This window comes from Aureimonas sp. AU4 (assembly GCF_001463765.1).
GTDB lineage: Bacteria > Pseudomonadota > Alphaproteobacteria > Rhizobiales > Rhizobiaceae > Aureimonas.
Map to the genome: position 1 here is coordinate 1 of NZ_BBWK01000069.1, position 54,699 is coordinate 54,699.

The following is a 54,699-nucleotide window of genomic DNA, read 5'->3' on the forward strand; positions in this document are numbered from 1 at the left end:
GCTTCGCACGCTCTCCCCGCCGATCCAGCCCTTTCGCACCGAGCGGCTGGCGGTGGGCGAGGGGCACGAACTCTACGTGGAATGCTGCGGCAACCCGGCCGGGCAGCCGATCCTGTTTCTTCACGGCGGGCCGGGCAGCGGCTGCAGCCCGAACCACCGGCGTCTGTTCGATCCCGCGCACTACCGCGTCATCCTGTTCGACCAGCGCGGCTGCGGGCGCTCCTCGCCGCTCGGCTCGCTCCACTCCAACACGACCCACGACCTCGTCGGCGACATCGAGCGCCTGCGCCTTCACTTCCGCATCGAGCGCTGGATGCTGTTCGGCGGCTCCTGGGGCTCGACGCTGGCTCTCGCCTACGCCGAGACCCATCCCGAGCGCGTCGAGGCGATGGTGCTGCGCGGCGTCTTCACGGGCCGCCGCGCGGAGCTCGACTGGTACTATCGCGAGGGGGCGAGCCGGATGTTTCCCGACGAGTGGGAGCGCTTCCTGGCCCCGCTCTCGCCCGCGGCTCGCCGGGACCCGGTTCGCGGTTACCATCCGCTCCTGACCGACGCCGACCCGCAGGTCCTCGCGCGGGCCGCGCGGGCCTGGACGGACTGGGAGGCGCGTACGGTCTCGATGCGCCCGCCAGGGGCGCCGTCGGCGCCGGGCGTCGCGGCCAGCGACGCGGCGGTCGCCTTCGCGCGGATCGAGAACCATTTCTTCGTCAACGACCTCTGGCTGCGCGAGGGGCAGCTGATCGAGGAGGCCGGGCGCCTCGCCGGGATTCCCGGGATCATCGTCCAGGGGCGCTACGACGTCGTGACGCCGCCCGTCACGGCCTTCGACCTGCACCGCGCCTGGCCCGGCTCGGAGCTGCAGATCGTCGAGGACGCCGGCCACGCCTTTTCCGAGCCGGGCACGCTCGACCGGCTGATCCGAGCGACCGACCGCCTTCGCCAGAACCGACCCGTGGAGCCCGCTTCATGACGCTCGACAACAAGCCCCTGCGCACCGGCGGCTGCCAGTGCGGCGCCGTCCGCTTCCGCCTGGAAGGGGCGCCCGGCCACGCCTCGGTGTGCCATTGCCGCATGTGCCAGAAGGCGTTCGGCGCCTTGTTCGCGCCGCTCCTCAACGTCGGCGAGGCGAAACTGACCTGGACGCGGGGCGAGCCGGCGCGCTTCCAGTCGTCTAGCCACGTGCGGCGCGGCTTCTGCGCGGCGTGCGGAACGCCGCTCACCTACGAGGCGCCGGACGGGATCGCGCTCGCCATCGGCGCCTTCGACGATCCGAGCGACCTCGCGCCCGTGGTCCAGTTCGGCGTCGAGGGCAGGCTGCCCTACGTCGACCGCCTGCCGACGCTGCCCGTCCACACCACTGACGAGGACGCGGCCGACGGCGGTCATGGATGGATGAGCGAGATTCGCTCCTTCCAGCACCCGGACCACGACACGCCCGAGGGCTGACGGCGAGGGGAATTCGGGTGTCGCCGCCTCGCGCGATGGGATAGGTCGAGTCTACCGACGGACACGCCACGACCGAGACCCCGCATGATCCCCGAACCCGACGTTCGCCAGACCCGGCGCGGCCTCACCTATGCCTTCGGAGCCTTCCTGATCTGGGGGCTCGTGCTGCCGATCTACCTCAAGGGCCTGGCGCATGTATCGCCGCTGGAGGTGCTCGCGCACCGCGTCCTGTGGTCGATCCCGCTGGCGGTCGCGATCCTTGCGGTCGCCGGAACGCTGCGCAGCTTCCCACGTCTCCTGCGACCCCGCATCATCCTGATGGCGACGCTGACGGCGTTGCTGATCTCGGTGAACTGGGGCGTCTACATCTGGGCCATCGCCAACGGCCACGCCATCGAGTCGGCGCTCGGCTACTACGTCAATCCGCTGATCAACGTCCTGCTCGGCATGGCCTTCCTGGGAGAGCGGCCAAACCGGCTGCAGGGCGCGGCCATCCTCCTTGCCGCCTTCGGCGTGGGCATCCTCACCTACGAGAGCGGCGGTCTGCCCTGGGTGTCGCTGGCGCTGGCCCTGAGCTTCGGCTTCTATGGCCTCCTGCGCAAGACCATGCCCTTCGAGGCCACCGAGGGCTTCCTTCTGGAGGTCCTGATCCTCTTCGTGCCGGCGCTCCTGGTCCTGTTCCACGTGTCGGGACAGGGGGAGATGCACTTCGGCGGCAACGGCGTCGATACGGCTCTGCTCGTCGGGACCGGTGTCGTCACCGCCGTCCCGCTGATCCTCTATGCGGCGGGAGCCCGGCTCCTGCCCTACACGACGATCGGCCTTCTCCAGTACCTGTCGCCGACGCTGATCTTCCTGACCGCCGTCTTCGTCTTCGGCGAGCCCTTCGGCTTCTGGCAGGGCGCGAGCTTCGCCTTCATTTGGGCGGGCCTGGCGCTCTACACGGCCTCCATGCTGAGGGGGCGGCGAGGGGTGCCCGAGGCGGCCACCGAGGGAGCGGCCTAGAGCCGCTCGATCACTTCCGGAGCGGCCTCGGCCGGGACGGCCGGCGCGGCCGCCTCGATCAGGGGCAGGAGGTGTTCCACACGGTCGGCCACGATCGGGCGCACCATGTGGCCGGTATGGATGAAGCCGGCCTCGCGCATATGGTCGAGAAGGCTCGCGAACGGGTCCCAGAAGCCGCCGACATTGGCGATGGCGATCGGCTTGCGGTGCCGGCCGAGCTGGCTCCAGGTCATGATCTCGACCAGCTCCTCAAGCGTGCCGATGCCGCCGGGCAGTGCCACGAAGGCGTCGGAGCGCTCGAACATCTTGTGCTTGCGCTCGTGCATGTCCTCGGTGACGACGAGCTCGTCGAGCCGCTTCAGCTCGCTCGCGGTCGCCTCCATGTCGATCAGGAAGCGCGGGATGATGCCGGTCACCTGACCGCCGGCGCGGATCACGGCTTCCGAGACGGCACCCATGATGCCGCGCGTGCCGCCGCCGTAGACGAGGCGGATGCCGGCCTGGCCCATGAGGGTGCCGAGCGTTTCGGCGGCTTCGATGTAGGAAGGATCGCGGCCGGGGGAGGAGCCGCAATAGACGCAGAGGGAACGAATCGATGTCATGGGGCCAAGGTCGGTCGCCCGGCCGCCCCGGTCAAGGATGCCTCGGCATTTTCGCTGCGCTGCATCAGCTTCGCGCGTCGATCGCCTCGGCGATCTCGTCGGCCATCTTGAGAGTGCGCACGACGAGCGGCACGGCGAGCGCGACGAGCGAACGGTCCAGGCCGCGCGCGGCCTGCGCCTCGCGAATCTCGGAGGCGACGGCCGCCAGCACGGGCACGAAGCGGATCGCGAGCCCGACCGCGAGCCCGACGCGCGCCGGATCGACGCCGAGCGGCCGGAGCACAGGCGCGACGAGCCGCTCGATTGCCGCGGCTATGTCGGAGGGGCGCGTCGTCGCGGTCGCGAGGGCGGCGAGGAGAAGAAGGGCCGCAAGCCGCGACCCGAAGACAAGGGCGCTCTCGCCCCCCGCGAACCAGAACTGGAAGCCGGCGACGAGAAGGATGATCGGTGCGCTGGTCCGCAGCGTTCTCCCTGCGAAGCGCCAGCCGAGCATGGCTCCCACAGTCGCCAGCGCCAAGGCCAGCGCGCCGACCGAGAGCCAATCTGCCGGGAAGAGAAACAGAACGGTGCCAATGGCGGCAAGGGCGGCGAGCTTCGCGCCGGCAGGCAGGCGATGCGCGGGCGTCCGGCCCGGCCGGTAGAGATCCGCGATCACGCGTCCGCCAGCCGGCGGTAGAAGTCGAGCGCCTTACCCGGCGGCGCGTCGCAGGCCACGCGCCCTTCCTCGAAGACGAGGACGCGGTCGAACCCGTCCAGAAGCGGGAGGTCGTGCGTGACGAGGACGACCGGCCGCTCCGCCGCCTCGACCGCCGCCATCACGCGGCGCGTGTTGCGACGGTCGAGCAGCGTCGTCGGCTCGTCGAGAACCAGGAGACGCGGTTCCAGAACCATGATGCCGGCGAGCGCGACGAGCTGTCGTTCGCCGCCCGAGAGTTCGTGCGTCAGCCGATCCCCGAAGCCGGCGAGGCCGAAGCGCGCGAGCGCCGCCTCGACGCGCGGACCGATCTCGGCCTTCGGCAGCCCTCGGTTTCGCAGGCCGAAAGCCAGATCCTCCGCGACGCCGGGATAGACGATCTGATGGTCCGGGTTCTGGAACAGGAAGCCGACGGTGCGGCGCACCGCCCTCGTGTCCGCGACCGTGTCGAGCCCGTAGACGCGAACGAAGCCCTCGCTCGGTGCCAGAAGCCCGTTGAGAAGGCGCGCGAAGCTCGACTTGCCCGAGCCGTTCGAGCCGATGACGCCGATGCGCGGCTCCGTCAGCCTGAGGTCGAGGTCGCGAAGGACCCGTCGCCCGCCGCGCTCCAGCGCGACGCCGCGAAGTTCGATCATCCGACCCGGCGCGCCGCGCGGCTGCCGATCAGCGGATAGCTGTTCGACACGGCGACGGTGATCGCGGCGGCCAGCGCGGCCTTGATGAGGTCGCCGGGGATGAAGGCCATCGAGCCGTAGGCGGCGGTCGCGAGCGGCGCTCCGGTGACGAGCGAGATTCCTGGTATGCCGCAGGCGTAGAGGACGAGGATGCCGCCTGTCGCCACCGCCAGAAAGGCGGTGACGAAGTGGAGGCGTGGGAGGAAGCGCTCTGTGAGAAGACCCGTCACGAACGCGGCCGGCAGCCAGCCGAGGAAGAAGCCGACCGTCGGTCCGCCCAGCACCGCGACACCGCCGCGACCACCCGACAAAAGCGGCAGTCCGGCGAGGACGATCACCATGAAGAGAAGGATCGCCAGCGTGCCGCGCCGCGCGCCGAGCAGGCCGCCGGCCAGCATCACGCCCATGGACTGCGCCGTGATCGGGACGTTGATGATCGGCACGTTGAGGGCCGGAAAGGCCCCGAGCACCGCCATGAGCGCGGCGAAGAGGGCGATGAAGACGATGTCGCGGGTGGTCACGCCAAGACTCTCCGATGCAGGGGTGCGCGACGCCGCTCCTATCGCGCGCCGCAGGTTTCGTCGAGCATGGGCTCAGATCGCCGTCCGGATGGCCTCGTCGAGGTAGAGCCGGCGCAGGCGTTGCGCGAGGTCGCCGGGTCGACCGTTTGCCACGCGCACGCCGTCGATCTCGACGACCGGCGTGACGAAGGCGCCCGCCGAGGTGATGAAGGCCTCTCGCGCCCCTTGTGCCTCGGCGACGCTGAAGGGACGCTCCTCGATCTCGAGGCCGGCCTCCGCCGCGCCGCGCAGGACGGCGCTGCGCGTGATGCCCGGCAGGATCGAGCGAGACAGCGACGGCGTGACGATGCGGCCCTCCTGCGAGAGGATGTAGGCGTTGTTGGAAGATCCCTCGGTGACGAAGCCGTTCTCGGTCATCCACACGTCGTCGAAGCCCTCGCGCCGCGCCTGCGACTTCGCCATCGAGGCGTAGAGGAGCTGGACCGTCTTGATGTCGCGCCGCCCCCAGCGGAGGTCGGGCGCGACCGCGACGCGCAGGCCCCGCTCGGCTTCGGGCGAGTCGAGCGAGGCGCGGGGCTGGGTGAAGAGGACGAGGCCGGGCCTCGTGTCCGCCGCGGGCCAGACGAAGTCGCGGTCCACCGCGCCGCGCGTGACCTGCAGATAGATGCTCCCGAGATCGAGCGCGTTGCGGCGCACGAGTTCGCGGTGGAGCGCCAGAAGCTCGTCGTCGGTGGCCGGCGAGGGCAGGTCCAGTTCGGCGAGCGAGCGGCGCAGCCGCGCCTGATGGGCCTCGTAGTCGACCAGCTTCCCGGCGATCACCGCCGTCACCTCGTAGACCCCGTCGGCGAACAGGAAGCCGCGGTCGAAGACCGAAATCCTGGCATCCGCTTCCGGAACGAACTCGCCGTTGACGAAGACGGTGCGGGACATGGCTTCTCCTTGCGGCCGATGCGGGCTTGCAGCGCTTCTACCCGCCCGCCCGCGCTATCGGAAGCCGCGAAAAGCGACGCCTCGACACAGCTTGCCCGTTGCGGGGGCGCGGGGCGGCGGCTAGGCCAGAAGCGGGAGGACCGGCGCGCGTGCCGGCCCGCTACGTTTGCTTGAAGGAGCACCGGCGCTCGCATGGGCCATTATCTCGGACTTGATCTCGGCACCTCATCCCTGAAGGCGCTGGTGATCGATCAGAACCAGACCCCCCTGGCGACCGCCAGCGTGCCGCTCACGGTCGAACGCCCGCATTTCGGCTGGTCGGAGCAGTCCCCCGAAAGCTGGATCGCCGCCTGCGAGGACGTGATCGCCATCCTGCGGCGCGAGGCGCCGGACGCTCTGGCGGGCGTCGAGGGCATCGGTCTGTCCGGCCATATGCACGGGGCGACGCTGCTGGGCGAGGACGACCGGGTCCTGCGGCCCTGCATCCTGTGGAACGACACGCGCTCCCACGCCGAGGCCGCGGAACTCGACGACGACGAGGCGCGCCGCATCACCGGCAACATCGTGTTCCCCGGCTTCACCGCGCCGAAGCTCCTTTGGGTCGCGCGCAACGAGCCGGAGACCTTCGCCAAGGTCCGCCGCGTGCTCCTTCCCAAGGACTACCTGCGTCTCTGGCTGACCGGCGAGGCCGTGTCCGAGATGTCGGACGCGGCCGGCACGAGCTGGCTCGACACCGGCGCGCGGCGCTGGTCGGAGCCGATGCTGGATCGCACCGGCCTGCCGCTTTCCGCCATGCCGAGGCTGGTCGAGGGAACCGAGACGAGCGGAACGCTGCGCGGCGAGCTCGCCTCGCGCTGGGGTCTCAAGGCGGGCATCGCGGTGGCCGGAGGCGGCGGCGATAACGCGGCCTCGGCGTGCGGTGTCGGCGTCACGCGCCCGGGCACGGGCTTCCTTTCGCTCGGCACCTCGGGCGTGCTCTTCACGGCGAGCGCCGGCTACGACCCGGCGCCCGAAACCGCGCTCCACACCTTCTGCCACGCCATTCCCGGCCTCTGGCACCAGATGGGCGTGACGCTCTCGGCGGCGGGCTCGCTGGAGTGGCTCTCGCACCTCCTCCAGGAGAAGCCGGGCGACCTCGTGGCGCAGGCCGGCGACAAGCTGGAGGAGCCGGGCCGCCTCCTGTTCCTTCCCTACCTTTCGGGCGAGCGTACGCCGCACAACGACGCGGCGGTGCGCGGCGCCTTCGTCGGTCTGTCCGCCGACACGAGTCGGGCCGACATGGTGCGGGCCGTCATGGAAGGCGTCGCCTTCTCGATGCGCGACTGCCTCGACGCCGCACCCCATGCGGGCTGGGTACGCCAGCTCGTGGCGGTGGGCGCGGGCTCGCGCTCCAGCCTCTGGCTGCGCATCATGGCGAGCGTCCTGGAGACGCCGGTCGCCCTGCCGGCGGCGGGCGACTTCGGCGCGGCCTTCGGCGCGGCGCGGCTCGGCCTGTGCGCCGCGACGGGCGCTGACCCGGACGCGGTGATGACCGAGCCGCCCATCGCCGCCCGCCACGAGCCTGACGCCAGGCTCACGGAAGCCTATGCGCAGGCCCATCATCGCTACCAGGCGCTTTATCCCGCGCTGAAGGCAGCTGCGATCCGCAGCTAACGCGCCTGTCGAGAACACCGAAAGGCCCGGCCGAGAGATCGGCCGGGCCTTTTGGATTCGAGGGTTTCGGGGGAGGGCGGACCTCCCCCGGACCGGATGCTTACTTCGAGGCGTCGGCGGTCAGGTAGTCGTACTTGCCGCCCTTCCACTCGTAGATGACGTAGCCCGGCAGCGTGACGTCGCCCTTGCCGTCGAACTTGAGGTCGCCGACGACGGTCGGGAGAGCCTCGGAGTCGAGAACCTTGGTGACGGCCCCGAACTCGGTCGACTTCGCCTTCTTCGCGGCCTCGGCCCAGGCCTGGATCGCGGCATAGGTGTAGAGGACGTAGCCCTCGGCGGTCTTGCCGTTCTTCTCGATCTCCGCGACGATCGGGGCCGCCTGCGGGTTCTTGCGCGGGTCGGGCGAGAAGGTCATGAGCGTGCCCTCGCCGGCGTCGCCGGTGATCGCCCAGTACTCGTCGGTCACGATGGCGTCGCCCGACATCACGGTCGCGGCAAGGCCCTGCTCCTTGGCCTGACGCGCGATGAGGCCCGCCTCGGTCTGGTAGCCGCCGATGTAGATCAGCTTGACGTTGGCCTGCTTCATGCGGGTGATCAGCGAGGAGAAGTCCTTCTCGCCGACCGTGTAGGACTCGGTCACGGCCGGCTTCAGGCCGCCCGCTTCCATGAACTTCACGGTCTGGTCGGCGAGGCCCTTGCCGTAGGCCGACTTGTCGTCGAGCACGGCCACGGCTTGGCCCTTGAACTTGTCGGCGATGTAGCCGCCCGCGACCTGACCCTGCTGGTCGTCGCGGCCGCAGACGCGGTAGATGCCGGGGCCCGGGCGCTTGTCGGTGAAGTCCGGGTTGGTCGAGGCCGGCGAGATCTCGATGATGCCTTCCTCGGCATAGACCTGGCTGGCGGGGATCGACGAGCCCGAGCAGAAGTGGCCGGCCACGAAGGGCACGCCCTGCGAGGCGAACTGGTTGGCCACCGCCACGGCCTGCTTCGGATCGCAGGCGTCGTCGCCGACCGAAAGCTTCAGCATCTCGCCGTTGACGCCGCCGGCCTTGTTGATGTCGGCGATCGCCTGCTCGGCGCCGATGCGCAGCTGTTCGCCGAAGGCGGCGTTCTGGCCCGTCATCGGACCGGCGACGCCGATCGTGATGTCGGCAAGCGCGGCCCCGGACAGCATCATGTTGAGGGCCACACCGGCCAGAAGCAGTTTCTTCATCGAACGTTTCCCCTGTTGTCCGGCCGATCGGGCCGTGCATGGCGGCAACCGGTTCGGGCCGGCGCTCGAAGGCGAGTAAAGACGGATTCGCACAATCCCGCCATAGGCTCCGTGGCTGTCACGGCAAGTTTCTGCTCGCCTTTTCGCCGTTCAGGCGGAATGCCCACGGCTTGTGCTGAGGAAGCGGTACTGGCCCCGCATCTGGGCGCCGCGCGTCACCTGACGCCCGGCCGCCGCGAGCGCCAGGAGAACCACGAAATCGACGATCCCGTAGTGGAGCGCGGTCCCGATCGTGGCGGGCGGCAGGAAGAACGTGCCGTGGAACAGCGAGAAGTGGAGGAAGCGGATCGCCGCCGTGAGAAGCAGGATATAGAAGACGAGAAGTCCCCAGCCGTCCCAGCCGCGGGCCGTGGCACGGCCGACCGCAAAGGCCAGGAGGCCGCCGATCACGAGCGTGACGAGAACGAACTCGACCGCAGATACCTCCCACAGGAGGGCCATCTCGCGTTCCATCAGTGATGCCCTCCCTCGAGATAGGCGGAGCGCACTTCCTCGCGCGCCAGAAGCTCGCGGCCCGTGCCGCTCATCGTAATGCGCCCGTTGACCATGACGTAGCCGCGATGAGCGAGACGCAGGGCGTGGAAGGCGTTCTGCTCGACCAGGAAGACGGTCAGGCCCTCGTTGCGGTTGAGCTCGCGGATCACCTCGAAGATCTGCTTGACGATGATCGGGGCAAGACCCAGCGACGGCTCGTCGAGAAGCAGGAGGCGCGGGCGGCCCATCAGCGCGCGGGCGATGGCCAGCATCTGCTGCTCGCCGCCCGAAAGCGTTCCGCCGCGCTGCGTCGTGCGCTCCTTCAGCCGAGGGAACAGCTCGAAGATCCGGCGGATGTCCTCGTCGAAATGGTCCTGACCGACGAGCGTCGTGCCCATCTGCAGGTTTTCCATCACCGTCATGCGTCCGAAGATGCGGCGTCCCTCCGGCGACTGCGCGATGCGGCGCGTCATGATGTCGTGGGTGGGGAGCTGCGCGATGTCCTCGCCGGCGTAGAGGATGCGGCCGGCGCGCGCGCGCGGGTTGCCGCAGATCGTCATCATCAGCGTCGACTTGCCGGCGCCGTTGGCGCCGATCAGCGTCACGATCTCGCCGTCGCCGACATCCATGTCGACGCCCTTCAGCGCCTGGATCTTGCCGTAGAAGGTCTCGACGCCTCGGATCGAGAGAAGCGGCTGGGCGGTCGCCGGGGCGACGGGCGTGGCAAGCGCGCTCATCGGGCGTCTCCTTCCGCGATGTGGGCTTCGGCGATCGCGCCGTCGACGTCGCCGCGCTCCAGCTTCTCTTCCACGGCCTCGACCTCCTCGTCGTCGACGCCGAGATAGGCCGCGATGACGCGGGGATCGTTGCGGACCTCGTGGGCCGTGCCGTCGGAGATCTTCTTGCCGTAGTCGAGCACGACGATGTGGTCCGAGATCTCCATGACGACGCCCATGTCGTGCTCGATCAGGAGGATCGAGGTGTCGAACTCGTCGCGGATCGAGCGCAGGAGGGCGTTGAGCTCGGCCGATTCGCGCGGATTGAGGCCGGCGGCCGGCTCGTCGAGGCACAGGAGCACGGGATCGGTGCACATGGCGCGCGCGATCTCGAGACGACGCTGGTCGCCGTAGGAGAGGTCGGCGGCCGGATCGTCGGCACGATCGAGAAGGGCGGTTCGCCGCAGCCAGTCCACCGCGCGGTCCTGCGCGGCCTCCTTCGCCCGGCGATAGCCCGGCAGGCCCAGAAGACCGGCGATCGTGAAGCCCGAGGCCGCCATCAGCTTGTTGTGCTGGGCGACGAGGAGGTTCTCGAACACGGTCATGCCGCCGAAGAGGCGGATGTTCTGGAAGGTACGCGCGACGCCCGCGACCTCGGTGATCTTGAAGTCCGGCATGCGCTCGAGAAGGAAGATCTCGCCTTCGCCGGTCTTGAGGCTCTTGGCGCCGCCGCGCGTCAGCTCGGCCAGCGCGTCGTCGCCGATGCCCCGGCCGCGCCGCAACGCGATGCGCCCCTCGGTCGGCTTGTAGAAGCCGGTGACGCAGTTGAAGACGGTGGTCTTGCCGGCGCCGTTCGGGCCGATCAGCGCCGTGATGTCGCCGCGCCCGACCGAGAAGCTGAGGTCGTTGATGGCGACGAGGCCGCCGAAGCGCATCGTCAGGTGTTCCACGGTGAGAACGGGGTCGCTGGTCCAGCGGCCGGCGACGGGCGGGGTCGAGGTCTGGATCGTCATGGTTTCAGTGGCCCTCGCCCTGCGCGACCATATCGGCGCCTATGGCCTTACGTTCCTTGTAGACGGCGGACGGCTGGCGCGACGACACGAGGCCGCGCGGCTTCCAGACCATGATCGCGACCATGGCGACGCCGAACAGCACCATGCGGTAGCGCGAGGGGTCGAAGTCGGAGCCCAGGACGTCCTGGATGAAGGTCAGGTTTCGCATCAGCTCGATGCCGCCGATCATCACCAGCGAGGCGAAGACGACGCCGATCTGCGAGCCGAGACCGCCCAGCACGACGATGGCGAGGATGATCGCCGATTCGAGGAAGGTGAAGCTTTCCGGGGAGATGAAGCCCTGGCGCGTGGCGAAGAACGAGCCGGCGAAGCCGCCGAACATGGCGCCCGTGGCAAACGCGGTCAGCTTCACGTTGGTGGTGTTGATGCCGAGCGCGCGGCAGGCGATCTCGTCCTCGCGCAGGGCCTCCCAGGCACGCCCGACCGGCAGGCGGCGCAGGCGCAGCGTCACGAAGTTGGTCAGAAGCGCGAGCGCGAGGATGATGTAGTAGAGGAAGATGAAGCGGTGGATCGGCGAGTAGGGGATGCCGAAGAAGTCCGAGAACGTACCCTCGCCACGTCCGAAGTCGAGCCCGAAGAGGGTTGGGCGCGGAATGCCCAGAAGCCCGTTCGGGCCGCCCGTGAACTCTCCCCAGTTGAGCAGCACGACGCGGATGATCTCGCCAAAGGCGAGCGTCACGATGGCGAGATAGTCGCCCCGCAGGCGCAGCACCGGGAAGCCGAGGATGATGCCCCAGAGCGCGGCGAAGAGCCCCGCCATCGGCAGGCAGACCCAGAAGCCGAGCTCGAAGTTGATCGCGAGCAGCGCGAAGGAATAGGCGCCGACCGCGTAGAACGCGACGTAGCCGAGGTCGAGGAGTCCCGCGAGGCCGACCACGATGTTGAGGCCCCAGCCGAGCATGACATAGGTCAGGATCAGGATCGCGAGGTCGATCAGGTAGCGGTCGGAGGCGGGAAACACCGCCCGGATGATGAAGGGCAGGAAGAGCGCGACGCCGAGGAACAGGATGCCGAGCACCCGGCCGAGGGTGATCTTGCGGCCGGGCGCGGCGACCTTCTTGGTCGCGGCGCCCGAGCGCAGCGACACCTTGCGCTGGAATAGCGCGAGGCTGAGCACGAAGCGGATCGCGAAGGCGAGGCCGACGAAGGTCAGCCACAGGTCCCAGCGCTGGTAGAGGACGAGGCCGCCCGGTGCGATGTCGGAGCGGATCGCGACGAAGAAGACGGTGAGCAGGCCCACGATCGCGGCCGTGATTCCGGCCTCGCGCAGCGCCTTGGGAACGCTCACGACGGTCGGCGGCTCGGGCGTGAAGGGCGGCTCACCGCCCATGGCGGCGCGTCGCTCGTCCTGAAGGGCCTGCGCGCCCTCGGGCGATTGGGTGGAGGTCGGCTGAATGGTCGACATGAAGCGGCTCAGACCTTCTCGACTTCGGGACGGCCGAGGAGACCGGAGGGGAGGAAGATCAGGGTGATGGCCAAAATCGAGAAGGCGGCGACGTCCTTGTACTCGACCGAGAAGTAGCCGGCCCAGAAGGTCTCGATCAGGCCGATGGCAAGGCCGCCGAGCATGGCGCCGGGCAGCGAGCCGATGCCGCCGAGAACCGCGGCCGTGAAGGCTTTCACGCCAGCGAGGAAGCCGATGTAGAAGTCGATGACGCCGTAGTAGAGCAGGTACATCGTGCCCGCGACCGCCGCGAGCGAGGCACCCATGACGAAGGTCAGCGAGATCGTACGGTCGACGTTGACGCCCAGCAGCGAGGCCATCTTGGCGTCCTGCTCGCAGGCGCGCTGCTGGCGGCCGAGCGGAGTGCGCGTGATGAGAAGCGAGAAGGCGACCATCAGGACGAGCGTCGTCGCGATGATCAGGATCTGCATGTAGGAGATCTGCACGCCGTTCGTGATCATCACGGTGCCGGTGACCTGCGGCGGCAGCGGCTTCACGCGCGCCCCTTGCGTCAGCTGGACGAAGTTCTGCAGGAAGATCGACATGCCGATGGCGGTGATCAGCGGCGCAAGGCGGAACGATCCGCGCAGCGGCCGGTAGGCGATGCGTTCGATCGACCAGCCCCAGAGCGCCGTGAAGACCATGGCGACGACCAGCATCAGAAGGAGGACGACCGGCAGGAACGTCACGCCGATCGCGGCTAGAAGCAGGAAAACGGTCAAGGCTATGAACGAGCCGATCATGAACACCTCGCCATGGGCGAAGTTGATCATGCCGATGATGCCGTAGACCATCGTGTAGCCGATGGCGATGAGGCCGTAGATCGACCCCAACGTCACGCCGTTGACGAGTTGCTGCAGAAAATAATCCATGAACCGCCTGTATCTTGCCGAACATCGCGCGGCGCAGACGGCCGGTTGAAGCGCGCCTGCTGTTGAGGCATGCCCGATGGCATAGCAATGGGTTGCGCGTTCGCCAATCCGTCACGAAGGCGAGACCGTGGATAAATCTTAACTTCCGCGCGAACCGCGCTGCGGCGCGTAGCCGCTTTCATTGAGTCTGGAATTCTTCTAAAAGTGGCGACCGCCGTGGCCCGGAGCCCGTTCTTCGCCCGGCTCTCGAGGAGAGCGCCATGCGCCTGACCCGCCAGACCAACTACGCCATCCGCATCCTGATGTACTGCGCCGCCAACCCGAGCCGGCTGAGCCGGGTGGGCGAGATCGCCAGCGCCTACAACGTGTCGGAACTGTTTCTCTTCAAGATCCTGCAGCCGCTCGTCGAGGCCGGGTTCGTGGAGACCGTGCGCGGGCGCAACGGCGGCGTGCGCCTGGGCCGTTCGGCAGATGCCATCACGCTGCGGCAGGTCGCCGAGGTGACCGAGGAGAGCTTCGCGATGGCGGAGTGCTTCGAGACCGGTGCGACGGACTGTCCGCTGATCGACAGCTGCGCGCTGAACGCGGCGTTGCGCGCCGCGCTCGACGCCTTCCTCGGCACGCTCGACCGCTACACGGTCGCGAGCCTCGTCGATGGGTCGAGCTCCATCAAGCTGCGTCTCGGCCTCGACACGGCAACCGTGCCCGAGCGGGAAGTGGCCTGACGCATCAGGCCATCATCCGCTGCATCAGGGCGAGCTGGCGGGGCAGGGTGACGCGCGTCAGGTCGTAATCCTCCACCACCGTCCGCCGTGCGTTCCGCCGGATCTGCCGGAAGCGCTCCGGATGGTTCAGCGCCTCGGTGATGGTGGATACGAGCGCGTCGCCGTCGAAGAAGTCGACCAGCAGCCCGTTGCGTTCGTGCTCCACCACCTCCTGCACCGGCGAGGTCGCCGAGCCGATCAGGAGGCATCCGGTCGACATGGCTTCCAGCATCGACCACGACAGAACGAACGGATAGGTCAGGTAGACGTGCGCGTCCGAGACCTGCAGCAGCTTCTTGAAGACGTCGTAGTCGATGCGACCGACGAAGTGGACGCGTGATTCGTCGGCGACCGGGTTCTGCGCGAGCATCCTCGCCTTCCAGCTTTCGCCCTCGGGAAGGCGCGCGCCGTAGCTGACGCCGTCGCCGCCGACCAGCACGACATGCGCATTCGGGTTCTTTTCCAGAATACGGTTCAGCGAGCGCATGAAGACGTGGAAGCCGCGATAGGGCTCGAGGTTGCGCGCAACATAGGTGACGAGCGGCACGGACCCGTCGAACGTCAGACCATCGCCAAGCGTCACGCTCGGCCGCTCCGCCGGGGCCAGCGCGTCCGTGTCGACGCCGTCGTGGATGACCTTCACCTTCGGGCGGAAGATCGCGGGAATGCGGCTGTGCTGCCAGGCGGTCGGCGACAGTCCGTAGTCGGTCGATTCAAGACACGACAGAATCATCTGGTTGCGGGCGCGCAGCTGGAACTTCAGCTCGGGGTTGACCGGAAACTCCGGGTCGAACCCGACGTCCGCGCCCGACGCCGCGTAGTAGAACTCGATGTAGCTGAGCAGCGGCACGTCCGGGAAAACGTCCTTCACGAACTGCGTCTCGCCCCATCCGCTATGGCCGACGATGAGATCGGGACGGATGTTCTCCTTCTGCATCTGGAGAAGGAGGCGCGCGACGCCCTGGCCGTTGAGGATGCCGTCCTCCAGCGTGCGCAGGTAGAGATGCGTCTGCGGGTTCGGCTCGCGATGCGGCTTGTAGCCGATGACCTTCACGCCCTGGATCCGGTTTCGCGTCTCCTTGGTGATGAAGAACAGGCGGTTCTTTCCCGCGAGCGCGCGGCACAGGTGAAGGAACTGCCCCGGAAAGTTCTGGTGCAGGAAGAGGATCGTCTTGTTCTGGATCATCGCGCGGGCTGACTGAGAGGCTGTTCGCGTCGGGGTAGCGGCGAGGCGTCCGTTCCGCAAGTCGGTCGAGACCGGACATGCGAAGGGCGGGCGAACCGTGTGGTCCGCCCGCCCTTCACGGTCGTCGATCGCGGGTGGTGCGCTCCTACTCCTCGCGGAAGGCGCGATCCATGGACTGCGAGATCGGGGAGAGGATGTAGTCGAGCGCCGTGCGGCTGCCGGTCGGCACCACGATCTCGGCGGGCATGCCGGGATAGAGGCGAACGTCGCCCGCCATATGGGCGAGCGAGGTCGGATTCACCTCGACGTCGGCCGTGAAGTAGGCCGTGCCGTTCTCGGTCGTCAGGCGGTCCGGCGACACGCGCAGGATCTTGCCGTCCGCCGAGGGGGTGACGTGCTGGTTATAGGCCGTCAGCTTCACGTTCGCCGCCATGTTCGGCTCGATCTTGGCGATGTCCTCGGGCTTGATCATCGCCTGGACGATGAGCTGCGTGTTGTCGGGCACGATGTCGAGGATGCGCTCGCCCGCGCCCACGACGCCGCCGTCGGTGAACTGCGTCAGGCCGAGCACGGTGCCGGTGGCCGGCGCGCGAACCTCGGTCAGCGACAGGGTCGCGCGCGCGGATTGGAGGCGCGGCACGATGTTGGCCATCTCCGACTGGACGTCGCTGATGCCTTGATTCGCCTCCGACAGGCGGTCCTGCCGCAGGCGGTTGATCTGCATCTGGGCCTCGCCCTGCGTCTCCTTGGCCTCGGCGATCTGCGCCTTGAGGCTGCCGGTCTGGCCGCCGAGTTCGACCGAGGCGCGCTCCAGCGCAAGCACCTGCGTCTTGGGCGCGAGACCCTTCTTCAGAAGCGACGAGACGCCTTCCTTCTCCTCCTCGATCAACTCCTGCTGCCGGCTGATCGAGGCGACCTGGATCTCGTAGCCGCTGATGCGCGTGTTGAGCTGGGCGACCCGCTGCTGGAGAATCTCAACCTGCGTGTCGAGGCTCTGGCGCCGGGTGTCGAAGAGGATGGTCTGGTCCAGCATCAGCTGCTCGATCGACGGATCGTCGCGCCGCTCGGTCACCTCCGCGGGGAAGGCGATCTCGGGCAGGCCCTTGCTCTCGGCCGTGAACCGGGCGCGACGCGCGAGGAGGTTCATGTACTGGTTGTCGTAGACCTCGTAGGCCGAGCGGGCCTGCACGTCGTCCATCCGCAGCAGGACGTCGCCCTGCTCGACATGCTGGCCGTCCCGCACGAGAACCTGGTGCACGATGCCGCCGTCCCGGTTCTTCACGACCTTGCGGCTATCCTCGACCTTCACGACGCCGGTCGCCAGCACCGCGCCCGACAGGGGAGCGAAGGCTGCCCAGATGCCAAGGCCGACGATGAAGACCGCGACGATGCCCGAGCCGAGGATGATCGGCCTGCGAAGGCCCATGTCGAACTCGCCGCCCTCGGTCTTGCCGGTGGCGGGCGGCGGCAGCAAGGCCTTCTCGTCGCCCTCGCCGGGCGCGGGCGACTTCTGCGTCTTCCTGAACGCGATCACGGACATGGTTGTCTTCCTTGAACTGGATCAGGAGGAGGCCGGAAGGGCCTTGGGCGCCTGGGCCGGCTGTCCGGCGCCTTGGGCGGCGACGGCCTGCTGGGGGGCCGGCTGGGGCGCCTGCGCGTTCGAATTGGGGGCGGGCGCGAGGACCTTGGAGAGAACCTCGTCGCGCGAGCCGAAGCGCTCTACCATGCCGTCTCGCAGGAGAAGGATCTTGTTGGAGTAGTTCAGCGCCGACATGCGGTGCGAGATGACCACGACCGTCGAGCCCATCTTGCGCAGCTGCACGATGGCGGCGAGGAGCGCCTGCTCGCCCTCGGAGTCCAGCGAGGCGTTGGGCTCGTCCAGCACCACGAAGGACGGACGGTCGTAGACCGCGCGGGCGAGCGCCACGCGCTGGCGCTGGCCGACCGAGAGCATGGCGCCGCCCTCGCCGAGTTCTGTGTCGTAGCCCTCCGGCAGGCGCAGGATGAGGTCGTGGACACCAGCCATCTTGGCCGCTTCCAGCACGGCCTCGTCGCTGATCTGCGGGCTGAAGCGCGCGATGTTCTCGCGCACCGTACCCGAGAAGAGCTCGACATCCTGCGGCAGGTAGCCGAGGTGCCGGCCGATATTGTTGCGCGACCAGGCGTGCATCTCGGCGCCGTCGAGACGCACCGAGCCCGACGAGGGGCGCGACACGCCGATGAGAAGGCGGGCCAGCGACGACTTGCCGGCACCGGACGGGCCGATCAGGCCGAGACAGTCGCCCGGCTCCAGCGCGAAGTTAAGGTTCTTCAGAAGCGCCTTGTTGGTGCCGGGGAAGGCGTAGAAGCAGGTCTCGACCGAGAGCTTGCCGGAAGGGCGGGGCAGTTCCATGCCGCTTTCAGGGGCCGGGAACTCCTTGAGCAGCGCGTTCAGCCGGTCGAAGGCCTGGCGCGACGCCACGATCGCCGACCACGAGCCGACAGCGCGCTCGACGGGTGCCAGCGCGCGCGCCATCAGCATCATCGAGGCGAACATGACGCCGGGGCCGGTCAGGCCGTCGATCACGAGCAGCGCGCCGCCCGCGAGAATCGCGACCTGCAGGAACATGCGCGTAAAGCGGATCGTCGCCGAGATCGTGCCGCCGCGCTCGGAGGCCGTCTCCTGCGCGTGGAGCATGGCGAGGCGGTCGCGGTTCCAGCGCTGGGAGAGGCCGGGCAGCATGCCCATGGCGTAGATGACCTCGGCGTTGCGAAGGCCCGAGTCGGTCGCGGAATAAGAGCGCTGGCCCGCGACGTTCGCCTCCTTCAAGGCGGGGCGCGTCACGTATTCGTTGGCGAGCGCCAGGCCGAAGAGCACGATCGCGCCGATCAGCGAGAGCGTTCCGAGGCGCCAGTCGATCGCGAAGATGACGACCAGGAAGATCGGCGCCCAAGGCGCGTCGAGAACGGCGTTGGTCACGTTGCCGGCGAGGCCCTGACGGAACGTGTCGAGGTCCCGCAGCGCCTGGCTGCGCACGGGACGGCCGGCGCGAAGGCCCGCGTTCACCACCGCGTCGAGGAGGCGCGGGGCGAGCTTACGGTCGAGCAGCGAGCCGATGCGGATGAGGATGCGACCCCGCAATTCCTCAAGCGCCGTCATGACAAGAAAGGCACCGACCACCGCGAGGGTCAGGAAAAGGAGCGTCGCGACGGACTGCGAGGTAACGACGCGGGAATAAACCTGCGTCATGTAGATGGGTAAGGCTAGATAGAGCAGATTAGAGCCGAACGAGAACAGCGCCGCGAAAGCCATGGGTTTGATGCCGGTGCGAAGGGCATCGCGCATCTCGGGCGCAAGCTGGTTCTGGTTCTGCATACGTCGCCTTCTTCGGGTGCGGTCGGCCTCGGCAAGGCCCGCCTTGACCCTCCAAACACGGCTTCTTGAAGGCCGGGGAGGGCGAAGGGCAGGTCAGGCGCGGCGAACATACAGGCAAAACGGGGGGCTTGGGTACTCTCCGGCAGACGGAAACAGCTGGCACCCACAGCGAGAACGCGAAACGGAGCGACCGATGCCCGCCACCACCTCGACCGCTGCTACCGGCCGGCCCGAACTCGACAGCCTGATCGGCCCGCAGGCCTGGGCCGTGCGCAGCCTGTCGTTCGGCTTCTCGAACTCGGCGGCCGATTATCCCGCGACCTACGGCCGGGGCGAGGCGCCTGGCGCCAGCCTCCTGTCGGCCGACGGGCAGGCGGCCTTCCGGGGGGCGCTGCGCGAGTGGGGCAAGGTCGCGAACCTCGCCTTTACCGAGACGGCGGCCTCGGTCGCCGACATCCGCATCGCCTACAGCGATCCGGTGGCGACGGCCTATGCCTATCTGCCGTCCGGAGCGGGTGAGGGCGGCGACGTGTGGGTCGGCGCCTACGTGGCGGGCAAGGGCTGGGCGCAGGGCAGCTACGGCTACTACGCCGCGATCCACGAGCTCGGCCATTCACTCGGCCTCGAGCACCCGCACGAATCGCCCAACCCGGGCGTCGCCGATCAAATGGCGTCGAGCGTTATGAGCTACCGCTCCTTTCCCGGCGCCTCGATCGCGGACGGCTACCGCAACGGCGCCTCGTCCTACGCGTCCTCGCCGATGCTCTACGACATCCAGGCGATCCAGACGCTCTACGGCGCGAACTTCGCGTCGAACGCCGGCGACACGACCTACCGCTGGACGCCGGGCGCAGCCGACGCGCGCGTCGCCGACACGCTGGTGGGCGTCACGGAGGCGACGGGGCGGGCGGACGCGCGCGTCTTCGAGACGGTCTGGGACGGCGGCGGCAACGACACCTACGACTTCACCGCCTATGCCACGGCGCTGCGCGTCGACCTAGGCCCCGGCGGCTGGACCTATCTCGGCCAGCAGCTGGCGGATCTGGGCGCCGGCAACACGCCTCCCGGCAACATCGCCAACGCCTTCCTGTTCAACGGCGATACGCGCTCGCTGATCGAGAACGCGCTTGGCGGCGCGGGCGCCGACGAGATCCGCGGCAACATCGCGGCCAACCGGCTCGACGGGGGCTTGGGCGCCGACACGCTCTTTGGTGCGGGCGGCTCCGACGTCGTGATCGGCGGCGAGGGCAACGACCTCTTGTTCGGCGGCTTGGCCGTGAACGACCCGGGCGATGCCGCCGACATCCTCGACGGGGGCGCGGGCAACGACACGATCTACGGCAACGGCGGCAACGACACGATCTCGGCCTGGACCGGCAACGACCTCGTCTACGGCGGCTACGGGCAGGACCTGATCCGGGCGCAGATGGTGGCGGGCGCGCGCACCGACATTTATGCGGGCGGCGCCTTTGCCGATCCGGCCGACCTCGCCGACCGCGTGGAGGTGCTGGGCGACGTCACGGGCGGGCAGATCCGCGTCTACGGCAACGGCGGCAACGACTCGCTCGACATCCGCGTCTCGGGCGCGGGCCGCGTCGAGGTCTATGGCGGCGTCGGCGACAACGCGATTCTCGTCCAGGCGACAAATCCGGGCTCGCAGGTGCTGGTCGTCGCCGGCACGGGTGGCGACCGGGTAGACATCGCCGCGGCGGGCTCGGCGACCGTGATCGGAGGCGGGGGCGCCGGCAACCCGACCGACGGCGCCGACACGGTAGACGCCAGCGGCTCCACCGGCCGGCTCATGCTCTACGGTGACGGCGGGGCCGACCGGCTGATCGGCGGCTCGGGCGACGACACGCTCTCGGGCGGCGAGGGCGCCGACACGCTGACCGGCGGGGCGGGCGCGGACGTCTTCGTGTTCATGCGCGGCGAGACCCCACAGACCTCCGGCGACACGATCACCGATTTTGGCGCGGGCGACCGGCTCGACTTCGGTGCGGCGGTGGGCTCGGCGGCGAACTTCGCTTCCGTCACGGTGGCGACCGGCACGGCTGCGGCGCAAGGGGCGGGTCCCGGCCCGACCTATCTCGCGGTGCAGGACGGCACGAACACGGTCGTCTATGCCGATCTCGACGGCGACGGCCTGCGCGAGACCGCCGTCACGCTCCTGGGCTTCTCAGGCGCGGTCATGGTGTCGATGATCGTGTGACGCCGTTCAGGCAAGCTTCTCGAAGCTGAATTGGAGTTCTGCACCGCTCGTGACGCGCGCGAGTTTGTCATGCGTCTCGAGCCAAGCCCCGGCGGGCTTGGCCCTGAACACGTACTGATAGGGGAGGAGGCTCGGCGGACCCGATATCGCAACGCCGGCCGAGCCCGCATATTCGAAAAGATCGTGACGACCGGTCGACGAGATAACGTCGCCGTCGCCTTTGCCCGCGGCGGTCGTACCGCCACCATCCGACCACGGTTTTTGAAGCGACCGACGAAGATGGGATTGTCGATGCCGTCGAGGTCGATTGTGTCAATACTACGGTAGCTGAATATGCCGTCGCCGGACGCGGTTCTGTCGGAGAGGGTGAAGTCCGCGCTCGCCTGGACCCTAATTGTCTGCGACCGCTGACCGTCAAACCGAAAGACTAGCCAGCATCTCTCATGGGGTTTCGTCATCAGACAGCATGCAATTCGTGCAAATGCGCATCCATCGCGCAAAATCGAAACGGCGATGCAATTGGTATCGAAACTGCGTGGTAGCGAATTACGGCGGGACGCCGGAAGTTGTGGTCGCATCAGGCCGCTTGCCGCAGTTGCAAAAGGGTGATGCAGCGTGGCAGCAGCGCTGGGTGCCGGGGCTTGGCGTCCCGGATGCAGCGTCAGCTTTGGTCAAGGCCCGGGAGACACACCTTGTCGCTCAATCCCTACGACGACGACTTCACCCAGCGCCTCTCGGCGCCCGATGGGCACCGCAACATCATCGGCGGGTTGTGGGACGAGATGGGCGCACTGCAGCGCGACTATCTTGTGGATCACGGCCTGAGACCGGGCGACCGGCTGCTCGACATCGGCTGCGGATCGCTTCGCGCGGGCGTCATGCTCGTGCCCTATCTCGCTCCTGCGCACTATTACGGCATCGACTATCTCAGCGCGCTGATCGAAGAGGGGTACGAGCGTGAGATCCGTCGGCTCGGCCTCGACAGCCGTCTGCCCCGCGAAAACCTCGCCGAGGAGCGGGCCTTCGCGGTGCCCTTCGAGGGGGTCACTTTCGATGTCGCGTTGGCACAAAGCGTGTTCACGCACCTGCCGATCAACCACCTTCGGCTCTGCCTCGCGCGGCTTCGTCCGCGCATGAGGGAAGGGGGGCGGTTCTTCTGCACCTTCTTCATGGCGCCCGATCTCCTTCAAACGGGTGAGACGATGCGCCACCCGCCGCGCAGCGAGGTCGAGACCTTCTGCTGGCGCGACCCGTTCCACGTCTGGCGGCGCGACATTCTCTTCGCGATGGAGGGGCTGGGTTGGGAACTGGAGGACATCGAGGCGTGGGGCCATCCACGCGGGCAGGAGATGGCCCGCTTTCGCGCCGTGTAGCATAGCGCGCGGCCTTCGCAGGATTGACACGTCGGGGCTTTGGCGGAAAGGACGCGGGGCGGCGGGGTGCGCTCGTGCCCCGCCGAGTGTCCGTCGCCGTCGCTGCCGGCCGCGACGGACGTTGATCTCGCGCATAAGGCCACCGACGCTTTGACCGATCAGACCGCTTCCCCGCAAGCCTCCGGCGTTCTCGTGCTCGGCATGCACCGCAGCGGCACCTCGGCGCTGACCGGCGCGCTCGACCTTCTCGGCATTCCCGCCGCAGGCGATCTCCTGCCGGCCGAAAGCTACAACGAGAAGGGCATCTTCGAGAATCGCGCCGTCAACCTCTTCCACAACCGTCTTCTGGAGGCGCTCGGCTCACGCTGGGACGACCCGATGCCGGTGTCGAACGGCTTCCTGGAGACGCAGGCGGGCGAGCGCTTCGTGGAGGAGCTGGCGGGGATCATCCGCACCGAGCTTCTGGCGCAGAGCGCGATCTTCACGGTCAAGGACCCGCGCATGTCGCGCTTCGTGCCGCTGTGGCGCGCGGCGCTGAACCGCGCCGGCGCGCGGCCGCTCGCCGTCCTGCCGTTCCGCCACCCGCTGGAGGTGGTCGGCTCGCTCGCGCGGCGCGACGGGTTTGCGCGCGCCAAGTCGCTCCTGCTCTGGCTCGACCATACGCTGGGCGCCGAGCGCGAAACGCGCGAGATGCGCCGCAGCCTCGTGACCTATGACGGGTTGCTGGCCGACTGGCGCGGCACGGTGGACCGGATAGCGGGCGACCTCGACATCCGCTACCCCGTGGAGCGCGCGCGGGCCGAGGCGCGCCTCGACGCGTTTCTCACGGGCGAGCTTCGCCATCATGCCGCCCCGCCCGCGATCGGCGAGGCGACGCGCCTCGACCAGCTGACCGCGATCAGCTGGCGCGCCATCCTGCGCCTCGTCGCCGACCCGCAGGACGCTGGGGCGCTGAGCGAGCTCGATGCCGTGCGCGGCGAGCTCGGCGCGACGACGGCGGTCCTCTCGCCCTATGTCGCTTGGGAGTTCCGCGAACTGGCGGCCAAGAGCTGGGACGCCGAGAAGCTCGCCTTCCAGCTCGACGCCGAGAAGCGCAGCCGCGAGGACGGCGACCGCATCCAGCTGGAGCGCGAGCGCCAGATGCGCTCGGCCCACAACGACGACCGGCGCGCCCTCGCGCTCGCCGAGCGACGGCTGGAGCGCGTCGAGGGCGAGCTTCACGGCGCCATGGCGGAGGCCGATCGCCTGCGTCCCTCGGTTCACATGGCCGAGATGTTGCGCCACGAGATCGAGTCCCTCCATCGCGAGGTACACCGCCGCGACGTCGCCATGGCCGCGCTTCGTGCCTCGACCTCCTGGCGTGCGCTCCAGCCGCTGCGCGCCTTCGGCGCCTATGTTCCTCCCGGCGCGCGCACCGCGCTGCGCCGCTCGGCCAAGGCCGCCTGGTGGCTGGTGACGCCCTGGCGCATGCCCGCGCGCCGCCGCGTGATCGAGGCGCTGGAGCAGCAGCGGCAGGAGGCGCTCGTCGCGCCGCCGCAGCCCGCGCTCGCGCCGCCCGCGCCGCCGCAGCCGCCCCGGGTCGTCCGTGAGCCCTCGCTTCTTCCCGAGCGCCCGCCGCTGCGCGTCTTCGAGGCACCGCTCGACCGGCCGCGCCTGTCGATGGTCACCGACAGCATCAACAGCGGCAGCCTCTTCGGCGGCGTGGCGACGGCGCTCATCTTCTGCGCGCTCGCCGCTCGCGAGACCGGCCGCACGCTGCGCATCGTCACCCGCATGCAGGCGCCCCATGCCGCCAATGTCGGCACGATCCTTGCCGAGCACGACATCCGCTTCGACGGTGACGTGCAGTTCGCCTTCTGCGATCAGAACGATCCGGATGCGGCGATCGACGCGGGCGCCGACGAGATCTTCGTCACGACCTCGTGGTGGACGACGCACGCGACGCGCAAGGCGATCCCGGCCGAGCGCATCCTCTACCTCCTGCAGGAGGACGAGCGCATGTTCTATCCGCTCGGCGACGAGCACCTGCTCGCCGGCGAGACGATGGGCGACCCGGCCGTGCGCAAGATCGTCAACACCGAGCTCCTGTTCCGCCACCTCGAGACGACGGGCATCGTGGGCGAGCGCGACGTCTTCTTCGAGCCGGCCTTCCCGGCGCGGATCTACCATCCCGAGCCCGCGGAGGATGCGCCGCGCCGCCGATTCTTCTTCTATGCGCGGCCCGGCCACGCGCGGAACCTCTTCGAGCGCGGCGTCGCGGTGATCGACCGGGCGATCGAGGAGAACGTTCTCGATCCCGACCGCTGGGACATCCACTTCGTCGGTCGCGGCCTGCGCCCGATGCAGCTGGCGCGCTCCGTCGAGCCGATCCTGGTCCAGGACCTTGCCTGGGGCGACTATGCCGCCTTCGTGCGCGGCGTCGATCTCGGGCTGTCGCTGATGGACACGCCCCATCCGAGCTACCCGCCGCTCGACATCGCGGCCTCGGGCGGCGTCGTCGTGACGAACCGCTGCGGCCTCAAGACGGATCTCTCGCGCTATTCCGAGGCGATCCTGTGCGCCGACGTTTCGGTGGATGCGCTGGTCGAGACGCTGCGACGCGGCGTCTCCCTCGCAGAGGACCGGGACGCAAGAGCCAAGGCGCACGCGCAAGCGGGTCTGGCGCGCTCCTGGGCGGAGAGCTTTGCGGGACCGATGGCGACGCTGTTCCGGGACGGCGCCCTTGTTCGTTGAGCTGCCGCCGCCGGTTCACCACGTCGAGCCGTGGGGCGAGCCTTTCGAGCGCCGGCTTGCCGCGCTGAGGGGCGGGCGGCCACGCATCGCCTATTTCTACGAGAGCCCGGACAACAGCACCTTCCGCTACCGCGTCTTCAACATGATCGAGGCGATCGGGCGCGAGTGGCCGGACGCCTCGGCAGCGTATTTCTCGCTGGCCGACGGCGCTGGGCTCGCGCGCGTCGCCGAGACCGCCGATATCCTCGTGATCTGCCGCGCGCGCTACAGCGCGCTGATCGGCGATCTCGTGGCACGCATCCGGCGGCGTGGGGCACGCGTCCTGTTCGACGTCGACGATCTCGTGTTCGACACGCGCTATGTCGAACTCATGCTCCATACGCTGGCGCAGCCCGTCAACGAGGGCGCCTGGGACTGGTGGTTCGCCTATACGTCTCGGATCGGACGCACGCTGGCACTCTGTGACGGGGCCATCACGACCAACGAATATCTGGCGGACCGCATCCGGGACGTCGCGCCGGTCGACGTGCGGGTGGTTCCAAACTTCATGAATCCGGCTCAGATCGCCCATTCGCGCGAGATCATGGATGCCAAGCGCCGCTCGGGCTTCCGGCGCGACCACGCTCTCCATATCGGCTACTTCAGCGGCTCGCCGACCCATGTCCACGACTTCGCCGTGGCGACGGCCAGCCTCGCGGACATTCTGCGGCGCTACCCCGAGGTGCGGCTGCGCATGGTCGGCTACCTCGAGGTTCCGCCCGTGCTGGAGCCGTTTGCCGAGCGCCTCGACCGCCATGCCTTCACGGACTACGTCAACCTGCAGGGACTGGTGGGCGCGACCGAGATCAACATCGCGCCGCTGCAGGACAACCGGTTCACGAACTGCAAGTCGGAGCTGAAGTTCTTCGAGGCGAGCGCGGTGGGAACCGTGACCTGCGCGTCGCCGACCTATACGTTCGAAAAGGCGGTGCAGCCGGGCGAGAACGGTTATCTTGCGGCGGCGCACCGCTGGAGCGAGGTACTGGGAGAGATCGTCGACGACCTGCTCGACGGGGGGCGGCGCTACCGCGAGGTTGCCGAGCGGACCTTCGAGGAGGCGACCGCCCATTACTCGGGACCCGGACAGATCGCCGCAATCCGCCGTGCCCTCATGCGGGGCGAGGGCGCCTGAACGCCGGTCTGCATCCGGTGCGTGTCCGGGAAGTCTCAACGTCGACCGAGGAAACCGAATGAAACTGACCGGCATCCACCATCTGACCGCCGTCACGGCCGACGCGCCCGGCAACCACCGCTTCTACACGCAGGTGCTCGGCATGCGCCTCGTGAAGAAGACGGTGAACCAGGACGACGTCTCGGCCTACCATCTCTTCTACGCCGACGGGTTGGCGAGCCCGGGGAGCGACCTGACCTTCTTCGACTGGCCGGTGCCGCGTGAGGAGCGCGGCACGCATTCCATCGTCCAAACCGCGCTTCGCGTTTCGGGCGAAGGCGTGCTGGAAGCCTGGCAGGGGCGACTGGCGGCCGCTGGTTGTCGCGCCGAGCCGATCCGCGAACTCGACGGACGGGCGACGCTCCGCTTCGAGGATCCCGAAGGTCAGCGCCTCTCGCTGGTCGACGACGGTGGGCTGGGGAGCGCGCATCCGTGGGAGCGCAGCCCCGTGCCGGCGTCGCAGCAGATACGGGGCCTCGGGCCGATCACGATCAGCGTGCCGCAGCTCGGGCCGACCGACCGCGTGCTGCGCGAGGTACTCGGCATGGAGCCCGTGCGAAGCTACGCGGACGAGGGGCGCGAGACGCAGGTCTACGAGATGGGCGAGGGCGGTCCGGCCGCGGAGCTCCACGTTCGGCTGGAGCCGCACGCGCCAGTCGCCCGCCAGGGGGCAGGCGGCGTCCACCACGTCGCGTTCCGCATCCCGGACGCCGAGTACGAGGCCTGGGCTGACCGCCTGAACGGCGTCCGCCTGCCCAAGAGCGGCCCGGTCGACCGGTTCTACTTCCGATCTCTCTACTTCCGCGAGCCCGGCGGCATCCTGTTCGAGATCGCAACGGATGGTCCCGGTTTCGCGACGGACGAGCCGTTGGAAACACTCGGCGAGTCGCTTTCCCTGCCACCCTTTCTCGAGAGCAGGCGTGCGGAGATTGAGCGAGGACTCAAGCCGCTTTGAGCGGTCGACTGCGCGTCTGGCGCGCAAGATTGTGCCCAATTCTGAGGCATGCGCATTTCTCGCATAAAGGGCTTGCATCAACGATCCTGCGGTCCTAGCCTTCGACCACATACCGGCCTCGCCGGACGGCATCAGCGCCCCGTGACCCCAAGGCATTCGCCATCGGGGCGCGGGGTTTTTTGTGGGAGCGGCATGACGCGCCTTCGCATCCCTCTGGGTCTCCTGTTCTCGCAGAGCGGCGATTATGCGCGGCTCTCGCGCGAAGCGCGCGACGGTGCGCTTGCGGCGGTCGCGCAGGTGAACGGCGATCCGCAGTCCGGCGTCGGGTTCGAGGTCTTCGAGGCCGATCCGGAGGGCCGCACGGATCGTTACGCGCCGCTCTGCGGCGAGCTCCTGCGTGGCTCGGTCCGGCATGTCGTGGGTTGCATCACCTCCTGGAGCCGCAAGGAGATCATTCCGGTCCTCGAGCGGCACGATGCCATGCTCTGGTACGCGCCGCCTTACGAGGGCTTCGAGGCTCACGAGCGGATCGTCTACCTCGGCGCCTGTCCGAACCAGCATGTCGTGCCGCTTCTCGCCTATGCGATCCCGCGCTTCGGAAACGACGCCTACCTTGTCGGCTCGAACTACATCTGGGGCTGGGAGGTCAACCGCATCGCCCGCGAGATCGTGGGGGATGCCGGCGGCCGCACTCTCGGCGAGCGCTATCTGCCCTTGGGAGACACGGACGTCGCGCGGATCGTCGAGGAAATCCGCGTGCTGCGTCCGGCCTTCGTCGTCAACAACCTGATAGGTCCGTCGAGCTACGCCTTTCTCGATTCCTACCATCGCCTCGGCCGCGCCGATCCCGACTTCGCGCCGGCGCGGCGACCGGTTCTCTCGTGCAACCTCGTGGAGGACGAGCTCGCGGCGCTGCAAGGCGCGGGCGACGGGGTGCTGACCGTGGGGCCCTATTTTCGCGGCGACGATCCGGCGCCGGCGTCCCCCCGATCGGCCTTCATGGCGAGCGCCGCGAGCGCCGTTCTGGTGTTGGCCGCGATGGCACGGGTCGCCGGAACGGGTGAGCCCGAGGCGATCTCGGCGTCCTTCGCGGGCCGACGGTTCGCGACGCCCCTCGGCGAGGTCGCCGTCGATCCGCAGACCCATCACCTCGACTTGCCGGTTCTGATCGGCCGCGCCTCGGGTTCACGCTTCGAACCGGTCTGGCGCAGTCCGGCGCCCGTGGCGCCCGATCCGTATCTGTCGCGCTACGACCCGCGGGACGCCTTTCGGCGTCCGGCCTTGAGGATCGTGCCATGAGACGCGAGCGGATCCCGCATCTGGGCGGCGCGCGAGCCTTCGTCCTGCACAAGCCCCATCCGAGCCTCGCGGTGCTGACGCGCCAGCTCGCCGCGATCGGGCTGGAGGTGACGGAGTGCTGGCCGGAGCCGACCGCCGACGTCCTGGGCGCCGACTTCCTGTTCTTCGACGTCGACCTCGGCTTCGACGCGCAGTTTCCCTGGAAGCCCGGCGAGGCGCCGATGCCGACGGTCGCGCTGATCGGCTCGGAGGCGCCGGGGCGGATCGAGTGGGCCCTGTCGCAGCGGGCGGATGCCCATATCGCGAAGCCTCTTGGCCAGTCGGGCGTCTACGCGGCGCTCCTGATCGCGCGTCAGGCCTTCGAGGCGAGGCGGTGCCTCGCCCGCGAGATCGAGGATTTGCGCGCGCAGATCGCCGAGCGCCGGACCGTCGTCGCCGCCGCCCTCATCCTCGCCGGGGCGGGCGCGAGCGAGGCTGAGGCCTTCGGTCGGCTGCGCGCCCTCGCCATGTCTTGGCGGGTCGGCGTCGAAGAAGCCGCGCGGCGCGTCTGCGCGGCGCGCGTGTCGGAGCAAGACGAAGGGGAGGCCGATGGAGCCGCTCGCCGCTGACGGCCGTCCGGTGCCGGCTCCCGGCGCGCCGCCGGCGGACCATGCGCTGGCTCGCCTCCTGCGGCGCCCGCTCGCGCTGATCGGCCTCGCGCTGATCGGGCTCATCGTCGGGGCGGCACTGCTCGCGCCCTGGATCGCGCCGTTCGACCCGAGCGAGCAGTTCTTCGATGGCCTGACGGTCGAGGGCGCGCCGCTCGCCCCCAACGCCACCTACTGGCTAGGCACCGACCTTCTCGGTCGCGATCTTCTCAGCCGCATCCTCTACGGGGCGCGGACCTCGCTCGTGATCGGCGTCGTCGCCAACGGCGCGGCCCTCATGATCGGAACGCTGGTCGGGGTCGTCGCCGGCTACCGGCGCGGATGGGTCGGCACAATCCTCATGCGCTTCACCGACCTCATGATGGCCTTTCCGGCGCTGCTGCTGGCGATCTGCCTCGCCGCGATCCTGCGCCCAAGCCTCTGGATCGTCGCGCTCGTCATCGCGCTCGTGAACTGGGTGCAGGTGGCGCGCGTGATCTACACCGAGACCACCGCGATCGCCGAGCGCGACTTCATCCAAGCCGAGCGGTCGCTTGGGGCCGGCGAGGCGCGCATCCTCGTGCGCCACATCCTGCCGCATCTCCTGTCAACCGTGATCGTCTGGGGCACGCTGGGCATCTCGACCACGGTGCTTCTCGAGGCGACGCTCTCCTATCTCGGCGTCGGCGTTCAGCCGCCCGAGCCCTCCTGGGGCAACATCATCTTCGAGAACCAGACCTACTTCCAGGCCGCGCCCTGGCTGGTCTTCTTCCCCGGAGCCGCGATCCTCGTCATGGCGCTCGCCTTCAACCTCGTGGGGGACGCGCTGCGCGACGTGCTCGACCCGACCGAGCGGGGGCGCGACTGATGCTGCTCTACGTTCTGCGGCGCCTGGTCCAGGCTGCGCTGATCCTTCTCGGCGTCTCGGCGATCACCTTCGCGCTTCTCTACATCCTGCCGGCCGATCCCGTTCGCCAGATTGCCGGGCGCTCGGCCACGGCCCAGACGGTCGCCAACATCCGGGCGCAGCTCGGGCTCGACCAGCCCTTCCTCGTCCAGTACGGACGTTATCTTGCCGGGCTCCTCCAGGGTGATCTCGGACGCTCTTATCTGCAGCGCACCGACGTCGCCTCGCTGATTTTGTCGCGCCTGCCGGCTAGCCTCCTCCTCATGGCGGCCGGCATCGCAGCCGAGCTTCTGATCGGCCTGACGATGGGCATGTTCGCGGCCGTGCGCCGGGGCGGCGCGGCGGACCGGGCGCTGATGCTCGGCTCCTTCGTCGGCGTGTCGGCACCCCAGTTCGTGGTCGGGCTCCTGCTCCTCTACGTCTTCGGCGTCCAGCTGCGCTGGCTGCCGATCTCGGGATACGGCACGGCGGCCCATCTCGTCCTGCCCGCGCTCACCCTCGGCATCCTCGGCGCGGGCTGGTACTCGCGCATGATGCGGTCCTCGATGATCGAGGTGCTGAGGCAGGACTACATCCGCACCGCCCGAGCCAAGGGTTTGCCGCGCGCGACCATCCTGTTCCGGCACGCGCTGCCCAACGCGATCCTGCCCATCGTCGCGATGATCGGCATCGACATCGGCGTCTTCATGGGCGGCATCGTGGTGGTGGAAAGCGTGTTCGGCTGGCCGGGCATCGGCCAGCTCGCCTGGCAGGCGATCCAGCGCGTCGACATCCCCATCATCATGGGCGTCACGCTCGTGTCCGCGCTCGCCATCGTCCTCGGCAACCTTCTCGCCGACCTCATCGCCCCCTTCATCGACCCGCGCATCAAGCTCCGCTGACGCGCCCGAACCCAAGGAGACCGTGACCCATGACGCGCTACTGGAAGCAGACGGCCGCCGCCGTCGCCCTTCTCGCCGCACTCGGCACCGCGCCGGCCCTGGCGCAGGGCACCGCGCCCGCCAACGGCGGCACGATCACGATCACCTACAAGGACGACGTCGCCACGCTCGACCCGGCCATCGGCTACGACTGGCAGAACTGGTCGATGATCAAGTCGCTCTTTGACGGGCTGATGGACTACGAGCCGGGCACGACCAACCTCGTGCCGGGTCTGGCCGAGTCCTACGACATCGCCCCCGACGGTAAGGTCTTCACCTTCCACCTGCGCGAGGGTGTGAAGTTCCACAACGGCCGCGTCATGACGGCCGAGGACGTGAAGTACTCGCTCGACCGCGTCACCAACCCCGAGACGCAGTCTCCGGGCGCGGGCTTCTTCGGATCGATCGCAGGCTATGAGGCCGTTTCGAAGGGGCAGGCGAAGGAGCTGTCGGGCGTCACCATCCCCGACCCACGCACCGTGCGCATCGAGCTTTCGCGACCCGACGCGACCTTCCTTCATGTGATGGCACTGAACTTCGCCTCGGTCGTGCCGAAGGAGGCGGTCGAGGCCGCGGCCGGCGACTTCGGACGCCAGCCGGTCGGCACCGGCGCTTTCAAGCTCGCCGAGTGGACGCCCGGCCAGCGCGTCGTCTTCGAGCGCAACCCGAACTACTGGCGGCAAGGCCTGCCGCATCTCGACGGCGTGACGTTCGAGATCGGGCAGGAGCCGATTGTGGCGCTCCTGCGCCTGCAGCAGGGCGAGATCGACATTCCCGGCGACGGCATTCCGCCCGCGAAGTTCCAGGAGGTGATGGGGAACCCGGAGACAGCCAAGGAGGTGGTCGAGGGCGGCCAACTCCATACCGGCTACATCACCATGAACGTGAAGATGGCGCCCTTCGACGACGTGCGGGTGCGCCGCGCCGTCAACATGGCGATCAACAAGGACCGCATCGTCCAGATCATCAACGGCCGCGCCAAGCCCGCCAACCAGCCGCTGCCGCCCTCCATGCCCGGCTATGTCGAGGGATACGAGGGCTACAAGTACGATGTGGCCGCCGCCAAGGCGCTGCTCGCCGAGGCCGGCCATACCGACGGGTTCGAGACCGAGCTCTTCGTCATGAACACCGATCCCCAGCCCCGCATCGCGCAGGCGATCCAGCAGGATCTGGCGGCGATCGGCATCAAGGCCTCGATCCAGAGCCTCGCGCAGGCCAACGTGATCGAGGCGGGCGGCACCGAGACCGGCGCGGCCATGATCTGGTCGGGCGGCATGGGCTGGATCGCGGACTTCCCCGACCCTTCCAACTTCTACGGCCCGATCCTCGGCTGCGCGGGGGCGGTGCAGGGTGGCTGGAACTGGAGCTGGTACTGCAACCCGGACCTCGACAAGCTGGCGGCGGAAGCCGATGCGATCGTCGATCCGGCCAAGGCGGCCGATCGCTACAAGGCCTGGGGCCAGATCTACACGAAGATCATGGAGGACGCGCCTTGGGTGCCCGTCTTCAACGAGCAGCGCTACACGATGAAGTCGCCGCGCATGGTGGGTGAGGACAAGCTCTTCGTGGATCCCGTCACGATTCCCGTGAACTACGACAACGTGGGCGTTTCCGATGTGCGGTAAGTGCGATTACACGATCCACGGCCGCTCGTTCCACTACGGCTGGGACAACTTGTTTCCACCGGCGCAGCATGTCGCGCCGGGTTCCACCGTGTTCTTCGAGTGCCACGACTCCTCGGGCGGCCAGCTGACGGCCGCCTCGACCGTCGCCGACGTGTCGACGCTCGACTTCGGTAAGATCAACCCGGTGACCGGGCCGATCTTCGTCGACGGCGCCGAGCCGGGCGATGCGCTGAAGGTGACGATCGAGGGATTCGACCCCTCCGGTTTCGGCTGGACTGCCAACATTCCGGGCTTCGGCCTTCTCGCCGACCAGTTCACCGATCCGGCGCTCACGCTCTGGACCTATGATCCGAAGACGTTGGAGCCCTCGGCCTTCGGCTCGCACGGGCGTGTTCCGCTCAAGCCCTTCGCGGGCACGATCGGCGTCGCACCGGCCGAGCCCGGTCATCATTCGGTGGTGCCGCCGCGCCGCGTCGGCGGCAATCTCGACATCCGCGACCTTTCGGCCGGCACGGTGCTCTACCTGCCCGTCGAGGTCGCGGGCGCGCTCTTCTCGGTCGGCGACACCCACGCCGCGCAGGGCGACGGCGAGGTCTGCGGCACGGCCATCGAGAGTCCGATGAACGTGACTCTCAAGCTCGACCTCGTGAAGGGCGCGAACCTCAAGATGCCGCGCTTCACCACCGCCGGTCCCGTGACGCGCCATCTCGACGCCAAGGGCTACGAGGTGACGACCGGCGTCGGGCCGGACCTCATGACCGGCGCGCGCCAGGCGGTCGCCGACATGGTGGAACTCCTGGCCGGTCGCTACAACATGAACCCGGTCGACGCCTACATGCTGGTCTCGACCTGCGGCGACCTGCGCATCAGCGAGATCGTCGACATGCCGAACTGGGTGGTCTCGTTCTACTTCCCCCGGATCGTCCTGGAATGACGGCACGGGCCGCGATCGAGGCTGAGGCGGCGGTGCCCGCGGGCGCGGGCACCGTCCTCGAGGTCGAGAAGCTGACCGTCGACGTCGGCACGCCGCATGGTCGCCGGGCCGTGGTGCGCGATCTCTCGTTCACGGTCGCGCGCGGCGAGACGCTGTGCATCGCGGGCGAGTCCGGGTCGGGCAAGTCCATGACCTCGCTCGCGATCATGGGCCTCCTGCCGCGCCCGGCCGCGCGGGTCGCGGGCGGCTCGATCCGCCTGGGCGGACGCGACCTCACGCGGCTCGGTGAGGCGGAGATGCGGGCCGTGCGCGGCGACCGCATCGCCATGATCTTCCAGGAGCCGATGACCTCGCTGAACCCGGTCCTGACGATCGGGCGGCAACTGACCGAAGCGATCCGCGCCCATCGTCCCGTTTCGGCCGGCGAGGCGCGCCGGCTCGCGGTCGAGGCGCTGGAGGCGGTCCGCATGCCGCAGGCCGCCGCGCGACTCGACCGCTATGCGCACGAGATGTCGGGCGGCCAGCGCCAGCGCGTCATGATCGCCATGGCCCTTGCGCTCCGGCCGGACCTCCTGATCGCCGACGAGCCGACCACCGCGCTCGACGTGACGGTACAGGCCCAGGTCCTGTCGCTCCTGCGCGATCTGCAGCGCGATACCGGTACGGCGGTGATCCTGATCACCCACGACATGGGCGTCGTCGCCGAGATGGCCGATCGGGTCGTCCTGATGCGCCATGGCGAAAGCGTCGAAAGCGCACCGACGCAGCGCCTCTTCCAGGCGCCGGCAAGCGCCTATGCCCGTGAACTCCTCGCAGCCGTTCCGCGCATCGGGGAGGGCGCCGCGCGCAGGCCGACACGCGATACGGCCGCGCATTCGGCGTCTCCCGTGGTCGAGGTGTCGGACCTGCGCGTGCGCTTCCCGGTCAAGGCCGGGCTGTTGGGACGGCCGGTCGCGGAACTGCATGCGGTGGGCGGCGTCTCCTTCCGGATCGAGCCGGGCGAGACGCTGTCGCTCGTGGGCGAGTCGGGTTGCGGCAAGTCGACCACGGCCAAGGCCCTCGCGGGTCTCGTTCCCTTCGAGGGGGTGGTCGTCGTGGCCGGTCGCCATGCCGGCGCGCTCGACCGTGCGGGCCGGAAGGCGATGCGCCGCGATGTGCAGATGGTCTTTCAGGATCCCTACGCCTCGCTCGATCCGCGCATGACCGCCGGCGATCTCGTCGGCGAGCCGCTGGTGATCCACCGGATCGGCGATGCCGCCGAGCGCCGCGAGCGGGTCGTCTCCTTGTTCGAGCGCGTCGGACTCTCGCCCGACCAGATGGCGCGCTATCCGCACGAATTCTCGGGCGGCCAGCGTCAGCGCCTCTCCATCGCCCGCGCGCTCTCGCTCGGACCCAAGCTCATCATTGCCGACGAAAGCGTTTCCGCCCTCGACGTCTCGGTGCAGCGCCGCATCCTCGACCTCTTGCAGGAACTGCAGGAGAAGCGGGGCGTCAGCTACCTCTTCATCTCCCACGACATGGCTGTGGTCGAGAACATCTCGGACCGCGTCGCCGTCATGTACGGCGGGCAGATCGTCGAGACGGGCTCGCGCGACCAGATCTTCGGCGCGCCGCATCATCCCTATACGAAGCGGCTGATCGCCGCGGTGCCTGTGCCCGATCCCACGCGGCGTGGACGCGCACTGCCGCGCATGGAGGAGACCGCGCCCAACCTCGTGCATGGACGCGGCGAGCGCCCGGCCGCGGTACCGCTCAGCGAGGTCGCGCCCGGACATTGGTCCGCTGCGAGCTGACCGCCCGCGTTTTTTCGCGCCGCGCGCGGTCCGTGCTAGAACGATGGGCATCCGCGACTCAACCCGTCGCCCAGGGAGACCGAACGCTGCCCCTTGCCGCCGTGACGCCCATGCCAGCCGTCCGAAACCGCACGCTGCGCCTGCATGGCTCCATCGCGCAGGACATCGGCACGGCCATTCTGGCCGGACGCTACCGGCCGGGCGATCTCCTGGCGAACGAGGTGCAGTTCAGCGAGCATCTCCAGGTGTCGCGGACGGCCTACCGGGAAGCGGTCCGTATCCTGTCGGCCAAGGGCTTCGTCAGCAGCCGGCCGAAGGCGGGAACGCGGGTCAACCCGCGCTCCAGCTGGAACGTCCTCGACCCGGACGTCCTGCGCTGGATCTTCGAGAACGATCCGGTCGACCCGAACTTCGTGCGCGAGCTCTTCGAACTTCGCCAGATCGTGGAGCCGTCAGCCGCCGCCCTGGCCGCGCATCGCCGCACGGATACCCATCTCGCGCTTCTTGAATCGGCACTCGACGACATGGAGAGCCATGGGCTCGCCGTGGAAGCCGGACGTGTCGCTGACCGGTTGTTTCACGAGACCATCCTGGAAGCGACGGGAAACGGTGCTTTGGGCACACTGGCGAGCGGCATCTCGGCTGCGGTGCGTTGGACGACCCTTCTGAAGGCGCGGGAGGGCCGGATGCCGCGCGATCCGATCCCCGAGCACCGTGCGGTTCACGCTGCGATTGTGGCACGCGATGCGGACATGGCCTTCGCCGCGATGACCAACCTGGTCGGTCTCGCATTCCAGGACATCACGACGATCGATCCTCGCATCGAGCTGGCATGAGGCCCGTCCGGTCCGACGCCGGCGATTGAAGTGCTCGTCCGCTGATGCGGGCGCACCAACGCACGGTTGCCGAGAACCAGACCTTAAGAACCCGGAGGCTAGGAATCCGGGTGGGAGAGGGAGCGCGCCGATGTCAGCGGGATTTGCCGTCGCGGAAGGGGCAGACCGGGCCATGCGGCTCTGGTTCCGCGTCGTCGTTTCCCTGCTTTGCGTTGCATTGCTGGCGGTCAGCTTCTGGTTCCATTTCGCGGATGCTCGTGCGTCCCGCGAAAGGGTCGAGCATGAAGCCGTTCTGATGGCGCGCGCCCTGTCGCGCCATGCCGCAGACCTCACCAGCCTCATCGATATGCTTCAGTTCGACATGGTCCAGTCGGCGACCCAGTTGATGCGCGGCGAGGCGGATGTCGCGAGTTCGGAAAGAACGTGGCGCGACCGGCTACTCCGGCTGTCAGCGGTCGAGAGTATCTGCGCCTTCGACAGGACGGGGCAGCTTGTTCTGGCCTCCGGCAAGGAATGCACCCGGGCTCCGCAGCTGGAGTGGTTCCATCCGTTTCCGGCCCTCGCCACAAAGGTCGATCAGATCGGAATTCCGTTTCAGTCACGCGGCGGAGGCGATTGGTTGATACCAGCCATCGAGACCTGGCAGGACGATGCAGGACAGCCGATGGGCCTCGTGGTTCTGGCGCTCCGCAGCAGCTACCTCTCGAGTGTCTACAACAACTACGACATGACAGGGCGCTCCGGGATCGCCCTGTATCGAGCCGACGGTGTCCTTCTCGCGCGTTTCCCACAGGTGAGCGATCGTATCGGGCGCAACTTCGCCAATTCCGACGCTTTCCGTCCTGCCCTGAGCCTTCCCTCGGGTTCGAATTCCGGGCCGTCGCCGATAGACGGCGTCGATCGCATCCGCGCGTTCGAACGAGTGCCCAATGCCGCGCTCACGGTCGTCGTCGCGCTCGACGTCGGCGTGCTGCCCGGCTGGGGGGCGACGACACTGGCGTCGTTCGGTGCGCTGGCACTCCTGATCGGCTGCGTCGTCATGGTCAGCCGCCAACTCGACCGCCATCTCGCCTCGAACTTCGACACGCGCGAGAAGATGACGCTGCAGGCCCGCACCGACGTTCTGACCGGTCTTCCGAACCGCCGCGCCTTCGACGAGGCCATGGCGCGCGAGTGGGCGAGCGCGGCGCAGAATGGCACGTCGCTTTCGATGCTCCTGTTCGACGTCGATCAGTTCAAGGCCTTCAACGACACATACGGCCATCTGGCCGGCGACGGTTGCCTGCGCCGGGTCGCGGGAACGTTGCAGCAGGGAACGTTCGAGACCATAGGGCATCTGGCCCGCTTCGGCGGCGAGGAGTTCGCCCTCCTCCTGATCGACGTCACGCCGGGTGTCGCGGTGCTGGTGGCGGAGCACCTGCGCGCCAACATCCAGGGCCTGCAGATGCGCCACGCGGGGAACAAGGGCGGCGGCGTGGTCACCGTCTCGATCGGCATCGCCACGCAGGACCTCGGCGACGCACCGTCCGACATGGCGCCCGCCGAACTGATCGCCCGGGCCGACAAGGCGCTCTACCGTGCCAAGAACGCCGGGCGGAACCGCGTCGAGCAGTTTCAGGCGAAGGGCGACGAGGTCGTCGCCCTTCGCGCCTGAGGGCTTCGGCTGGCCGGATCAGGCGGCCGTGCGCCGTGCGTCCCGCTGATCATTGGAGAGCAGCGCGCGACGGTCATCGGGCGTCAGAGCCTCCGGCTGGCGGCAGTCGTGGCGCAGGCGCACCGGCTGGCCCGTCTCGGCGGACTGCAGGATGCCGAGCATGGCTTCCAGAACGTGCAGCGCGAGCTCGCCGCTTGCCCGATGGGGCCGCCCGGCCTCGATGGCCGCCGCCATCTCGGCAAGGCCCAGCCCCCGATAGTTCGCGTAGCGCGGCGAGGCGGCGGGGTAGTTCAGCTCGGTCAGCCGCTCCTCGCCCGCCTCGATCGGACTCCACGTGTCGCGGTTGTCCGCGATCTCGATCGTCCCGCCGAAGAAGTTCGGGTCGGGCACGCGGATCGAGGCGCCGGTGCCGTAGAGCTCGATCGGCGTCATGCCGTGCTTCCAGACATCGAAGCTCGCGAGAAGCGTCACCTGCGCGCCGGACCGGAAGCCGAGGAGGGCATGGAAGGTGGTCGGCGTCGTCACCGGGATGACCTGGCCGACATTAGGTCCATTCGCCGTCACGGTGCGTTCGGCCAACCCGATCTGGCCCATCGCGACGACCTGTTCGATGGGGCCGAGCAGCGTGACCAGGGCGGAGAGGTAGTAGGGACCCATATCGAGCACCGGGCCGCCGCCCGGCTTGAAGTAGAAGGCCGGCGCCGGGTGCCAGTGCTCCATGCCGCGCGACATGATCGTGGCGACGCCCGACAGCGTGCGGCCGACCGTGCCGTCCTCCATCAGGCGCCGCGCGGTCTGCGTGCCGGCGCCCAGCACAGTGTCGGGTGCCGAGCCGACGCGCAGGCCCTTCTCCTCGGCAAGCTTCATGATCGCTTCGCCGTCCTCCAGCGTCGTCGCCAACGGCTTCTCGCCGTAGACGTGCTTGCCGGCGCGCAGCGCCCGCAGCGACACCTCGGCATGGGCGTCCGGGTTGGTGAGGTTCAGGACGATGTCGACGTCCGGGCTCTCGTAGAGCTCGTCGAGCGTAAGCGCCTTCAGGCCGTAGGTCTTGGCGCGAGCCTCGGCCGCCTCCGGACGGGCGTCGGCCACCGCCGTGAAGCGGATGTCACGAAAGAGCGCCGCGTTGGTGAGGTAGATGTCGGAGATGACGCCGCAGCCGACGAGACCGATACGCTGCACCATGGTTCAGTTCCCCTCGAAACCGTTCATCGTCCGCAGGCTCGTTTCGGCGAAGCGGCGAAAGTCGGACGGATTGTCGTGCTCGGCCACCATCAGGTCGCAGCCGGCCGCCTTCGCGGCGCGCCAGATGGCGGACCAGTCCATCGTTCCGGTGCCGACGTCCGCCCACCCGTCCTCGTCCGTCTTCTCGCCGGACGGCGCCAAGTCCTTGACGTGCAGAGCGGAAATGCGCCCGCTGTAGCGTTCGATCCAGCGAGCCGGGTCCTCGCCGCCGCGCACGATCCACGCGGCGTCCGCTTCCCAACCGATCTTGTCCGAGGCATCGAGAAGGTGCTCGATCGGGCGCGAGCCGTCCTCCAGAGCGCGCATCTCGAAGTCGTGGTTGTGCCAGGCAAAGCGCAGCCCCTCGGCCGACACCCGGTCGGCCATCGCGGCAAGGCGGCGCGCGAACGCCTGCCAGCCGGCCACGTCGCCCGGACGGTCGGCGGGCAGCAGGTAGGGCACGACGACGAGGCCAATTCCGAGGCGGCGGGCGATCTCGAGCGTGCGCTCGAAGCGATTCTCCAGAAGGTCGACCGAGAAGTGGCCGCTGGGGACCGAGAAGCCGTTCGCCTTCACGCCGTCCGCCAGGGCGTCGAGATCGTCGTAGAGGCCGCCGAACGGCTCGACGGCCTTGTAGCCGAGCGCGGAGAGGGTTGCGAGTTGGTCGGCGAGCGGCGGGAAGTTGCGCGCCGAATAGAGCTGCATCGAGTTCATGGGGGCTGTCCGGTTGGGGATGTCAGAGCCGCTCGCCGCTTGCCGTGTCGAACAGCGAGGCGCGGGCGGGATCAAAGGAGAAGCGAATGGGATCGCCGACCTGGAAGCGGCGCTCGCCGTCGGTGCGGATCGAGAACGGACGGCCGGCGAAGCGCGTCCAGACGAGCGTGTCGGCGCCCATCGGCTCCACGACGTCGACCGGTCCTTCCGCCTCGAAGGCGTATTCGCCCGGCCGGATCGAGACATGCTCGGGTCGCACGCCCAGAGTGGCGGGCCGGGCGGCGGGTGCGGCGAGGAAGCCGTAGCGTCCCAGCGGTACGCGGATGCCGCTTGCCTCGAAGGCCGGACCGTCCGCCCCGGCCGCGAGACCGCCCTCGATGAAGTTCATGGCGGGCGAGCCGATGAAGCCCGCCACGAAGAGGTTGCGCGGCCGCGCATAGACCTCGGCCGGCGCGTCGAGCTGCTGGATCACGCCGCCGCGCATGACGGCGATCCGGTCGGCCAGCGTCATCGCCTCGATCTGGTCGTGCGTGACGTAGACCATCGTGTTTCCAAGCTCCTGGTGAAGCTTCTTGATCTCGACCCGGAGCTCCGCGCGCAGCTTGGCGTCGAGGTTCGAGAGCGGCTCGTCGAACAGGAAGACGTCGACCTCGCGCACGAGCGCGCGGCCGATCGCGACGCGCTGGCGCTGGCCGCCCGAGAGCTCGCCCGGCCGGCGCTTGAGAAGCGGCTCCAGCTGCAGGAGCTTCGCCGCGCCGGCCACGCGACGGTCGATCTCGGCGCGCGGAGTCTTCGTCATGCGAAGGCCGAAGGACAGGTTCTCGGCCACCGTCATGCGCGGGTAGAGCGCGTAGGACTGGAACACCATGCCGATGCCGCGCTCGGCCGGCTCCGCCCAGGTCACGTTGCGGCCCGAGATCCAGATCTCGCCGTCGGACACGTCGAGAAGGCCCGCGATGGCGTTGAGGAGCGTGGACTTGCCGCAGCCCGATGGGCCCAGCAGCACGAGGAACTCGCCGCGCGCGATCGCGAGGTCCATGCCCTTCATGACGTCGAGCGAGCCGTAGCGAATGCCGAGTTCCTTCACCTCGACCGCGCTCTCGCGGGTGCGGGCCGCGTTCATCTGCGTCATCGCGTTCATCCCTTGACGCTCCCGGCTGCGATGCCCCGCACGAACCAGCGGCCGGACACGAAGTAGACGACGAGCGGCACCAGCGCGGTGAGGATGGTGGCCGCCATGTTCACGTTGTAGAGGCGCTCACCCTGGGTCGAATTGACGATGTTGTTGAGCTGCACCGTCATCGGCAGGTTGTCGCGCCCCGCGAAGACCAGCCCCAAGATGAAGTCGTTCCAGATGCCCGTGACCTGCAGGATCGCGGCGACCACGAGGATCGGCGCGGACATGGGCAGGAGCACGCGAAAGAAGATCTGCCAGAAACCCGCACCATCCACGCGCGCGGCCTTGAAGAGCTCGGACGGGAGGCTCCCGTAGTAGTTGCGGAAGAGGAGCGTCATCACCGGCAGGCCGAAGGTCGTATGGATGAGGACGATGCCGGGCAGCGAGCCGTAGAGGCCGACCGCCGAGAACATGCGCACCAGCGGGTAGATGAAGACCTGATAGGGGATGAAGGCGCCGAGCAGCAGTACGGCGAAGAGGAGGTTCGCGCCCTTCGGCCGCCAGAGCGACAGAGCGTAGCCCGTCACCGAGCCGACCGCTATCGAGATCAGGACGCTCGGCACGAGGATCTTCACCGAGTTCAGGAAGCCGGCCTGGATGCCGTTGCAGGCAAGGCCCGTGCACGCGGTCGACCAGGCGGCGCGCCAGGCATCCAGCGTGAGATCGGCGGGCCAGGCGAAGATCGAGGAGACGCGGATCTCGTCCATCGTCTTCAGTGAGGTCACCACCATGATGTAGAAGGGCAGGAGGAAGAAGAGGGCCGCGATCAGGAGAAAGGCGTAGAGCCCCACCCGTCCGGCCGTGAGATGCCGGGGTTTCGGCCCGCGCGCCGCGGCCGGAAAGGCGCGGCCGGTGGAGGCGAGTGCCGGGACCTGCGTCAGCGCCGTCATGCGTGGGCTCCGGCGCGGTTCGGGCGGAAGTACTCGACGTAGAGCCAGGGCACGAGGACGCAGAGGACCGTGACCAGCATGACGCTGGAGGCGGCAGTCGCCAGACCGATGTTCTGGCGGCTGAAGAGATAATCCATGACGAAGGTCGCGGGCATGGAGGTCGCCGTGCCGGGACCGCCGTTGGTCAGCGCGATCACGAGATCGTAGACCTTCACCACCGCGATCGAGAGCAGCACTACGGAGGTCACGATCATCGGCTTGAGCAGCGGCAGGACGATCGAGAGATAGAAGCGCCAGGCCGGCACGCCGTCGACCCGGGCGGCCTTCCAGAGTTCCTGGTCGACGCCGCGCAGCCCCGCCAGCATCAGCGCCATGACGAGGCCGGATGCCTGCCAGACGCCCGCGATCACGACCGCGTAGATGGCCATGTCGCGCTGGACGCTCCAGTCGAAGGAGAAGCTGGTCCAGCCGAGGTCGCGCACCGATTTCTGGATGCCGAGCGTCGGGTTCATCATCCACTGCCAGATGAGGCCGGTGACGATGAAGCTCATGGAATAGGGATAGAGGAAGATCGTGCGCAGGCCGTCCTCGGCGCGCACCCGCTGGTCGAGTGCCACGGCCAGAAGAAAGCCGAGCACGAGGCAGATGCCGACGAAGAGCACGCCGAAGGTCGCGATGTTCTGGATCGACACGACCCAGCGCGCGTCGTTGAACAGGCGCGTGTACTGGTCGGCGCCCACGAAGTTGTTGACCGGCAGGAGCCGCGAACTCGTCAGCGAGATCCAGACGGTCCAGGCCATCGTGCCCAGATAGGCGAAGACGACCACGAGAAGGGCAGGGAGGAGCGCCAGCCGGGGCGCCCAGGCGATCTTGCGTCTGCGTGTCACGAGAGACCTCCGGCGCGAGAAGACGACGGTCCGGCGGCGGCAATGGGAGGGCCGCCGCCGGACGGCGGACTCAGTCGGCGGAGCCGATGATGTCCGCGTAGCTCGCGATGAAGTCGTCCGCGCTGGCCGAGGGGTTCGAGAAGAAGTTGGTGATCGCGTCCTGCAACTGCCCGGTCGTGTCGGCCGAGATCATGTAGGTCGCGGCCGGAACCTGCTTCGCCGTGTCGCGCACCTCCGCGACGCCCTTCTGCGCGCAGGCATCCATCTTCGACGTGTCGACGTCGGTGCGGACGGGGATCGAGCCCTTCTTGTTGTTGAACTCGATCTGCGTCTCGGGATCGAGCATCGTCTTGGCGAGAAGCGCCTGCGGAGCGGTCGGCGTGTCGGAGCCGTTCTTCGGGAACACGAAGACGTCGCCGCCCATGACATAGCCCGCGTCGCCCGGCACGAGCGCGCAGCCGGCATCCTTCCCGGGCGTCATCTTGGCGTTGATGAAGTCGCCCTTCGCCCAGTCGCCCATGATCTGGACGCCCGCCTGGCCGGTGATGACCATCGCGGTCGCATCGTTCCAGTTACGGCCCGGCGCTCCGGCATCGACATAGCCGCGCAGCTTGCCGAAGTCCTCGACCGACCGCTTGAACTCGGCTGAGTTGACGACCGAGGCGTCGTGGTCGCGGAAGATCTTGATGAAGTTGTCCTTGCCGACATGGCCGAGCAGGAACGCGTCGAAGACCAGCGTTTCCTGCCAGGCCTGTCCGCCCCAGGCCATCGGTGTGACGCCGGCGGATTTCAGCTTGTCGAGCGCTGCGAAAAAGGCGTCGAAGGTCGCGGGCGCCTCCGTGATGCCGGCCTTCTCGAAGGTCGCGGCATTGTAGAACATCCAGTTCTGGCCATGGATGTTGACCGGCACTGCGTAGAACTTGCCGTCGCGCGAGGCGGCGTTGACGATCGCCTCCGGCATGACCGACGCCCACTTGTTTTCGGTGGCGACACTCGACATGTCGGCCAGAAGACCCTGGCCTACGAGGTCGTCGAACTGGCGTCCGGTGTTGAACTGGGAGGAGGCGGGAGGATTGCCGCCGATGATGCGGTTAATCGCGGCGGCGCGTGCCGCCTCGCCGCCGGCGACCGCGGAATCGACCCACTCGCCGCCCGCCGCCTTGAAGCGGTCCGCGAAGACCTTCACGGCCGCGGCCTCGCCGCCCGAGGTCCACCAGTGCATGACCTCGGCACGCTCGGGCGACTGCGCCCGGGCCGGAAGCGTGGCCGAAACGGCCAGAAGGGCCACGCCCGCAAGGGCGCACGTCGTCCGCAATGTCATGATCGCTTGTCTCCCAGCGTTTCGATCCGGCGGCTCGTGTCGAGCTCAGTTGTAATCGATTACAAGAGAAGGCTAGAACGAGGCGGCCGGTGTTGGCAAGTGGGGGAACGCGACTGTGAGCGGATCGAGGGGCGGTGCGGCGAGGGACCGCGCTCGGACGGGAGGCGCTGCGACGATCAACGACGTCGCGCGCCGGGCCGGCGTGTCGACGGCCACCGTCTCGCGTGCCCTGGCGCAGCCCGACAGCGTTCGCGGCCCCACCCGTACTAGGGTTCTGGAGGCGATCCGCGAGCTCGGCTATATCCCGAACGCCGCCGCCCGGAGCCTGCGGCGCGGGCGGACGCGCACCGTGCTCATCGTCGTTCCGAAGCGCGCCAACCCGCCCTTCTTTGCCGAAGTCCTGCGCGGCATCGACGTGACGCTCGCCGCCGCCGGCTACTCGGCGATCATGGGCAATCTCGACGAGGACGGCGCGCGCGAGCGCCAGCTCGCCGAACTCGTCTTTTCCGGTCATATCGACGGGGTGATCGTCCTGTCCGGCATCCTGCCGCGCATCGACGATCGCTCCATCCTCGAGGCCGCCATCCCGATCGTCAGCGCCTGCGCGCCAATCGACGAGCGCGGCTACAGCGTCCTGACCGACGAGGGGGAGGCCATCGTCGGCGCGTTGCGGCATCTCATCGATCTCGGCCACCGGCGGCTCGCCCATCTCGCCGGGCCGGAGGGCAACTTCAACGCGGAGACCCGCTGGCATGCGCTGCGCCGCTTCATGCGGGCGTGCGACGTGCCCGGCGTGACGCTCGAAAAGCTGCCGGGACAGTTCACCTTCGAGGGCGGCGAGGAAGCGGCCGCGCGCTTCCTGACCCTCGACCCCGCGCCGACCGGCGTCGTCGCCTGCTCAGACGAGGCGGCCATCAGCTTCATGAAGGCGCTGCGGGCGGCCGGCCGCCGCGTGCCGCAGGACGTTTCGGTTGTGGGCTTCGACGGGATCGAGTTCGCGGACTATTGCGAGCCGGCGCTGACCACCGTCTGCCAGCCGCGCTTCCTGATCGGCGAGACGGCGGCTCGGCAGCTCCTCGCCTTTCTGGACGGCGAGGAGCCGGAGGAACGCCACGTCGTCCTTGCGAACCGGCTGCGGATCGCCGGCTCCAGCGCGCCGCCTCCGGCCTGAGGGCCGGGGGCGCCGCGCGCTCCCTCAGCCGTGCGGGCGGATCACGACCTTGGTGCAGTTGTCCTTCTTCTCCTGGAACAGCTTGTAGAGTTCCGGCCCGTCTTCCAGGCTCGTGGAGCGGTGGCTGATGATGAAGGACGGATCGATCTCGCCGCGCTCGATGCGCTCCAGCAGCGGCTTCATGTAACGCAGCATGTGCGTCTGGCCGGTCCGGAGCGTCAGGCCCTTGTTCATGAGGACACCCATCATGACGGGACCGACCGGGCCGGCATAGACGCCCGGCATCGACACGACGCCGCCCGGACGGCACGCCGTGATGGCCTGGTTGAGCGCGAAGGGGCGCTCCATCGAGACCGTCGCCGACATGACGGCCGACGAAACCTTCTGCGCCAGCGTGTCGGCGCCGTGGGATTCCATGCCGACCGCCTCGATCACGGCGTCGGGCCCCTGGCCTGCCGTCATCTCCATTAGGCGGTCCTGAATGTTCTCGTTCGCGAAATCGATCGTCTCCGCGCCGGCCTGCCGTGCCAGCGCCAGCCGCTCGGGCACGCTGTCGATCGCGATCACGCGCTCGGCTCCCAGCATGAGGGCGGACTTCACCGCCAGCACGCCGACCGGACCGCAGCCCCAGATCGCAACCGTCTCGCCTCCCTTCAGGCCGCAGTTCTCGGCCGCCATCCAGGCGGTCGGGAAGATGTCGGAGAGGAAGAGGACCTGCTCGTCGGAGAGCCCCGGCGGCACGACGAGGGGCCCGACATCGGCATGGGGCACGCGCAGGTATTCCGCCTGCCCGCCCGCGAAGCCGCCGGTGATGTGCGAGTAGCCGAAGAGCCCGGCGAGGGGATAGCCGAACTGCTCGGCCTGCATCCGCCCGTTCGGATTGGTGCGCTCGCAGCAGCTCCAATTGCCCCACCGGCACTGGCGGCATTCGCCGCAGCAGATCGTGAACGGAACGACGACGCGGTCGCCGACCTTCAAGCGACTCGCGCCCCGGCCCACTTCCACGACCTCGCCCATGGTCTCGTGGCCGACGATGTCGCCGCTCTTCATGGTCGGCATGTAGCCGCCATAGAGATGAAGGTCCGAACCGCAGATCGCGCAGGCCGTGACCTTGATCACGACGTCGCGGTCATCCTCGATCTTCGGATCGGGAACCGTCTCGCATCGCATGTCGCCTTTGCCGTGCCAGGTGAGGGCCTTCATGGGCATACTCCGTCCGCCAGTCTTCGGGTCCGACGGGGCGTTTCCCAACGACGCGCATCGCGTCGTTCCGAGCGGTCGCTAGGAGGAATGGGCGCCGTCCGTCTCGTGCGGTCAACCGGCGGTTTCGGGCAGGGTTCCGGTCTTGTTCGCGTCGTGGCTACGCGGTGCCCGCCTCAGGGGACGGAGATCGCGCGTTGCATTCGGGAGCGAGGACGGACGCTGGAAGGCGACGTCGGCCGCGAAGACCGCGAGGTACAGATAGGCTCCCAGCTCCAGCGTTTCCTCGATGTGGACGAGGACCTCGTGCTCGGCGACTTCCGCCAGGCCGAGCAGGACAGCCGCGAGAGCGACGGGCCAAACCCAGGCGAGGTTCCGCAGATCGAGCGTGCCGCGCCAGGGGGTGATTCTCATCAAGCCGAGAATTACGCAGGCCGTCACGGCTCCAGCCGAAAACAGGGTCTTGGCCGGACGCGTCGCACAAACGCCGCCCTCGTAGAATGGACTTTCGCAGGCCGGTATCTCGCGCTGCAGGGCGAGCAGCGCGGCGAGAAGCATCACAGCGCTGAAGACCGCTCGGGCATTGCGCGATCGAATGTAGGCTTGCGCGAACAAAGCCGCCGTGAGCGCAAGCAACGCCATCTGAGGCGTCTCGATCAGACCGTTCTCCTGAAACGCGACGGGCCAGTAGCTCGCAAGCGCCAGACCCATCGTCGGCGCGATCAGGAGAGTTGCGAGGAAGGCGAGAAGCCAGACGGACACCCGGGGGCGACGCGTCTCGCGCCAATCGATCGACGGGGAATGCCATGCCATGCGGGGAACCGCCTCTCCTGCGCTTCCCGACATACGTTGCGAAGCCTACGGCCGGGTTATTAGGCTCGTCTTCCCGATCGATCCACGAAAATTTAGGCACACTTACCGTTGTCGTGCTCGCCCCGGAACGACGCGCGGACGGTGCTCGTCCTCATATGTGTCCGGGATCATTGGGAGGCGCTTTGCGAGAATGGCCTGGGAGCAGAAGGACTTGCTCCACTCCGTAGCGCAGGTGTCGAGGCTGGGACGAGCCTTGAAGAACTGACGGACGTCCGCGTCGGGCGAGATTGCCGCGACGAGCACCCCGAGGATCCGTTGCTGATGGCGCGGGCCAGCGGAGAGGGGAGTTGAATCATACCTGCTCCCGCGTCCGACGCTGCGGCGAGCGTCTTTGCCCGGACGAACGGTCCGGGCATAGACGCTGGAAAGGTCACACTGCGATCAGCGGCTGGCGCGCCTGACGTCCGCTTCGTCGCGACCTTGCGAATCGACGCCGCCTGAGCGCTGGAGCACCGGGTACGCCTCCGCGGGCTGATCCGCGAACGCGCGAGCCCGAGCCTGAAGGGACCGCACGTCGCCAGGCTGCGCGACGGACGATGCGACCTCGCCGGGCTGCGACGCCTTGCCCTTTAGGCGGAAGAACGCGGCTCGTTCGTTGAGGCTCGTTGCCTCGCCCGACAGGGCCTCGGCGGTCGCGGTCATCTCGGTGGCGGCGCCGGCATTCGCCTGCGTGACCTGATCGAGTTGCACCACGGCCTGGTTGATCTGCTCGATGCCGATCGACTGTTCGCGGCACGCCGCCGAGATCTCGGCGACGAGCTCGGTCGTCTGTTGGATGGCCGGCAGGAGCTCGGCCATCTTGCGGCCCGCTCCCGTGGCGGTGTCGAGCGTGCCGGCGGACAGCGTCCCGATCTCGACGGCGGCCGCCTGTGCCCGTTCGGCGAGCTTGCGCACTTCCGATGCCACCACGGCGAACCCCTTGCCATGGCTGCCGGCTCGCGCGGCCTCGATCGCGGCATTGAGGGCGAGGAGATCGGTCTGGCGCGCGATCTCCTGGACGAGGCGAACCTTCTCGGCGACCTCGCCCATGGAGGCGACGGCCTGCGATGTCGCACCCGCCACGTCCTCGGCCAGCGCCCGCGCCCGCACGGCCGTGCGTTCGGCCTGCGCGGCGTTGTCGGCGTTCTGGCGCACGTTGCCCGACATCTCCTCGACGGCCGCCGAGGTTTCCTCGGAGGCGGCCGCCTGCTCGGTCGAGCCCGACGAGAGCTGCTCGGCGGTGGCGGCCGACTGGCGCGATCCGGCGGCCACCTGCGCGGCGGAGCCGATGACGTCAGACACGATCTGCGAGAGCTTGACGCTCATCGCGTTCATCGAGCGCAGAAGCGTGCCGATCTCGTCGGATCCCTTGGCCTCGACCTGCTGCGACACGTCGCCGGCTCCGATCGCGTCCGCGAGACGAACCGCGCGCGACACGCCCCGGGCGATCGAGAAGGCGATCCAGCTTGCGGCCGCCGAGCCGGCGACGAGGGCCAGGATCAGGACCGCGATCAGCGCGTTGCGGGTCGACAGATAGGTCGCCTCGGTCGCCGCGCGCATGGCACTCGCCACCTTGGCTTCGGAGGCGACGAGGTCGGCGACCTTGGCGTTGATGGCGAGCGTAAGCGGACGGACCTCGTTGATGGCGATGTCGACCGCCTTGGCGTCCGCGTTCGCGAGCCCGAGCGCGAAGATCTGGTCCAGAACGTCGAGCGCATTCCTGCTTTCGGCCGCCGTCCGGTTGATCTCCTCGGCCAAGGGCGTTGCGGCTCCGGCGGCGCGGTAGTCCGCAAATCGTTGCCGGATCGAGGCGAGCGTGGTCTCAAAGAGAGGCCTGGAGGCTTCGAGGCGGCCGGTGTCCGTGTCGGCGATCGCCGCGATCGTCAGGTAACGCAGCGTCTGAAGCGCGACCTGCAAATCTCCGTTGATCGTTCGCACCGGGCCGTCGGTGCCGTTCGGAAGCATCTTTTGCCGGGTCGCGTTGAGATGGTCGAGCAACTGGTCGCCGAGGGGCTGCCCCTTTTCGACGTTGAGCCGAACCCCGTTCGCATTGGAGTTCTGGTCCGAAAGGGCCATCGCCCTGTCCGCCGTCTCCCTCCAGGCATCCAGCTGTTTGAGCACCTCGCCGGTCGCGTCGGCGGCACCGGTGTCCGTGGAACGGACGGCATCGCGATAGTCGTTCAGATCGGCCTTGGTCTTGGCATATGTCTCATCGATCGTCTTGCGGCGATCCGCCTTCAGCGCGGGGTCGGTCACCATCACCAGGGCATTCAGCGAGCGGCCCATGGTCTCGACCTGCTTGGCGATGCCGCCCAGATGGATCGCGCGGGTGAAGGGGCCTTCGGCGAAGCCCTTCATCGTCTCGTTGGCCGAGCCGAGACTCGATATGCCGAGATAACCCGAGGCCGCGAGCATCAGAAGAACGCCACCGAAGGTGCCGGCAAGCTTGGTCTTGATCGAAAGGCGCACGGTCATGAACCTTAGAGGACGCCGCCTGTAGTCGACTGGCGCCGGGGTTGATCTGGCGCGACAATATTTGCGGGCTCACCTTACCCCACGTTGTAAGGGGCACTGCGTGAAAACACCTATATCTTGCTTGGCGAGTATCGCAGTGCGCGGCATACTGGCGATCCTAGCTATGAGTTGTGTCGAACGATGATCGTCGTTCACCGAACGACGTATCGATCAATCGCGCAGGAGCTTGCGGGTGCGTGGCCTCGAGCGGGCGTGCGGCATCCGAAGAAGGACGGAGGGGGTGGCGCACGCGATGTCGTCGGTCGTCGAGCGGGCTGTTGACAGTGCAACCGGGCGGCGCACTTCGTCTTCGCTGCCGGAGGGGCTCGACCGCGCGGGCCTTCTGTTCTCGACCATGATGGCGTCTCGCCAGCCCATGTTCTTGGCCTGGGGACCCTCGGCGCGCCTCTACTACAACGACGCCTACATTCCCTTCCTGGGTTCCAAGCACCCCTCCGCCACCGGGCGACCGCTCCTCGATGTCTGGCCCGAGATCCGGGACGAGCTGGCGCCCCTGGTCGAGCGAGTCTTCAGGGGCGAGGCGATCCAGATGGACGACATCGCCCTGACGATCGATCGCGGGCGTGGACCGGAGGAAACGCACTACGCTTTCTCCTATACGCCCGTCGGCGAGCCGGGCGGGACGGTGCTCGGCCTATTCTGCGCCTGCGCCGAGACGACCGAGCAGGTCCGGGTGCTTCGTCTTCGCGATGAAGCCGAGACGGCCTTGCGAGAAAGCGACGACAACTACCGCCATGTCGTTGCGCTCAGCCCGCAGATCCTTTGGGCAGCCGACGCGCAGGGGCACATCGTCTCGGCCGGACCCCGTTGGTTCGACGTCACGGGCATGACGGAGGACGAGGCGCTCGGGGACGGCTGGGCGCGTATGCTTCATCCCGACGACATCGCTTCGACCCTCGAAGCCTGGCGGCATTCGATCGAGACACGTCGGCCGGTCGACCTCGAATATCGTCTGCGGGTCAGGGACGGGCGCTTTCGCTGGTTCCGTGCCTATGCGGCGCCGCGCATGGCGCCGGATGGTGGGGTCGTGCGGTGGTACGGTCTCCTGGAAGACATCCACGAGCGCAAGGTCGGCGAGGAGCATCTGCGCTCGATTCTCGAGACCGTGCCGGACGCCATGGTCGTGATCGACGCGAAGGGAACCATCCGCTCCTTCTCCAAGGCGGCGGAACGGCTCTTCGGCTTCGGGCGGACGGAGGTCGTCGGCGAGAACGTCCGCCTGCTGATGCCGGAGCCCTATCGCAGCGCCCATGACGGCTTTCTCACGCGCTACGAAGAGACCGGCGAGCGGCGCGTCATCGGGGTCGGGCGCGTCGTGCTCGGCCGGCGCCGCGACGGCTCGACCTTCCCGATGGAACTGTCGGTCGGCGAGGTGCCGACGGGCGATGCGCGCCACTTCATCGGCTTCATACGGGACCTGACGGAAAACCGCCGTGCCGAGGAGCGCTTCAGCCAGATCCAGGGCGAGCTTCTCCATGTGTCGCGCTACACCGCGCTCGGCGAAATGGCCTCGACGCTTGCGCACGAGCTGAATCAGCCGCTCACCGCGATCTCGAACTACCTGCGCGGCTGCGCACCCCTCCTCTCGAGCCTGCCGGGGCAGGGCGGCGAACTGGTCTCGGAAGCGATCGAGGAGGCCGCTCACCAGGCCCTGCGAGCGGGCCGCATCATCCGCTCGATGCGGGAGTTCGTGACGCGCGGCGAGAGCCGCCGGCAGAGCGAGGCACTTCCCCAGCTCGTCGAGGAGGCGAGCGCGCTCGCGCTCGTCGGCATCCGGGAGAAGGGGGTGCGGGTGGCGTTCCGTCTGGACCCGACCCTGCCGAGCGTCTGGGTGGATCGCGTCCAAATCCAGCAGGTCCTCCTGAACCTGATGCGGAACGCCGTGGAGGCGATGGAGGCGGCGCCTCGCCGCGAGCTGACCGTCACGGCAAGCTCGGCGGGCGCCGATCTCGTGGAGATTCTGGTGGCCGATACGGGACCGGGGATCGATCCCGCCGTCGCGTCGAAGCTCTTTCAGCCCTTCGTGACGACGAAGCGCGACGGCATGGGGGTCGGGCTCTCGATCTGCCGCACGATCGTCGAGGCCCACGGCGGCCAGATATCCGCCATGCCCAACACGGAAGGGGGCACCGTCTTCCGCTTCACGCTGCGCCGCTCATCCCCGCGCGAGATCGCCCATGCCTTCTGATCCAGCCGTCCACATCATCGACGACGACAAGGCCGTCCGCCGCTCGATCGCCTTTCTCCTGTCCGCCAACGGCCTGCCCGCGCGGATATACGATTCCGGCCGGAGCTTTCTCGACATGCTGGATCAGGACGTGGCGGGCTGCATCCTGTGCGATGTTCGTATGCCGGGCATGGACGGCATCGAACTCATGCGGGCCGTGCGGGGGCTCGGCGTCACGATGCCCGTCGTGGTGATGACCGGGCACGCCGATGTCGCCATGGCGGTTCAGGCCATGAAGGCGGGCGCGATGGACTTCATCGAGAAGCCCTTCGACGATCAGGCGCTGCTCGCGGTCCTGCGGCAGGGACTGGAACGCGGGCAGGCGGAAGGCCGTCGCACGAAGCGCCGCGCGGCGATCGAGGAGCGCCTCGCCCGTCTCACGCCGCGCGAGCGTCAGGTTCTCGAGCTCGTTGCATCCGGAAAGCAGAACAAGATCATCGCCCACGAACTCGGCATCAGCCCCCGGACGGTCGAGGTGCACCGCGCCAACCTCATCGAGAAGATCGAGGCCAAGAGCACCTCCGACCTCATCGCGCTCTTTCTGGAGCGCTCACAGGCTTGAGATCGGAACGAAACGCCCCTCGGCCGCGGGTTTGCCGAACAAGCCGGCGGGACGCCTTCCGAGCTCGAAGGAAGACCACGCCGGCGGGCGAACTCGCCCCGCTAGCTCCCACGTCGAAGCGCAATTTCCCAACGACGGAGTTCACCTGAACTCCGGCCCATACGGTCAGGTGTCGGGTACTGAAGTAGGTAGGGTGGCGCCTTCATCGGTGGCGAGGCCGTATGGCGGAGAGGATGGGATTCGGCTGGCGGCCGAGGGGCAGGGTGAAACGCCTGCGCCGTATGGGTTTCGGGCGCTTGCGATTCGCGTCCTGATGCCCCGTTTGGATCGCAGATTGGTACACAGTCCAAACCGTGAACTCGAACCATATGTGCCCAGTTCAGGGCGCGGGACAAGGCCCGCCCTGCCGATGTGCAGGACGGGCATTTCTTCGTTTCAGCGGTTGCCGCGCCGCATCTTCTCGGGACGCGGGGCGAAGGTCGGCTCGATGATCCGGATCGACCGCGTCCGGCCGGGCGACCAGGTCACGAGGAGGCGCTCGGCGAGCGCCGAGAGAAGGCGGTGCACGCCGCTCTTCGAGACCAGGCCGACCCGCCGACCGATCTCCTCGACGGTCGGCGAGATGTTATTCTCCTCGGTCAGATCGCGGATCGCCTCGATCGTCTGCCGCATGCGCGGCGTCAGGCCGAAGGTGGCGTGATCCGAAAGGGCGAGGCGCATAGCTGCGAGCTTCACGACGGTCGGATGGTTGCGCAGCCGTTCGAGCAGCTCGCGCTCTTCGGCCGTCAGCTGCGCAGCGGCAAGGGCGTCCTCGAACTCTGTTTTCATGCCAGGGGCCTCGGCGGCGGGAGGAGCGGCTGCATGGTCCCGCTCGCGTAGGCGTCGGCGATGCGGGGGAGAATATGATCCGCAACAGTCCCACCGTCCGGCAAGACGATCTGAGCGAGGAAGGCATCCTCGAAAGTCTCGATGCCGCTTTCCACGCTTTCCAGCTTCGCCTTGATGCAGAGGAACAGCGCGCGCCAGCGCGAGCGGCAGGCCTGCTCCCAAGCTTCCGTCTGCTTCGCAACCGGCCGGACGTTGCGCCGGCCGTCGAACTTGAACCGCTGTTCGGCACGATCTGGCAGCGGCAAGCGGAAGGTGACCCGTCGATCCTTCATCTCGAACGAGATGACGGCGCCTGCTCGATCCTCGCCCGTCATGAAGCGGTCGGCGCCGTAGCGCCGGAGCGTCGCCTTGATCTCGGCTTCGGTCTTCTCGACGGAGACGCTCGTGTTCTCGGCGTAGGGCATGGGTCAGCCTCCATTCGACGGCGATGCGATGGCGCCGGGACCGAACTTGTGGGCCGCCGCATCCAACTTCCGCGCATCCTCACCGCGATAGATCATCTCGATCTTGAGTAGGCTAATCAGCGTCCCGCGACCGAAGCGCCGCTCGAACGCTTCGAGATGAATGCGCAACGCCGTCACCGCGTCGCCCTCGGCTGAGACATCGACTGGCGGCCTGACGGCTTCCGCCTCCGCGTAGGTGGGCGGACGCCGGATGCACCCATATCGGTCGCGAGGAAGGTTCACGACGCGTTCTCCAAGTATCGCGCCGCCAAGCGCTGCAGGCGGCTCTCGTCCGAATGGACGTGCTCGACGCCCTTCAGCGGGTCGAGGATGCCGCGGGACTGGCTCGACTTCACGCCAAGCGTTTCGATGATGAGCGGGTCCGACCCGTCGTCGGTGTGCATGTAGATCGCCTCGACCTGACGCTGCTGGCCCGGCCGGCGCACGCGTCCGACGACCTGGCGGTGCACCTGCGGTGACCAGTCGAACTCGCCGAAGACGACCGTCGAACAGCGGTGCTGCAAGCCGTCGAGGCCGGCGCCGGACCGCAACGAGATGATCATCAGATCCGTCTCGCCGGCCATGAAGGCGGCCTTCGCCTTGTCCTTCTGCGACTGGGATTCGGTGCCGGTGTAGAGCACCGGCCGAAGGTCGGCGAGGACGTCCTGCCAGATGTCGTAGACGTCGCGGTGCCAGCCTGCGAGGAGGACCGGCTCGCCGCTCTGGACGATGAGGCGCACCATAGCGGCGACCGAGCGCGCCTTCGCGAGGCCGGTGATCCGGCGGGCGAACATGTCGAGCTGCCGGGCGGCCTCGCCACGCTCGACGAAGGATCCGGTCGTCACGCGCAGCGCT

General features: G+C 68.4%; 49 protein-coding genes. 22 read left to right on the plus strand and 27 right to left on the minus strand.

The window, feature by feature from the left end:
• The 3 genes from pip to rarD form a co-directional block, all read left to right on the plus strand.
• Positions 1–970, plus strand: a 970-nt coding sequence (gene pip, locus AUL35_RS17875) for a prolyl aminopeptidase (protein WP_062017305.1), incomplete at its 5' end; no start/stop codon positions are given.
• Positions 967–1,446 carry a GFA family protein gene (locus AUL35_RS17880; RefSeq protein ID WP_062017308.1) on the plus strand — a complete coding sequence of 160 codons (480 nt, stop codon included), beginning with the start codon at positions 967–969 and terminating at the stop codon, positions 1,444–1,446. The genes pip and AUL35_RS17880, both read left to right, overlap by 4 nt.
• Before the next feature lie 84 nt (positions 1,447–1,530).
• Complete coding sequence (rarD, locus tag AUL35_RS17885) at positions 1,531–2,451, plus strand: EamA family transporter RarD (protein ID WP_062017311.1); 921 nt, start codon at positions 1,531–1,533, stop codon at positions 2,449–2,451.
• Here the strand turns inward: rarD and AUL35_RS17890 are convergent.
• From AUL35_RS17890 to AUL35_RS17910, 5 genes are all read right to left on the minus strand, one after another.
• Positions 2,448–3,053 carry a TIGR00730 family Rossman fold protein gene (locus AUL35_RS17890; protein ID WP_062017314.1) on the minus strand — a complete coding sequence of 202 codons (606 nt, stop codon included), beginning with the start codon at positions 3,051–3,053 and terminating at the stop codon, positions 2,448–2,450. The two genes, rarD and AUL35_RS17890, sit on opposite strands and share 4 nt — an antisense overlap.
• Positions 3,054–3,117: 64 nt before the next feature.
• Positions 3,118–3,708 carry an energy-coupling factor transporter transmembrane protein EcfT gene (locus AUL35_RS17895; RefSeq protein WP_062017317.1) on the minus strand — a complete coding sequence of 197 codons (591 nt, stop codon included), beginning with the start codon at positions 3,706–3,708 and terminating at the stop codon, positions 3,118–3,120.
• Positions 3,705–4,382 carry an energy-coupling factor ABC transporter ATP-binding protein gene (locus AUL35_RS17900; RefSeq protein WP_062017320.1) on the minus strand — a complete coding sequence of 226 codons (678 nt, stop codon included), beginning with the start codon at positions 4,380–4,382 and terminating at the stop codon, positions 3,705–3,707. The genes AUL35_RS17895 and AUL35_RS17900 overlap by 4 nt, the downstream gene beginning before the upstream one ends.
• Positions 4,379–4,942 (minus strand): biotin transporter BioY, encoded by a 564-nt coding sequence (locus tag AUL35_RS17905; protein WP_062017323.1) that lies wholly within the window; start codon positions 4,940–4,942, stop codon positions 4,379–4,381. Before AUL35_RS17905 ends, AUL35_RS17900 begins: the two co-directional genes overlap by 4 nt.
• A gap of 72 nt (positions 4,943–5,014) precedes the next feature.
• Positions 5,015–5,872, minus strand: coding sequence for a D-amino-acid transaminase (locus AUL35_RS17910; protein WP_062017326.1), 858 nt, complete (start codon positions 5,870–5,872; stop codon positions 5,015–5,017).
• Between the two features lie 192 nt (positions 5,873–6,064).
• On the opposite strand from AUL35_RS17910, the gene xylB reads away from it, so the two are divergent.
• Positions 6,065–7,525 carry a xylulokinase gene (xylB, locus tag AUL35_RS17915; protein WP_062017329.1) on the plus strand — a complete coding sequence of 487 codons (1,461 nt, stop codon included), beginning with the start codon at positions 6,065–6,067 and terminating at the stop codon, positions 7,523–7,525.
• Positions 7,526–7,625: 100 nt separating this feature from the next.
• Here xylB and AUL35_RS17920 read toward each other — a convergent pair whose 3' ends face one another.
• The 6 genes from AUL35_RS17920 to AUL35_RS17945 form a co-directional block, all read right to left on the minus strand.
• The gene (locus tag AUL35_RS17920) at positions 7,626–8,738 is read right to left on the minus strand and encodes a branched-chain amino acid ABC transporter substrate-binding protein (RefSeq protein WP_062017332.1); all 1,113 of its coding nucleotides are present in this window, start codon (positions 8,736–8,738) and stop codon (positions 7,626–7,628) included.
• A 150-nt stretch (positions 8,739–8,888) separates the two neighbouring features.
• Complete coding sequence (locus AUL35_RS17925) at positions 8,889–9,251, minus strand: DUF6867 family protein (protein WP_062017335.1); 363 nt, start codon at positions 9,249–9,251, stop codon at positions 8,889–8,891.
• The gene (locus tag AUL35_RS17930; protein WP_062017338.1) at positions 9,251–10,009 is read right to left on the minus strand and encodes an ABC transporter ATP-binding protein; all 759 of its coding nucleotides are present in this window, start codon (positions 10,007–10,009) and stop codon (positions 9,251–9,253) included. The genes AUL35_RS17925 and AUL35_RS17930 overlap by 1 nt, the downstream gene beginning before the upstream one ends.
• The gene (locus AUL35_RS17935; RefSeq protein WP_062017340.1) at positions 10,006–11,001 is read right to left on the minus strand and encodes an ABC transporter ATP-binding protein; all 996 of its coding nucleotides are present in this window, start codon (positions 10,999–11,001) and stop codon (positions 10,006–10,008) included. The genes AUL35_RS17930 and AUL35_RS17935 overlap by 4 nt, the downstream gene beginning before the upstream one ends.
• A 4-nt stretch (positions 11,002–11,005) precedes the next feature.
• Positions 11,006–12,466, minus strand: a complete 1,461-nt coding sequence (livM, locus tag AUL35_RS17940) for a high-affinity branched-chain amino acid ABC transporter permease LivM (protein WP_082666427.1) — start codon at positions 12,464–12,466, stop codon at positions 11,006–11,008.
• Positions 12,467–12,474: 8 nt separating this feature from the next.
• Positions 12,475–13,377, minus strand: a complete 903-nt coding sequence (locus AUL35_RS17945) for a branched-chain amino acid ABC transporter permease (RefSeq protein WP_062017343.1) — start codon at positions 13,375–13,377, stop codon at positions 12,475–12,477.
• Positions 13,378–13,637: 260 nt separating this feature from the next.
• Between AUL35_RS17945 and rirA the strand changes: the two genes are divergently transcribed.
• Entirely contained in the window at positions 13,638–14,102 is a 465-nt protein-coding gene (gene rirA, locus AUL35_RS17950) for an iron-responsive transcriptional regulator RirA (protein ID WP_062017346.1), read from the plus strand.
• Positions 14,103–14,106: 4 nt separating this feature from the next.
• On the opposite strand, the gene AUL35_RS17955 is transcribed toward rirA, so the two are convergent.
• The 3 genes from AUL35_RS17955 to AUL35_RS17965 form a co-directional block, all read right to left on the minus strand.
• Complete coding sequence (locus AUL35_RS17955) at positions 14,107–15,327, minus strand: glycosyltransferase family 4 protein (protein ID WP_062017349.1); 1,221 nt, start codon at positions 15,325–15,327, stop codon at positions 14,107–14,109.
• A gap of 145 nt (positions 15,328–15,472) precedes the next feature.
• Positions 15,473–16,867, minus strand: coding sequence for an HlyD family type I secretion periplasmic adaptor subunit (locus AUL35_RS17960; protein ID WP_062017352.1), 1,395 nt, complete (start codon positions 16,865–16,867; stop codon positions 15,473–15,475).
• Between the two features lie 21 nt (positions 16,868–16,888).
• Positions 16,889–18,682, minus strand: coding sequence for a type I secretion system permease/ATPase (locus AUL35_RS17965; RefSeq protein WP_244493816.1), 1,794 nt, complete (start codon positions 18,680–18,682; stop codon positions 16,889–16,891).
• Positions 18,683–18,875: 193 nt separating this feature from the next.
• Here AUL35_RS17965 and AUL35_RS17970 point away from each other — a divergent pair, with 193 nt between their 5' ends.
• The 14 genes from AUL35_RS17970 (at position 18,876) to AUL35_RS18035 (ending at position 37,756) form a co-directional block, all read left to right on the plus strand.
• Entirely contained in the window at positions 18,876–20,891 is a 2,016-nt protein-coding gene (locus AUL35_RS17970; protein ID WP_062017355.1) for a M10 family metallopeptidase C-terminal domain-containing protein, read from the plus strand.
• Positions 20,892–21,583: 692 nt separating this feature from the next.
• Positions 21,584–22,264, plus strand: a complete 681-nt coding sequence (locus AUL35_RS17975; RefSeq protein ID WP_062017358.1) for a class I SAM-dependent methyltransferase — start codon at positions 21,584–21,586, stop codon at positions 22,262–22,264.
• Between the two features lie 150 nt (positions 22,265–22,414).
• A complete protein-coding gene (locus AUL35_RS17980) occupies positions 22,415–24,997 on the plus strand; it encodes a hypothetical protein (protein WP_156418063.1) in 2,583 nt (860 codons plus the stop codon).
• Positions 24,987–26,168, plus strand: coding sequence for a glycosyltransferase (locus tag AUL35_RS17985; protein ID WP_062017364.1), 1,182 nt, complete (start codon positions 24,987–24,989; stop codon positions 26,166–26,168). The genes AUL35_RS17980 and AUL35_RS17985 overlap by 11 nt, the downstream gene beginning before the upstream one ends.
• Before the next feature lie 58 nt (positions 26,169–26,226).
• On the plus strand, positions 26,227–27,162 hold the full coding sequence (locus AUL35_RS17990; RefSeq protein ID WP_062017366.1) for a ring-cleaving dioxygenase: 936 nt from the start codon (positions 26,227–26,229) through the stop codon (positions 27,160–27,162).
• A gap of 192 nt (positions 27,163–27,354) precedes the next feature.
• Positions 27,355–28,461 carry a transporter substrate-binding protein gene (locus tag AUL35_RS17995; RefSeq protein ID WP_062017368.1) on the plus strand — a complete coding sequence of 369 codons (1,107 nt, stop codon included), beginning with the start codon at positions 27,355–27,357 and terminating at the stop codon, positions 28,459–28,461.
• Positions 28,458–29,069 (plus strand): ANTAR domain-containing response regulator, encoded by a 612-nt coding sequence (locus AUL35_RS18000; protein ID WP_062017371.1) that lies wholly within the window; start codon positions 28,458–28,460, stop codon positions 29,067–29,069. Before AUL35_RS17995 ends, AUL35_RS18000 begins: the two co-directional genes overlap by 4 nt.
• Positions 29,050–29,955: an ABC transporter permease gene (locus AUL35_RS18005; RefSeq protein ID WP_062017373.1), complete on the plus strand. Its 906-nt coding sequence runs from the start codon at positions 29,050–29,052 to the stop codon at positions 29,953–29,955. The genes AUL35_RS18000 and AUL35_RS18005 overlap by 20 nt, the downstream gene beginning before the upstream one ends.
• The gene (locus AUL35_RS18010) at positions 29,955–30,875 is read left to right on the plus strand and encodes an ABC transporter permease (protein WP_062017376.1); all 921 of its coding nucleotides are present in this window, start codon (positions 29,955–29,957) and stop codon (positions 30,873–30,875) included. Before AUL35_RS18005 ends, AUL35_RS18010 begins: the two co-directional genes overlap by 1 nt.
• A gap of 29 nt (positions 30,876–30,904) precedes the next feature.
• Positions 30,905–32,539, plus strand: a complete 1,635-nt coding sequence (locus tag AUL35_RS18015) for an ABC transporter substrate-binding protein (RefSeq protein WP_062017379.1) — start codon at positions 30,905–30,907, stop codon at positions 32,537–32,539.
• Positions 32,529–33,473 (plus strand): acetamidase/formamidase family protein, encoded by a 945-nt coding sequence (locus tag AUL35_RS18020; protein WP_062017382.1) that lies wholly within the window; start codon positions 32,529–32,531, stop codon positions 33,471–33,473. Before AUL35_RS18015 ends, AUL35_RS18020 begins: the two co-directional genes overlap by 11 nt.
• Positions 33,470–35,266 (plus strand): ABC transporter ATP-binding protein, encoded by a 1,797-nt coding sequence (locus tag AUL35_RS18025; protein WP_062017385.1) that lies wholly within the window; start codon positions 33,470–33,472, stop codon positions 35,264–35,266. The genes AUL35_RS18020 and AUL35_RS18025 overlap by 4 nt, the downstream gene beginning before the upstream one ends.
• 110 nt (positions 35,267–35,376) lie before the next feature.
• Entirely contained in the window at positions 35,377–36,102 is a 726-nt protein-coding gene (locus tag AUL35_RS18030; RefSeq protein ID WP_062017389.1) for a FadR/GntR family transcriptional regulator, read from the plus strand.
• 130 nt (positions 36,103–36,232) lie between these two features.
• Positions 36,233–37,756, plus strand: a complete 1,524-nt coding sequence (locus tag AUL35_RS18035) for a GGDEF domain-containing protein (RefSeq protein WP_082666430.1) — start codon at positions 36,233–36,235, stop codon at positions 37,754–37,756.
• Between the two features lie 18 nt (positions 37,757–37,774).
• Here AUL35_RS18035 and AUL35_RS18040 read toward each other — a convergent pair whose 3' ends face one another.
• The 6 genes from AUL35_RS18040 to AUL35_RS18065 form a co-directional block, all read right to left on the minus strand.
• Positions 37,775–38,938 (minus strand): Gfo/Idh/MocA family protein, encoded by a 1,164-nt coding sequence (locus AUL35_RS18040; RefSeq protein WP_062017395.1) that lies wholly within the window; start codon positions 38,936–38,938, stop codon positions 37,775–37,777.
• A gap of 3 nt (positions 38,939–38,941) precedes the next feature.
• The gene (locus tag AUL35_RS18045) at positions 38,942–39,691 is read right to left on the minus strand and encodes a sugar phosphate isomerase/epimerase (RefSeq protein ID WP_062017403.1); all 750 of its coding nucleotides are present in this window, start codon (positions 39,689–39,691) and stop codon (positions 38,942–38,944) included.
• 22 nt (positions 39,692–39,713) lie between these two features.
• Complete coding sequence (locus AUL35_RS18050) at positions 39,714–40,814, minus strand: ABC transporter ATP-binding protein (protein ID WP_062017438.1); 1,101 nt, start codon at positions 40,812–40,814, stop codon at positions 39,714–39,716.
• A 14-nt stretch (positions 40,815–40,828) separates the two neighbouring features.
• On the minus strand, positions 40,829–41,758 hold the full coding sequence (locus AUL35_RS18055) for a carbohydrate ABC transporter permease (protein ID WP_082666431.1): 930 nt from the start codon (positions 41,756–41,758) through the stop codon (positions 40,829–40,831).
• Positions 41,755–42,645 carry a carbohydrate ABC transporter permease gene (locus tag AUL35_RS18060; RefSeq protein WP_062017406.1) on the minus strand — a complete coding sequence of 297 codons (891 nt, stop codon included), beginning with the start codon at positions 42,643–42,645 and terminating at the stop codon, positions 41,755–41,757. The genes AUL35_RS18055 and AUL35_RS18060 overlap by 4 nt, the downstream gene beginning before the upstream one ends.
• Before the next feature lie 70 nt (positions 42,646–42,715).
• Positions 42,716–43,966: an ABC transporter substrate-binding protein gene (locus tag AUL35_RS18065; RefSeq protein WP_062017409.1), complete on the minus strand. Its 1,251-nt coding sequence runs from the start codon at positions 43,964–43,966 to the stop codon at positions 42,716–42,718.
• Positions 43,967–44,081: 115 nt separating this feature from the next.
• Between AUL35_RS18065 and AUL35_RS18070 the strand changes: the two genes are divergently transcribed.
• Positions 44,082–45,137, plus strand: coding sequence for a LacI family DNA-binding transcriptional regulator (locus tag AUL35_RS18070; RefSeq protein ID WP_082666432.1), 1,056 nt, complete (start codon positions 44,082–44,084; stop codon positions 45,135–45,137).
• Positions 45,138–45,161: 24 nt separating this feature from the next.
• On the opposite strand, the gene AUL35_RS18075 is transcribed toward AUL35_RS18070, so the two are convergent.
• The 3 genes from AUL35_RS18075 to AUL35_RS18085 form a co-directional block, all read right to left on the minus strand.
• Positions 45,162–46,340 carry a zinc-dependent alcohol dehydrogenase gene (locus tag AUL35_RS18075; RefSeq protein WP_062017444.1) on the minus strand — a complete coding sequence of 393 codons (1,179 nt, stop codon included), beginning with the start codon at positions 46,338–46,340 and terminating at the stop codon, positions 45,162–45,164.
• Positions 46,341–46,451: 111 nt separating this feature from the next.
• A complete protein-coding gene (locus AUL35_RS18080) occupies positions 46,452–47,150 on the minus strand; it encodes a hypothetical protein (RefSeq protein ID WP_062017415.1) in 699 nt (232 codons plus the stop codon).
• A 441-nt stretch (positions 47,151–47,591) separates the two neighbouring features.
• Positions 47,592–49,658 carry a methyl-accepting chemotaxis protein gene (locus AUL35_RS18085; protein WP_192847116.1) on the minus strand — a complete coding sequence of 689 codons (2,067 nt, stop codon included), beginning with the start codon at positions 49,656–49,658 and terminating at the stop codon, positions 47,592–47,594.
• 286 nt (positions 49,659–49,944) lie between these two features.
• Here AUL35_RS18085 and AUL35_RS18090 point away from each other — a divergent pair, with 286 nt between their 5' ends.
• A complete protein-coding gene (locus tag AUL35_RS18090; RefSeq protein ID WP_082666433.1) occupies positions 49,945–51,912 on the plus strand; it encodes a PAS domain S-box protein in 1,968 nt (655 codons plus the stop codon).
• Positions 51,902–52,513, plus strand: a complete 612-nt coding sequence (gene fixJ, locus AUL35_RS18095) for a response regulator FixJ (RefSeq protein WP_062017420.1) — start codon at positions 51,902–51,904, stop codon at positions 52,511–52,513. Before AUL35_RS18090 ends, fixJ begins: the two co-directional genes overlap by 11 nt.
• A gap of 435 nt (positions 52,514–52,948) precedes the next feature.
• Here the strand turns inward: fixJ and AUL35_RS18100 are convergent, their stop codons facing one another.
• The 4 genes from AUL35_RS18100 to AUL35_RS22645 form a co-directional block, all read right to left on the minus strand.
• A complete protein-coding gene (locus AUL35_RS18100; RefSeq protein ID WP_062017422.1) occupies positions 52,949–53,341 on the minus strand; it encodes a LexA family transcriptional regulator in 393 nt (130 codons plus the stop codon).
• Complete coding sequence (locus AUL35_RS18105) at positions 53,338–53,805, minus strand: hypothetical protein (RefSeq protein ID WP_062017425.1); 468 nt, start codon at positions 53,803–53,805, stop codon at positions 53,338–53,340. Before AUL35_RS18105 ends, AUL35_RS18100 begins: the two co-directional genes overlap by 4 nt.
• Before the next feature lie 3 nt (positions 53,806–53,808).
• Positions 53,809–54,087, minus strand: a complete 279-nt coding sequence (locus tag AUL35_RS18110) for a hypothetical protein (protein ID WP_062017429.1) — start codon at positions 54,085–54,087, stop codon at positions 53,809–53,811.
• Positions 54,084–54,699: C-terminal helicase domain-containing protein (locus AUL35_RS22645; protein ID WP_192847117.1), on the minus strand; the 616-nt coding region annotated here is incomplete at its 5' end. The genes AUL35_RS22645 and AUL35_RS18110, both read right to left, overlap by 4 nt.

Bases quoted from the DNA above. Each gene is read 5' to 3' on its own strand.
- AUL35_RS18040 (WP_062017395.1), bottom strand. From the start codon at position 38,938: ATGGTGCAGCGTATCGGTCTCGTCGGCTGCGGCGTCATCTCCGACATC.
- AUL35_RS17945 (WP_062017343.1), bottom strand. From the start codon at position 13,377: ATGGATTATTTTCTGCAGCAACTCGTCAACGGCGTGACGTTGGGGTCG.
- AUL35_RS18000 (WP_062017371.1), top strand. From the start codon at position 28,458: ATGAGACGCGAGCGGATCCCGCATCTGGGCGGCGCGCGAGCCTTCGTC.
- AUL35_RS18035 (WP_082666430.1), top strand. From the start codon at position 36,233: ATGTCAGCGGGATTTGCCGTCGCGGAAGGGGCAGACCGGGCCATGCGG.
- AUL35_RS17960 (WP_062017352.1), bottom strand. From the start codon at position 16,867: ATGTCCGTGATCGCGTTCAGGAAGACGCAGAAGTCGCCCGCGCCCGGC.
- AUL35_RS18025 (WP_062017385.1), top strand. From the start codon at position 33,470: ATGACGGCACGGGCCGCGATCGAGGCTGAGGCGGCGGTGCCCGCGGGC.
- AUL35_RS18010 (WP_062017376.1), top strand. From the start codon at position 29,955: ATGCTGCTCTACGTTCTGCGGCGCCTGGTCCAGGCTGCGCTGATCCTT.
- AUL35_RS17995 (WP_062017368.1), top strand. From the start codon at position 27,355: ATGACGCGCCTTCGCATCCCTCTGGGTCTCCTGTTCTCGCAGAGCGGC.
- AUL35_RS17970 (WP_062017355.1), top strand. From the start codon at position 18,876: ATGCCCGCCACCACCTCGACCGCTGCTACCGGCCGGCCCGAACTCGAC.
- rirA (WP_062017346.1), top strand. From the start codon at position 13,638: ATGCGCCTGACCCGCCAGACCAACTACGCCATCCGCATCCTGATGTAC.
- AUL35_RS18050 (WP_062017438.1), bottom strand. From the start codon at position 40,814: ATGAACGCGGCCCGCACCCGCGAGAGCGCGGTCGAGGTGAAGGAACTC.
- AUL35_RS17990 (WP_062017366.1), top strand. From the start codon at position 26,227: ATGAAACTGACCGGCATCCACCATCTGACCGCCGTCACGGCCGACGCG.
- fixJ (WP_062017420.1), top strand. From the start codon at position 51,902: ATGCCTTCTGATCCAGCCGTCCACATCATCGACGACGACAAGGCCGTC.
- AUL35_RS18030 (WP_062017389.1), top strand. From the start codon at position 35,377: ATGCCAGCCGTCCGAAACCGCACGCTGCGCCTGCATGGCTCCATCGCG.
- livM (WP_082666427.1), bottom strand. From the start codon at position 12,466: ATGTCGACCATTCAGCCGACCTCCACCCAATCGCCCGAGGGCGCGCAG.
- AUL35_RS18080 (WP_062017415.1), bottom strand. From the start codon at position 47,150: ATGGCATGGCATTCCCCGTCGATCGATTGGCGCGAGACGCGTCGCCCC.
- AUL35_RS17880 (WP_062017308.1), top strand. From the start codon at position 967: ATGACGCTCGACAACAAGCCCCTGCGCACCGGCGGCTGCCAGTGCGGC.
- AUL35_RS18015 (WP_062017379.1), top strand. From the start codon at position 30,905: ATGACGCGCTACTGGAAGCAGACGGCCGCCGCCGTCGCCCTTCTCGCC.
- AUL35_RS18045 (WP_062017403.1), bottom strand. From the start codon at position 39,691: ATGAACTCGATGCAGCTCTATTCGGCGCGCAACTTCCCGCCGCTCGCC.
- AUL35_RS17925 (WP_062017335.1), bottom strand. From the start codon at position 9,251: ATGGAACGCGAGATGGCCCTCCTGTGGGAGGTATCTGCGGTCGAGTTC.
- AUL35_RS18005 (WP_062017373.1), top strand. From the start codon at position 29,050: ATGGAGCCGCTCGCCGCTGACGGCCGTCCGGTGCCGGCTCCCGGCGCG.
- AUL35_RS17955 (WP_062017349.1), bottom strand. From the start codon at position 15,327: ATGATCCAGAACAAGACGATCCTCTTCCTGCACCAGAACTTTCCGGGG.
- AUL35_RS17935 (WP_062017340.1), bottom strand. From the start codon at position 11,001: ATGACGATCCAGACCTCGACCCCGCCCGTCGCCGGCCGCTGGACCAGC.
- AUL35_RS18075 (WP_062017444.1), bottom strand. From the start codon at position 46,340: ATGAAGGCCCTCACCTGGCACGGCAAAGGCGACATGCGATGCGAGACG.
- AUL35_RS18100 (WP_062017422.1), bottom strand. From the start codon at position 53,341: ATGAAAACAGAGTTCGAGGACGCCCTTGCCGCTGCGCAGCTGACGGCC.
- rarD (WP_062017311.1), top strand. From the start codon at position 1,531: ATGATCCCCGAACCCGACGTTCGCCAGACCCGGCGCGGCCTCACCTAT.
- AUL35_RS17910 (WP_062017326.1), bottom strand. From the start codon at position 5,872: ATGTCCCGCACCGTCTTCGTCAACGGCGAGTTCGTTCCGGAAGCGGAT.
- AUL35_RS18065 (WP_062017409.1), bottom strand. From the start codon at position 43,966: ATGACATTGCGGACGACGTGCGCCCTTGCGGGCGTGGCCCTTCTGGCC.
- AUL35_RS17890 (WP_062017314.1), bottom strand. From the start codon at position 3,053: ATGACATCGATTCGTTCCCTCTGCGTCTATTGCGGCTCCTCCCCCGGC.
- AUL35_RS17965 (WP_244493816.1), bottom strand. From the start codon at position 18,682: ATGCAGAACCAGAACCAGCTTGCGCCCGAGATGCGCGATGCCCTTCGC.
- AUL35_RS18105 (WP_062017425.1), bottom strand. From the start codon at position 53,805: ATGCCCTACGCCGAGAACACGAGCGTCTCCGTCGAGAAGACCGAAGCC.
- AUL35_RS18055 (WP_082666431.1), bottom strand. From the start codon at position 41,758: ATGACGGCGCTGACGCAGGTCCCGGCACTCGCCTCCACCGGCCGCGCC.
- AUL35_RS17920 (WP_062017332.1), bottom strand. From the start codon at position 8,738: ATGAAGAAACTGCTTCTGGCCGGTGTGGCCCTCAACATGATGCTGTCC.
- AUL35_RS17900 (WP_062017320.1), bottom strand. From the start codon at position 4,382: ATGATCGAACTTCGCGGCGTCGCGCTGGAGCGCGGCGGGCGACGGGTC.
- AUL35_RS17930 (WP_062017338.1), bottom strand. From the start codon at position 10,009: ATGAGCGCGCTTGCCACGCCCGTCGCCCCGGCGACCGCCCAGCCGCTT.
- xylB (WP_062017329.1), top strand. From the start codon at position 6,065: ATGGGCCATTATCTCGGACTTGATCTCGGCACCTCATCCCTGAAGGCG.
- AUL35_RS18020 (WP_062017382.1), top strand. From the start codon at position 32,529: ATGTGCGGTAAGTGCGATTACACGATCCACGGCCGCTCGTTCCACTAC.